This window comes from Tenacibaculum profundicola (assembly GCF_057220795.1).
This window is the reverse complement of sequence record NZ_CM170137.1, coordinates 2,145,172-2,195,000: the sequence shown is the minus strand read 5'-3', so window position 1 is coordinate 2,195,000 and position 49,829 is coordinate 2,145,172. Positions and strand designations below refer to the sequence as shown.

The following is a 49,829-nucleotide window of genomic DNA, read 5'->3' as shown; positions in this document are numbered from 1 at the left end:
CATGGTAAGAATTTTATCAGAACAAAAATACGACTATAATTTGTTTTTAAATATTTATCTATTCAATAAGTTGATAGCTGACATTAATAAAGTTAACAGGAATTAAGTTTCATCTATATAGTATAATTCTACTATTAGAGGCTGGATAGTTTTGAAATATCGAAACTTAAAAAAGCTCATTAATAACTATTTTAAAATATTCAATAATTAACTAGGGATATCATTTTTTAATCTATAGGGGGCAAATTATTTTTAATGTGTTTTTATTGGTTTAATTTTTTTTGAAGAAAAAACTCATCTACTTCTCTTATATTTGAGGAGATTTAGGAGGGGTAAAAGTAATTTATTTAAAAATAATTTATGAGAATATTGAAAGTAGTTTTAGGGTTATTAGTTGTATCCCTTATTGGAACTTGGTTGTTTGTTAAGACTTTGTACCCTGTTTATAATGGTAATTTAGAATTGTCTAATATTTCCGAGAAGGTTTCTGTGCATTATGATAATGTCGGTGTTCCGCATATCAATGCTAAAAATGAAAAAGATGCTTTTATAGCCTTGGGCTATGTACATGCGCAAGATAGATTATGGCAAATGGAGCTCGTAAGAAGGATTGCAGCGGGAAGGCTATCAGAACTTTTTGGCAAGGACTTGGTGAGTGTAGATAAGTTTTTTTCGGGTTTAGGTATTGAGGAAGCAGCAACAAAAACAATTGATGAATTAGATAAAAATTCATCAGCTTACAAGTTAGCGCAAGCATATTTGGATGGGATAAATCAGTTCATTGAAAATGGACCAACGCCTATAGAATTTTATTTGGTTGGCATAGACAAAGAGAAATATTCACTTAAAGACATTTACAATGTATATGGTTATATGGCTTTTAGTTTTGCTGTAGCTCATAAAACGGATCCAATGCTAACTGAAATTAATGAAAAGTTAGGCGATACCTATTTAAATGAACTTGTAGAAGGTGAGTTTCATAATGTAACATTGATTAAGAATGCAAAGAATTCAGAGTTGAACGCCGGATTTGCCAAGGCAATGAACACCATAATGGATAAATTACCAGTTTCTCCGTTTATAGGAAGTAATTCGTGGGTTATAGGGGCTGAAAAAACCAAAAATGGGAAAGTCATTTTTGCAAATGATCCTCATATATCTTTTTCCCAACCCTCTGTATGGTATCAATCACATATTAAAACCCCAACGTATGAGGTCTATGGATTTAATTTAGCGCTGACCCCATTTCCACTATTAGGTCATAATAGAAATTATGCCTATGGGTTAACCATGTTTGAAAATGATGATGTAGATTTTTATTATGAACAGAATAATCCTAAAAATTCTCGAGAATACAAAACGGCAACAGGATATTTAAAATATAAACTGATTGATAAACGAATAAAAATTAAAGGAGACAAGGACACCATGTATCAAATAAAAACTAGTAAACATGGTCCTATAATGAATGATCTTATTGATTTTATAGATAATGAACGACCTATTGCTATGCAATGGATTTACACAAAATTAAAGAATCAATTGTTAGAAGTTTCTTATGACATGTCACATGCCAATTCATTGACTGATTTTAAGAAAGGAGCTAGTAAATTACATGCGCCTGGTTTAAATATTATGTATGGTGATGCAGCTAATAACATAGCTTGGTTTGCTTCTGGTAAATTGTATAAATACCGTGATGGTTTAAACACCAAACTAATTTTAGATGGCGCTTCTGGTCGTGATGAAATAGTTGAGTACTTAGACTTTGAAGAAAATCCACAAGCTATTAATCCAGCATGGAATTATGTGTATTCTGCGAATAATCAACCAGATTCAATTGCAGGAATGCTGTACCCTGGGTATTATCTTCCAGAGGATAGAGCCAGAAGAATAGAAGGTATATTGGCCACTAAAAATGATTTCACTAAAGAGGATGTAGCAAAAATGATCTATGATGTAACTTCGGTTACGGCTCCAGAAATCAGTAGTTTCTTAATTGAAAGTATTAATGAATCTGAGTTGGCGCCTAGTGGAAAGAAAGCATTATACATGTTAAAAAATTGGAATGGTTTTTTTGGAAAGGAAGAAGTGGGGCCCGTTATTTATAATCGTTTGTGGTATGAATTCGTGAAAAATACATTTAAAGATGAAATGGGAGATGCTTTTGAACAATTTATTAATACACCCTTTGAAGAAAAGGTGCTCGCATATCAGGTTAAAAAAAATGAATCTGTTTGGTGGGATGATATAAAAACAAAAGAAAAAGTAGAAACAAAAAGAGAGATTGTAACCAGATCATTTAATAATGTAGTTTCTTTTTTACAAAATCAATTAGGAGAGAATGTTGATGATTGGAAATGGAAAAGAGTTGCTTCAGTAGAGTATGAACACGCCATAGGGAAAGCAGGAGGAATATTACGTAAACTGTTTAACGTGGGGCCTTTTAAAACGATTGGTGGTGATCAAGTAATTAACAATCAAATTTATAAAATAGATAGTACAGGTTATTATAAAATTCAAGCAGGTCCCTCTACTCGTAGAGTTATTGATTTTTCTGATGTTGAGAATAGTATAGCAGTTCTTCCAACAGGACAATCAGGAAATGTGCTTAGTTCTCATTATAAAGATCAAACTCAGAAATATTTAGAAGGAGGGTTTAGTAAAATGAAATTGAATCAAGAAGAGATTATGCAAAGTGAAAATATTTTAATTTTCATACCAGAAAAATAGAGATATACAAATAAAAAAAAGGGATGTTTTTCATTGCTATAAAATATCCCTTTTATCAGTTATACGATTTACAGATAAATATTTCGTATGTAGATATTGAATTATTATAAGTTAGTTTAAGGCATAAAACTTTAGCATAGCCAAGCTATGGTTAAGTTTTATAACGCAAAAATAGCTACAAAAGAAATAATAGATATGCGAAATATTTATTTGTAAATCTAGACTGTTTTAATTTTTTTAAATGATTGAAACGAAATTCAGTGATAATTTCAACTTTTAATTTGTAAAAGATATAAATTTAGTATTCAAGCTAAATTTCTTTATAAACGTCCTCAAAAGAAACTCTGAAACGTTCACCATATAAACCTTCAGGTTTTCGAATTCCACAAGAAACAATCATATTAATCTCAGCACTTAAAGGGAGGCCTAAAACTCGTTTTACTCTCCAAGTATCCGACCCTTCCATTGGACATGTATCATAGCCTTCAGCAGCCATAGATAACATAAACGTTTGGGCAGCTAATCCACATGTTTTATGGGCAACGACACGCATGTCGCTATTTCTAACTTCCCGATACATCGGTTTGAATATCCCTATAAATAAGACTAATAGGTACTTTAACCAACCAAAAAAACCTAAAAAATCAAAATACGTGAAAGGAATTAATTTACCATAGTAATTCCTAGCAACTTTCTCCCTCGAAGATTGTTTCGACTTTGGGTTGTTTTTGCCAAATATAGTATCCATATAAGCTAAGTTAGCTTTGACCCTTTTTTTCCATAAGTCTTTTCTAACAACAAAGACAACTAACTGTTGTGCCGTTTTTGCAGCATTTTGATTAAAACATAAAGCAGCTATTGTATCGATAGTTTCTTTAGAAGTAACGTGGTAAAACTCCCACAGTTGCATATTACTGCTATTAGGAGCTAGGCTTGCTTGTTTAATACAATTTTTAACTATCGAGGAATCTATCGTTTTTTCAGAGTCATATACGCGCACAGATCTGCGATAGTCAATAGCTTCAGATACAGTTTTTTCTTGCATAAGCTTTTAGGTTTTTTTAATTAAGTTTAGTGTTTTGATATTACCCTAATTTCATTAAGGTTTTTAATTGTTTTAACTTGCCCTTATAGGGTGCGTAACGAGCTGGTACATCAAGCCAGGTACCTCTAGTAACAACGCCTTTATGATGTGAGAAAGTGTTAAAAGTTTGTTTGCCATGATAACCTCCGATACCACTTTCACCAACTCCTCCAAAGGGTAATCTATGATTGGCGAAATGAACAGTCGTGTCGTTTATAGTACCACCACCAAAAGAGTAGCGTTGGATTATTTTTTGGGCAAAGCTTTTTCTATTTGTAAAAACATATAAAGCTAAAGGTTTGTCGTATTGTGAGGTGATTTTTTCAATGTCCTCTTCATTTTCATAAGAAATTAGTGGGAAAATAGGACCAAAAATTTCACCTTTCATGACTTCACTATCAGCATCAGGTTCGTTAATTAGTGTAGGGGCAATATATCGATCATCTCTATTAGATTGCCCACCAATCAAGCAATTTTCGTTCTCAAGCATTTTAACTAATCGATCAAAATTTCTGGTATTTACAATTCTAGGATAATCAGATGAATTTTTGGGGTTATCACCATACGCATTTTCCACTTCATTTTTAAAACAACTAACAAAGGTGTCTTTCACAGATTTATGAATTAACAAATAATCGGGAGCAATACAGGTTTGGCCTCCGTTGATGAATTTTCCCCAAACAAGTCGTTTTGCTGCGAGTTTAATATTGGCTGTTTCATCAATAATACAAGGACTTTTCCCTCCGAGTTCAAGTGTTACAGGAGTTAAATGTTCGGCAGCTGCTTTAGCAACAATTTTACCGACAGAAACACTTCCCGTGAAGAAAATGTAATCCCAACGTTGCGCTAGTAACTTTTGTGCTACCAAGGCGTCTCCTTCAATAACAGCAACATGCTTTTTGTCAAAAACGGATTCAATAATTTCTGTAATTAGTTGGCTCGTATTAGGGGTCAGTTCAGAGGGTTTTAAAACGACGGTATTTCCTGCCGCTATGGCTCCAATTAATGGCGAAAAAGCTAGTTGATATGGGTAATTCCAAGGAGCGATTATTAGCACGGTACCATAAGGTTCTTTATAGATTTTAGCTGAAGAGGGAAAGTTTAAAATAGCGGGTAGTACACGCTTTGCCTTGCTCCAAGAAAAAATGTTTTTAATAGCTAAATTTAATTCGGATAAAACAATGGATATTTCTGTCATAACCGTTTCATATTCCGATTTTTTAAAATCGTTGTGAATAGCTTTAATAATCTCCTTTTCTCTTCTTATGAGTTCTTCCCGTAGACGTTTTAGAACATTTTTTCTATTCGTAAGATCTTTAGTCTGCTGCGTATTAAAATATTCTTTTTGAGTCTGAATAAGTAACGGTATATTCATTTTGTTTACAGTTTTTGTAGTTTTTTATTCATGAGCTTAAACCATAATGGAGGGAACAAAGCTAGTAACATCATTCCAGGGTAACCCGTGGGCATCTGTGGGCTTTCAGGTAAAGATTTCAAAAGTTGGTAGTGTTTACTTCCATTATAGTGATGATCTGAGTGTCTAGACAGGTTAAATAGCATTAATTTACCCAAAATATGATCAGAGTTCCATGAATGTGTTCGTTTAACACGTTCATATCGACCTCGCTCATTTTTTTTTCGTAACAGACCATAATGTTCAATATAATTTACAGTTTCTAATAACAAGATGCCAATTATTGACGCAGTTATAAAAGCAAAAAGAATGTTGATCCCATAAAAGAAGAAAATACTAGATATTAATATAAGATTACTGATTGAATAGATTAACATTCTGTTTTGATGGTGAAACCAATTTCGTCCTGAGTTTTCTAGTCTTTTGTTTTCAGCCTTCCATGCTTGATAGTAGCTTTGGAAATGAGAACGAATCCAAAAAATATAAATAACTTCATTTCTTCTTGCTGTAGCGGCATCTTTAGGAGTAGCTACATTTAGGTGATGGCCAGCGTTATGATAAGGTAAAAAATGAGTGTTTAAAGAAGTTAATAATAACAGTTCACCTAAAAACTCATCAAATCGGTTGTTGCGATGACCTAGTTCATGACCAACATTGATGCCTATAATACCACACATGAGCCCCATGGCAAAAGTTCGACCAATGATGTCATAAAAATTAAGATGCGTCTCGTGGATGCTATTAAAATAATGCCATAAAAAAAATAATTGAATAGGGATGGTCAGATAAAGTATACCTGTGTATAATCTATTTTCCTTTTCTGTTTTTTCTTGTTCTTTATTGAAATTTTTTTTATCAGGGATAAAGAAAAGCTCCAATAAAGGAATAACTACAAAAAAAGTGATTAAAGGTAAAAATGTTAGCCATCCAGTATTGGTAAAAGAAATATATACTGTTAAGGGTAAAATTAAAATAGATAAAAATTTAAGGGCCTTCATTAATTCAAAGTTTCCCTAAAGATACGAATTAGAGGCAAGCATCCCAAATAGGATCAGAAGGTGTCGAAGCTATGATTTTTATAAGTTCTTTACTTACTGGGTGAATAAATTCAATTTTGCGAGCATGTAAATGAATACTTGCATTTTTATTACTTCTAGGAAAACCATATTTTAAATCGCCTTTGATTGGACTTCCAATGGAAGCTAACTGGACTCTTATTTGATGATGACGCCCCGTTTCTAAATCAATTTCTAATAAAGAATAACTCTTTAAACGCTTTAAGGTTTTGTAATGAAGAATAGCTTTTTTACTTCCAGAAATTTCTTTGGAATAAGCAAAAGACTTATTGCTTTTCGGGTTTTTTTTAAGAAAGTTGATTAATGTGTCCTTTTCATTTTGAGGCTGATTTTTTACAATGGCCCAATAGGTTTTTTTGATTGTTTTATCGTGTAACATTTTATTTAAACGCTCTAGTGCCTTTGAAGTTCGGGCGTAGATAACGATTCCTGAGGTAGGGCGGTCTAGGCGATGAACAGTTCCAAGAAAAACATTTCCAGGTTTCTGGTATTTGTCCTTAATGTACTCTTTAATAATGTCATTTAAGGGTTTATCTCCTGTTTTGTCACCTTGCGTAATGTCTCCAGAACGCTTATTGATAACAATTAAATGATTGTCTTCGTGTAAAACTTGAAGGGTGTTCTTAGTTGAATGCATTTAGGATTATTTGAAATCTGCAGCTACATCTTGGTTTATCTGTTCTATAAAATTTAATAGTTCTTCACGACCAAAACTAGTAGTAGAAGAAGTTATAAATGACGTAGGAACTTCTTCCCATGAATTTAATAGTTTCTTTTTATAAGCTGTAATTTGTTTATTGAGTTTAGAACTACTTAGTTTATCTGATTTAGTGAAAACAATACCAAACGGAAGTTGATTCTCGCCTAAAAACTGCATAAACTCTAAATCAATTTTTTGAGGGTCATGACGGCTATCAATTAAGATGAATGTACACACCAACTGCTCTCGTTCTTTAAAGTAGTTTTCAATAAAGTATTGAAAAATTGTTCTTTTCTTTTTTGAAACTTTAGCATAGCCATACCCAGGTAAATCAACTAAGAACCACTCATTATTAATTTTAAAGTGATTAATGAGTTGTGTTTTTCCAGGTTTCCCGGAGATTTTTGCTAAGCTTTTTCGTTCCATCAACATGTTGATCAGCGAAGATTTCCCAACATTCGAGCGTCCTATAAATGCGTACTCAGGTATTCTGTCTTTAGGACATTTAATAACATTAGAGTTACTCATTACAAATTCTGCAGATTTGACCTTCATATAAATTACAAGTTGCGGCTAGTCAGCCATTCTTCTAAAATAGCATTGAATTGTTCAGGGGTTTCCATCATCGCGGCATGACCACATTTATCAATCCAGTACAAATCAGAATCAGGTAATAGCGTATGGAAATCTTTAGCAACATTAGGAGGAGTTACAGAATCCTGTTTTCCCCAAATTAAACAGGTTGGTTGTTTCATGTTTGGCAAATCATTTGCCATATTGTGTCTTACGGCACTTTTAGCAATTGCAAGTGTTCTTACTAAAGAGTTTCTGTCATTAATAACATCGTAAACTTGATCAACCAATTCATCAGTTGCTATTGCTGGATCATAAAAAACATTTCTGGTTTTGTTACGAACAAACTCTTTATCACCTCTTCTAGGGTAATTATTACCCATTGAATTCTCATACAAACCTGAACTACCAGTTAAAACTAAAGCAGTAACATCTTTAGGATAGTGTTTAATGTAGTACAATGCGATATGCCCACCAAGTGAATTACCTAATAAGATAACGTTTTTTAGGTTTTTGAATTCAATAAATTCATGTAAAAACTTAGCTAGATTTTTAACATTTGTCGATAATAAAGGAAGGGAATATAGAGGAAGTTCAGGAATGAAAATCTTATACCCTTTTTTTGAGAAATAATTAAAAGTTGTGTCAAAATTACTCAATGCTCCCATTAGACCGTGTAAAACAATGATTGTTTTCCCTTCTCCTGCTTCTGCGTATGTAAATTTGCCTTCTTTCTTTAAAAATTCAGTCATAAAAAAGTTTAGTTTGACTTAACGACAAATGTAGTTTTTTTTTGGCACATTTTCACGTTTATTATTTTTCAAGTGCTCGTAAATCTAAAGAGGTTTATAGTCAATGTGTTAGGTCTAGTGGTAAAACTTATTAACAAAGTGGGGTAAAGTGGTATAAAGTGGTAATTTTTTTATATTTTTGATCCAAACTATCGATTTATTAAGTGACAGGCCTGATTGGAACATATGAATGTAAAATGGATGCGAAAGGCAGGTTAATGATGCCTTCTTCCTTCAAGAGACAGTTGTCTGCATTGTTGCAAGATGGTTTTGTGGTGAAACGTTCTGTTTTTCAGTCTTGTTTAGAGGTGTATCCAATGCAAGAATGGAATTTAGTGATGGCGAAAATAAATAAATTGAATCGTTTTGTTAAGAAAAACAATGATTTTATTAGAAGGTTTACTGCAGGGGTAAGAATGGTTGATGTTGATGCTTCTGGAAGGATTTTGATCCCGAAGGATCTATGTCAGTTTGCAGAATTGAAGAAAGAAATTGTCTTGTCTTCTGTTGTGAATATAATTGAGGTTTGGGATAAGGTAGAGTACGAAAAAGTAATAGATAATACTGTTGTTGATTTTGCTGATTTGGCGGAAGAGGTGATGGGAAATACAGAAGCAGATGAGTTATCATAGTCCAGTGTTGCTTAAAGAAAGTGTAGATGCCTTGGCGATAAAAGAGAATGGGGTGTATGTTGATGTTACGTTTGGTGGCGGTGGGCATTCGCGTGAAATATTGAGTCGTCTAGGTACTAAAGGCCGCTTGTTTGCTTTTGATCAAGATGTAGATGCACACCAAAATAAAATTGATGATGATCGCTTTGTTTTGATAGGGGAGAATTTCAGATTTGTCTCTAGGTTTTTACGATTTTATGGAGTTAAGAAGGTTGATGGGGTGTTGGCAGATTTAGGAGTTTCGTCTCATCAGTTTGATGCTGCAGAAAGAGGGTTTTCAACTCGTTTTGATGCTGATTTGGATATGAGAATGGATCAAAAATCAGCACTTTCGGCAAAAAAGATAATAAATTCATATAGTGAAGAACAGTTGGCGGATATATTGTTTTTGTATGGAGAACTGAGAAACGCTAGGGTTTTATCTAAAACAATTGTTGAAGCAAGGGCTGAAGACGATATAAGAACAAGTTTTCAATTGAAGGAGATTTTGAAGAGGTATCTTCCAAAGGCAAAAGAACACAAAATACTAGCACAGATATTTCAAGCTATCCGTATAGAAGTGAATCAGGAGTTAGAAGTGTTGAAGGAGTTTTTAGAGCAAATTCCTGAGTTGTTAACAGAAGACGGGAGATTAAGTGTTATTTCCTATCATTCTCTAGAAGATAGGTTGGTGAAGAGGTTTATTCGAACAGGGTTGTTTAGTGGTGAACCTGAAAAAGATTTTTTTGGAAACACTAATGAACCTCTTAAAAAAGTAGGGAAACTGATTGTTCCAACGAAAGAAGAGGTTAAAAAGAATAATAGGGCAAGAAGTGCTAAGCTAAGGGCGGCAACATTAAAATAATAAGATGTCTAAGGTAAGGAAAAATATATACGATGTTTTAAGAGGGGGTTTTCTTACAGATGAAAGCGCTTTTAAAAATTGGAAGATACTTATATTTCTGGTAGCTTTATTACTAGTTATGATTTCCAGTGGGCATAGCGCGGATGCAAAAGCGGTACGGATTGCTGAACTGAATAAAGAGAAAAGGCGGTTAAGAGCCGAGAATGTTGATACGAGTACAATATTGATGCGGATGAAATTAGAAAGTAGTATACGGAAAAAAGTAAAAAACAAAGGGCTTAAACCAGCAGAGATACCCCCAAAAAAAATAAAAGTAACCTTAAATAAAGATTGAAGAAATGGTAGTAAAAAAAGGCATATTAAATAAACTCTATGTAGTGGTGGTTTTAATGATGCTTTTTTTTGTAGTTATTATCTTCCGTATTTTTAAACTTCAGTACATTGAAGGAGATAAATATCGAAAACTTTCACAAGAAAAAACAGTAAGAAACGATACTATTTTTGCAAATCGGGGTAATGTGTATGCTTCCGATGGTAATTTACTAGCGACATCCATTTCTAAGTATACCATAAGGATGGATGTGATGTCTGTTAAACCGAGAGTTTTTGAAAAACATATAAGAGCGTTGTCTGATTCTTTGTCGGAGCTACTAGGACGACCAGCTGATTTCTATCAAAGAAAACTTAGGGAAGCTAAAAAACGAAAGAATCGTTATTTGCTAATAGCTAGAAATATCGGGTATAACGATTATGCAAAAATGAAAACCTTTCCCATTTTTAAATTAGGGGTTTATAAAGGAGGTTTTATAGCAGAGCAACAAACCGTAAGGGTACATCCTATCGGAAAAATAGCAGAAAGAACCATTGGGTATGATGATTATAGAGGAGGCGCTGGGATAGAAGGTGCTTTTGCGGAGTATATGCAAGGAGAAAATGGTTGGCGTTTAAAACAAAAGATAGCAAAGGGGCAATGGAAGCCTATTAATGATGTGAATGAAAAAGAACCTGTTGATGGGTACGATGTTATAACTACAATTGATGTGAATATACAAGATATAACACATCATGCATTGTTAAGGCAGTTAGAGAAATTTAAAGCAGAACATGGTTGCGCTGTTGTTATGGAGGTGGAGACGGGTAAAATAAAAGCAATATCCAATTTAGGAAGAACCTCAAATGGAAAATACTACGAGAAAAGGAATTACGCGGTATGGGAGAGCCATGAGCCAGGATCAACATTTAAGCTTGCTAGTTTAATGGTTGCTCTGGAAGATAGAGTGGTAGATACCTCTACGGTTGTTGACTGTGAAAAAGGAAAGATATTCATTAACGATAGAAAAGTCGAGGATAGTAAAGAAGGAGGTCATGGAAAAATTTCGTTGGCTAGAGTTTTTGAGGTGTCATCAAATGTAGGGATCGTAAAAACGATCAGAAAACATTACGATAGAAATCCAAAAAAGTTTATCAATAAACTTAAATCATTTGGTTTAGATCAGCAGACAGGGGTTAAAATTAAGGGAGAAGGAAAACCTTTTATACCCGATGCGTCCAGTAAAAGATGGAGTCCTATTTCGTTAGAATGGATGGCGTGGGGCTATGGTGTTTCTCTTACCCCATTACAGACGTTAGCTTTTTATAACGCGGTAGCAAATAACGGAAAAATGGTAAAACCTTACTTTGTTAAAGAACTGAGAGTTGCAAGCAAGGTAGATAAGAGTTTTGGAACGAGTGTTTTAAAAGAGAGCATTGCGTCGCAGAGAACTATAGATAAGGTTAGAAAAGTAATGGAAAATGTGGTGGTAAAAGGAACTGCAAAGAACATATATTCTGAAAACTTTTCTATGGCAGGAAAAACAGGAACAGCTAAGAAATGGATACCAAGGCATAAAGACAAGAAAGGCAAAACTATTGCGGGGTATTATTCAAATTCGAAATACGTTGCTTCATTTGCAGGGTTCTTTCCTGCTAAGAAGCCTAAGTATTCTTGTATTGTCGTGATTCATGAACCTAGAAAAGAAATTGGCTATTACGGAGCAAAGGTAGCTGCACCAGTGTTTAAAAAAATCGCACAAAAAATATACACAACGACCCCTGTAAACAATCAATTGGTTAGTGATACGATGTCATATCCTAAAATAGACAAGTATTATCAGGAGTATTATGTTAAAATGAGAAAGTATAAAACTATTATGCCTAGAGTGATAGGAATGAGTGGTATGGATGCAATTTCATTGCTTGAGAATATGGGGTTAAAAGTTGAGTTTTCGGGTATGGGTAAAGTACTTGAACAATCGATAGAAAACGGTATAAAAGTATCAAAAGGAGCAACAGTTTATTTAAGATTATCATAATTGAAGAATTTAAAAGACATATTATATAAGGTTTCCGTTAATTCAGTTTCTGGAACTACTGACATTTGGATTAATGAAATACATTTTGATAGTCGCACTGTAGTAGAGGGAAGTCTTTTTGTAGCGCAAAAAGGAGGACTGGCTGATGGGCATCAATATATTTCTAAGGCTATTCAGTTAGGAGCGAAAGTTGTCATTTGTGAGAATATACCTGAAAATAAAGACGAAAGAATAACATATGTTCAGGTAGAAAATTCTAATGAGGCATTAGCAATTTTGTCAACTAATTTTTATGATAACCCATCTAGTAAGTTACAGTTAATTGGTGTTACAGGAACCAATGGGAAAACGACTATAACAACGCTATTATATCAGCTTTTTAAAAAGGCGGGTTATAGAGTAGGATTGTTGTCAACAGTAAAAGTTTTAGTACACGATAAAGAATACAAGGCAACACATACAACACCAGATTCGGTAAGTATAAATAAGTATTTAGCCGAAATGGTTAGTGATGGTATATCACATTGTTTTATGGAAATAAGTTCCCATGGAATTCATCAGAAGAGAACTGAAGGGTTACAGTTCGTTGGAGGCGTATTTACTAACCTTTCACATGACCATTTAGACTATCATGAAACCTTTGCAGAATACAGAGATGTTAAGAAATTATTTTTTGATAGTTTGCCGAAATCAGCATTTGCCCTGGTAAATATTGATGATAAAAATGGGCAAATAATGACCCAAAACACCAAGGCTAAACAATATAGTTACGCGTTAAAAACACTTGGTGATTTTAAAGCAAAAATTTTAGAAAAAAGTTTTTCAGGAACTCTGTTAACAGTGAATGGGGTCGAAGTCTGGACAAAGTTAATAGGAACTTTTAATGCGTATAATTTGTTAGCGATATACGGGGTAGCTAATTTGCTAGGAATAGAGCAGATTGAAGTGCTTAGATTGTTGAGTGAACTAGAAAGTGTTAGTGGTAGGTTTCAATATATGGTATCACAAGAGAATGTTACAGCAATTATTGACTATGCACATACTCCAGATGCATTAAAAAATGTTTTGCAAACAATAAACGATATAAGAACCAGGCAAGAGAATGTTATCACTGTTGTTGGATGTGGTGGCGATAGAGATAAAACAAAGCGACCTAAAATGGCGCATATTGCGTCGCAGTTAAGTACACAAGTAATCTTTACATCTGACAACCCAAGAACAGAAGACCCTCAAGTGATTATTGAAGATATGGAAGCAGGAGTTGCTCCTGAAAACTATAAAAAAAGTTTATCAATTTTGGATAGAAGGCAGGCAATTAAAACAGCATGTAAATTATCAGAAACGGGAGACATTATTTTGATTGCTGGAAAAGGGCATGAAAGCTATCAGGAGATAAAAGGAGAAAGATATCATTTTAATGATTTAGAAGAAGTTGTAAACTGTTTTAACCAATTAAAAAAGTCGTAACCGATGTTGTATTATGTATTTCAATATTTAGAAAGTGAGTTTAACTTGACAGGAGCAAGTGTCTTTCAGTTTATAACATTTCGAGCTGCGGCTGCTTTTATTTTATCATTATTAATATCAATGATTTTTGGAAAAAGAATCATTAATTTTTTGAAAAAGCAACAGGTGGGAGAGACCGTTCGAGATTTAGGTTTAGAAGGGCAAGTTCAAAAATCAGGAACGCCTACTATGGGTGGGGTTATAATTATTTTAGGAACATTGATTCCTGTACTCTTACTAGCAAAGTTAGAAAATATATATATCGTCATTCTATTAATAACCACCTTATGGATGGGGGTTATTGGGTTTACAGATGATTATATAAAAGTTTTCAAAAAGGATAAAAAAGGATTAAAAGGAAGGTTTAAAATTTTAGGACAAGTTGGCTTAGGAATCATTGTAGGAACAATGCTGTATTTTCATCCAGATGTAACGATTAAAGAGCAATTGCCTGCAGAGCAACAAATGGTTCAAGAAAATGGTAAAAGAAAGGTGTTTGGTGATAAGCATAAATCGACAAAAACAACGGTTCCTTTTTTAAAAAATAACGAGTTAGACTATGCTAAGGCGCTTGGTTTTTTAGGAGATGGTTACGAAAAATATGGATGGATTGTATTCGTTTTTGTAACGGTGTTTTTGGTAACAGCAGTGTCAAATGGTGCTAATTTAACCGACGGAATAGATGGTTTAGCGGCTGGTTCATCTGCGATAATGGTGGTGGCGCTAGCAATTTTTGCATGGGTGTCTGGAAATATCATTTTTGCGGATTATTTAGATGTGATGTACATACCAAAATCCGGTGAAATGGCAGTGTTTATTTTTGCTTTTGCGGGTGCTCTAATAGGGTTCTTATGGTATAATACTTATCCAGCTCAGGTGTTTATGGGAGATACAGGAAGCTTGACGATTGGAGGAGTTATTGCAGTAATAGCAATAGCTATTAGAAAAGAACTATTACTGCCAATTTTGGCTGGAATTTTTGTGGTTGAAAATTTGTCGGTAGTACTTCAAGTATCATATTTTAAATACACTAAAAAAAGATATGGAGAAGGGCGAAGAATTTTTAAAATGGCACCCCTACATCATCATTATCAAAAATCAGGCTATCATGAAAGTAAAATTGTGAACCGATTTTGGATTGTAGGAATTTTATTAGCGGTGCTAACTGTTGTGACATTAAAACTGCGATAAATGAAACGATTGGTAGTGTTGGGAGCAGGAGAGAGTGGTGTAGGAGCAGCACTTTTAGGAAAACAAAAAGGATTTGAAACTTTTGTCTCAGATAAAGGAGTAATTGCGGAGAAATACAAAGAAGTTCTTTTACATAATAATATTGAATTTGAAGAAAATCAGCATAGTGAAGCTGAAATTTTTAATGCGGATCTTGTAGTGAAAAGCCCTGGTATTCCAGATCGGGTGGCGTTGGTGAGAAAACTTAAAGAAAAAGGGATTTCTGTTATTTCTGAAATAGAGTTCGCTAGTTGTTTCACGAATGCAATAATTGTTGGGATAACAGGTTCAAACGGTAAAACCACTACTACTTTAATCACGCATCACTTACTAGAGAGTGCTGGGTTCAATGTGGGAGTAGCTGGGAATATTGGTGATAGTTTTGCGCAACAGGTCGCTGAACAAAATTATAATGAATATGTATTGGAATTAAGCAGTTTTCAGCTAGATGGAATCGAGAAGTTTAATCCTCATATAGCGATAATTACAAATATAACACCAGATCATCTAGATAGATATGATTTTGATTTTAATAAATACGTAGCATCAAAATTTCGAATAACAAAAAATCAAACAAAAGATGATTTTTTAATTTATGATGCAGATGATAGTGTGATAGATAATTGGTTAAAAAATAACATAACGAAAGCAAGGCTGGCTCCTTTTTCAATAGAAAAAGAAGTGGAGTTTGGAGCTTTCGTCAAAGAAAATAAAATAATGATAAAATTAAATAAAGAAGAGGAGTTAATGAGTGTTGCGGAATTAAAATTACAAGGAAAACATAATATAAAAAACGCAATGGCCGCTGCAATGGCAGCAAAACTATTGAAAGCAAGAAAAGAAGTGATAGCAGAAAGTTTAGCGAATTTCGAGGGTGCAGAGCATCGCCTAGAAAGTATCCAAAAGATTAATGGTGTTCAATATATTAATGATAGTAAGGCAACCAACGTAAATGCTGTGTTTTATGCATTAGAATGCATGGATAATCCAACAGTGTGGATTGTGGGAGGAGTTGATAAAGGAAATGATTATACAGACTTGTTGCCGTTGGTTAGAGAAAAAGTAAAAGCCATTGTTTGTTTAGGCTTAGATAATCAAAAGATCATAAATACATTTGAAAATGTAGTAGATGTACTGGTAGAAACCGCAGGTGCTGAAGAAGCAGTCAAGGTAGCACATAAAATTGCAGAGAAAGGGGATGTCGTTTTATTGTCTCCCGCTTGTGCTAGCTTTGATTTGTTTGCTAATTATGAAGACAGAGGATTAAAGTTTAAAGAAGCGGTTAGAGGCTTATAACAAATAAAAAACAGAGATATTTAGTTGTATGAAATCCATTTTTAAACATATAAAAGGAGATAAGGCAATATGGGCTATAGTGACCATATTAGCAATTCTTTCGTTTATGCCGGTATATAGTGCTAGTACGAATTTAGTTTATGTTGTGGGAAATGGATCTACTTTAGGGCATTTAGTTAAACATGTACTTCTTTTAATAACAGGTTTCATCATTATTTACGGTATCCATAAAGTACCATATCGTTATTTTAGTGGAGGCTCAGTTTTAATGCTTCCAATAGTGGTGCTGCTGTTGGTTTTTACGATGGCTCAAGGCAAAGTAATAGAAGGTGCAAATGCCAGCCGTTGGATTCATATTCCTTTTGTGGGTATTGGATTCCAGACTTCTACTTTGGCAGGTTTGGTATTGATGGTTTATGTAGCTAGGTATTTAGCGAAGCATAAAGAAAGGCAAATATTATTTAGAGACAGCTTATTGCAATTATGGTTGCCAGTAGGTTTAGTGCTAATTTTGGTGTTGCCAGCGAACTTTTCAACAACAGCTATGTTTTTTACTATGGTTTTAATGTTGACCTATATAGGTGGGTATCCGCTTAAGTATTTAGGGTATATTTTGTTAATGGCATTGTTTTCTTTGCTCTTCTTTATTTTAGTAGCAAAAGCATTTCCTGATGCAATGCCTAACCGTATAAATACTTGGCACAGTAGACTAGAAAGTTTTTCTAAAACAGAAGGAGCTGAAAGTTATCAAGTTGAAAAAGCAAAAATCGCCATAGCTACAGGAGGTCCTATAGGTAAAGGCCCTGGTAAAAGTGTGCAAAAAAACTTTTTACCACAATCTTCTTCAGATTTTATATATGCAATAATTATTGAAGAATATGGCTTAGTAGGTGCTTTTTTAGTAGTTTTCATTTATTTCCTATTGTTGTTTAGGATATTAATAACTGCAAAAAAGGCGAACACAATTTTTGCGACTTTAATGGTCGTTGGAGTCGGTATACCTATTGTTTTTCAAGCATTGGTTAATATGGCTGTTGCGGTGAATATTTTACCTGTAACAGGGCAAACACTTCCGCTAATAAGTAGCGGAGGAACATCTATTTGGATGACTTGCTTTGCATTAGGCATGATATTGAGTGTAAGCGCTTCGAAGAATGAAACAGAAGAAACAATATTAGATGATAACCCTTTAGATATTTTACATGAAACAATATAAAGCAAAATGAGAATGTTTGATTAAAATCAATTAAGATATGAAACAATCAATTAATGTCGTTATAAGTGGAGGAGGAACAGGAGGGCATATATACCCTGCTATTGCAATAGCAAATGAACTTAGACTCCGATACCCTGAGGCAAACATTTTATTTGTGGGAGCAAAGGATAAAATGGAAATGCAAAAAGTGCCGCAAGCAGGCTATGATATTAAAGGATTATGGATATCTGGAATTCAACGAAAAGTAACCTTGAAGAATCTTGTGTTTCCATTTAAATTTTTAAGTAGTTTATGGAAGGCAAATGGTATTGTAAGGAGCTTTAAACCAGATGTGGCTATTGGAACTGGTGGCTTTGCAAGTGGACCGATATTAATGGTTGCAAATAAACGAGGGGTGCCAACGTTAATTCAAGAGCAAAATTCATATCCAGGAATTACCAATAAGTTGTTAGGGAAAAAAGCAAAAAAAATATGTGTAGCATATGATAATCTCGAGCGTTTCTTTTCATCTGAAAGGCTTATAAAAACAGGAAACCCTGTTCGTCAAGATTTATTATTTATACACACCAAGGTTGAGGAAGGAAAGTCATTTTTCGGTTTGAATTTGGCGAAAAAGACCTTATTGGTTTTAGGAGGAAGTTTAGGGGCAAGAAGAATAAATCAATTAATAGCATCTCAATTAGATTTTTTCAAAAAACAGAACCTGCAAGTAATATGGCAATGTGGTAAATTATATTTTGAAGAATATCAAAAATATAATGAGAAGGAAAATGTGCAGGTACATGAGTTTTTAGACCGAATGGATTTGGCATATGCGGCAGCAGATTTTGTTGTGTCAAGAGCAGGTGCGAGTTCGGTTTCAGAATTATGTATTGTAGGTAAGCCTACTATATTTATTCCGTCACCAAATGTAGCCGAAGACCATCAAACCAAAAATGCAAAAGCTATTGCTGATAGACATGGCGCGATTTTGGTTAAAGAAAATGAGCTAGAGACGTTTCCTATTGTGTTAGAAACATTGTTAAAAGATGAAGGGAAACAAGAAAGTTTAAGTGATAATATAAAAACGATGGCATTACCAAATGCAACCAATGATATCGTAAATGAAATTGAAAAAATAATGTCGTTGAAATAGTTTGTGAGATTAATGGAGTTAACAAAAATACATAATGTATATTTTATTGGAATAGGAGGTATTGGAATGAGTGCTATTGCCCGTTATTTTGCTAGAAATGGTAAGAAGGTAGCAGGATATGATAAAATATCGACACCAATAACAAGCGCATTAACTGATATGGGCGTTGAGATACATTTAGAGGATGCAGTAAAAAATATACCGATATCATTTTTAGATAAAAAGGCAACAATAGTAATATATACTCCGGCAATTTCAAAAGAGCATAGAGAACTTACATATTTTGAAAATAATAATTATACTGTTTTTAAAAGAGCAGAAATTTTAGGAGAGATAACTAAAAACACGTTTTGTTTAGGGGTTGCAGGAACCCATGGAAAGACAACAACCTCTTCCATTCTTGGGCATATAATGCAACCTATTGGAGCTACTGCCTTTTTAGGGGGAATTGCAGAGAATTACAATTCAAACTTAATATTGGGAGGGGATAAAATTTCTGTTGTAGAGGCAGATGAATTTGATAGATCGTTTTTAAAACTATCTCCCAATATTGCTTGCGTTACCTCCATGGATGCAGATCATTTAGATATATACGGAGAGGCTGATGTGCTTGAGCAGTCTTTTATAGACTTCATCGGTAAGGTTACAGGGACTCTTATTGTGGCTAAAGGTTTGCCTCTTCAAGGGCTTACCTATGCAGTTGGCGAAGATGCAGATTATATGGCTTATGATGTGAAAATAGATGAAGGAAAATATGTGTTAAATGTGAAAACTCCAACAGATACTGTTGAAAACATTGAATTTCAATTGCCTGGAAAGCATAATTTGATGAATATGCTAGCAGCGCTGGCTATGGCTGATGTTTATGGAGTTTCAATGGTAATGATAAAAGAGCAAATCAAGACTTTTAAGGGGGTGGAAAGAAGGTTTTCGTATAAGATAAATTCAAAGAATGTTGTACTTATAGATGATTATGCACATCATCCAACAGAAATAGATGCAGTTGAGCATTCACTCCGTGAAATGTACCCGAGTCAAAAGGTGTTAGCAATATTTCAACCACACTTATACAGTAGAACACGTGATTTTTCCATTGAGTTCGCAAAGGCATTATCAAAGTTTGATGAAGTATTATTATTAGATATTTACCCAGCAAGAGAATTACCTATAAAAGGAGTGACCTCCTCTTGGTTGTTGGGCTTGATAAGTCATGAGAATAAAAAATTAATCGCCAAACCAGAATTACTAGATGAGGTTTTGAAATCTGACGCAAAAATTATAGTAATGATGGGGGCTGGTGATATCGGTTTATTGGTTGATAAAGTAAAAATAGAATTAGAAAATAAACATAATGTTTTAACGTGAATAGAATCGTAGCTTACATATCATTTATCTTACTAATGGTCATATTATTTCTTTTATATGGCTTTGCATTGAATAGAAATGGACTTAAAAAAGTAGAAACTACTATAGTTGAGTTTGAAGCAGGAGATAATAACTTCCTTACACACAGAACGGTTGATAAAATGTTAATACAAAATCGAAAAAATGTTAAAAACCAACCGAAAAGAGTAGTAGATTTACACTTTCTAGAAACCAATGTTACAGCAAACCCTTATGTAGAAAAAGCAACTGTTTTTTTAACTATTAATGGGGTGTTGAAAACACTCATAAAGCAACGAAAGCCAATAGCTAGAGTTGTTGATAAAGGTACGTCTTATTATGTTGATAAGTATGGAGTTAAAGTTCCGTTATCAACAAATTTTTCGGCCAGAGTACCATTAGTTTCTGGAGTGGGGAATGCTGAAGAAATCAAAGAATTAACACAGTTAATAAAAGCAATATCGAGCGATGAGTTTTTTAAAAAGGAGATCATTGCAATTGAAAAAAATGCTCAAAATGAATATTTTTTTACTGTTCGTACAGGGAACTATAAAATAATATTTGGAACCTTGGATGATGTTGAGGTTAAGTTTAGGAAACTTAAAGCATATTATAATAAAGCACTCATAGATGGGTCTATAAAAAAATATAAAACAATTAATGTAAAGTATCACAATCAGGTTGTGTGCACAAAACAAAATCAAGATGGAGAACAATAAAATAGCAGTTGGCTTAGACATTGGTACAACCAAAATTGTTGCCATGATTGGTCGTAAGAATGAATACGAAAAACTAGAAGTTTTAGGTATTGGTAAAGCGAAAAGTTTAGGTGTAAAACGTGGTGTGGTAAATAATATTACGCAAACTATACAATCCATTCAGCAAGCAGTTGATGAAGCACAAAGTGTATCAGGGCAGCAAATAAATGATGTAGTTGTCGGTATTGCAGGGCAACATATAAGAAGTTTGCATCACAGTGACTATATCACAAGAGAAAAACCTGATGAGGTAATTGACGAAGCTGATATTGAGAATTTAGTAGGGCAGGTACATAAATTAGTAATGCTGCCTGGAGAGGAAATAATTCATGTATTACCACAAGAATATAAGGTAGATAGCCAGCCAGAAATAAAGGAACCTATAGGAATGTATGGAGGAAGACTAGAAGCTAATTTTCATGTTGTTGTTGGGCAAGTATCGTCTATTAGAAATATAGGCAGGTGTGTTAAAAGCGCAGGATTAAACCTTTCTGATATTACACTTGAACCTTTAGCTTCAGCCGCCGCAGTATTAAGTCAAGAAGAAAAAGAAGCAGGAGTAGCATTAATTGATATAGGTGGAGGAACCACTGATTTAGCGATTTTTAAAGATGGCATTATTAGACATACAGCAGTAATACCATTCGGAGGAAATGTGATTACAGAAGATATAAAAGAAGGCTGTTCAATTATTGAAAAACAGGCGGAATTATTAAAAATAAAATTTGGATCTGCTTGGCCTGGAGAAAATAAAGAAACTGAAATTGTTTCTATCCCTGGCTTAAGAGGAAGAGAACCAAAGGAAATCACATTGAAAAATCTCTCAAAAATAATACATGCTCGTGTACAAGAGATTATAGAACATGTGTATTTAGAAATTAAAAATTACGGGCATGAAACACAAAAAGGAAAGTTAATTGCAGGTATCGTTCTAACGGGAGGTGGTTCTCAATTGAAACATTTACGTCAGTTAGTTGAATATATCACAGGGATGGATGTTCGTGTTGGGTATCCTAATGAGCATTTGGCTGGAGACTCTGACGATTTGATTTCTAGTCCAGCATATGCTACTGCAGTAGGTTTATTAATGGAAGGTCTAGAAAAACAAGTTAGAGAAGAAATAATTGAAGAAACACCTAAGGAAGAACCAGTTTTTGAAAGAAAATTAGAAGAAGGAGAGCAAACAGATGAAATTGTTAGAGAAAAAGAAAAACCGAAATTAAAATCTAAAACATTTTTTGAAAAATTCACAGAGCGTTTCAAAGAGTTTTTAGATAATGCAGAATAATTATATAAATTAAAAATAATTCCTTTAATCCCCTATAGGAATTAAGTAAACAAAAATTAAATAAAAGAAAAGTTATTATGGGTACAGAATTTGATAACATTTCATTCGATATGCCAAAATCACAATCTAATGCCATTAAGGTAATTGGTGTTGGAGGGGGGGGTAGCAATGCTGTTAATCACATGTATAGTAAACAGATTCACGGAGTAGATTTTGTGATCTGTAACACGGATTCTCAAGCGCTTGAAAATAGCCCAATACCAAATAAAATCCAATTGGGGGCGCATTTAACTTCTGGGTTAGGTGCTGGAGCAAATCCTGAGATCGGCGCACAAGCAGCAGCAGAAAGTATTCAAGAAATTCAACAGATGTTGAGCACCCATACCAAAATGGTATTTATTACCGCGGGTATGGGAGGTGGAACAGGAACAGGAGCCGCCCCAATTATTGCAAAAATTGCCAAAGAAATGGACATATTAACGGTTGGAATCGTTACAATGCCATTTCAGTTTGAAGGAAGAATGCGTACAAAACAGGCGCAAAAAGGAATAGACGAGCTTCGGAAAAATGTCGATTCGTTAATTGTAATTAATAATAATAAGTTACGTGAGGTTTATGGTAATTTAGGGTTTAAAGCTGGGTTCTCTAAAGCAGATGAAGTATTAGCTACAGCGGCAAAAGGGATCGCGGAAGTTATTACACATCACTATAAACAGAATATAGATTTACATGATGCAAAAACAGTATTAGCTCAAAGTGGTACGGCTATCATGGGATCAGCAAAGGAGTCAGGAGCAAATAGAGCTAAAAATGCTATTGTAAAAGCGTTAGATTCTCCTTTACTAAATGATAATAAAATTACAGGGGCTAAAAATGTATTATTGTTAATTATTTCTGGTGCTAATGAAGTTACATTAGATGAAATCGGGGAGATTAATGATTACATACAAGAAGAGGCTGGATATGATGCCAATATTATCATGGGTATTGGTGAAGATGATACTTTAGAAGACGGACTATCATTAACGGTGGTAGCTACTGGTTTTGCTGCAGATCAGCAAGGAAATATTACGAATACGGAAGTTAAAAAAATAGTTCATACCTTAGAGGATGAGCAAAAGGCTACCTATACGTTTGATGAAAAGAAAGTAGTGAAGGCACCTAGTATTGATGAGCCTTTAACTTCAAAACCGGAACAAAAAATAGTTCACGTTTTAGAAGAAGAAAAAGTAGTTGAAGCATCTACGTTGAGTTTGATACCAACAACAGAAGCAATTAGAAATATAGAGGTTGTATATGATGAAATTAATATAGATTCTGTTTCAGAAGAGGATTTTATTATTACAAATATTACCGAAGTAAAAGAGGAGATTAAAGAAGATAAACAGCAATATATTCAACAAGACTTGTTGTTTGATTTACCTTTAAATTCTTATGAGGAGATAAAACCAAAGACAACATTAGTTGAAACAACAAAGAAGATTCAAAACATAGAAGTAAAAGCAGAGGAAGTAAAACCTACTATAAAGGAAGTAGAAAAACGCTATGTGCTAGATGATTTTAATGCAGAGCCTACTATAGGTAAAAGCTCAACTCCTGTAGTCGCAAAGGAAGAAGATGAAGCGTTAAAATTTAAAGTGAGTAGTAAAGAACATCAAAAAAGTGCCATAGATACTCATGAAGACGAATCTTCTCCGCTAAGTTTAACGATATCTGAGTTGCGAAAGAGAGCGCAGGAAAGACGTGAAAAAATGAAAGGATTCAATTATAAATTTGCCGATCAGGTAAGTAAAAATATTGATGAAATTGAACGCCAACCGGCATATAAAAGGTTAGGTGTTGATCTTGAGGTTACTAAAGATATTAGTAAGTCTGATACAGCCTTAAACACTGATAATAATGATTTATTACGTTCAAATAATTCATTTTTACATGATAATGTAGATTAGTATATAAAAATTAAATAATTTTAGTGGCGATAAGATAATAATCCAATTTTCACTATAAAACTTGTAAGATGAGTGTACAAAAAGATGTTGTAAATAAAATGAAAGAGGCTATGAAGTCTAAAGATGCTGTGGCTTTAACGGCCTTAAGAGCATTAAAGTCAGCATTTATGTTAGCAAAAACTGAAAGTGGTTCGGGAGAATTAACTTCCGAAGAAGAACTGAAGATTATTCAGAAACAAGTGAAGCAAAGAAGAGATAGTGCAAAAGTCTTTAAAGAGCAAAATAGAGAAGATTTAGTAGAACCAGAATTGGCAGAGATAGCAGTTCTAGAGCAGTTTTTACCAGAAGCTTTAGGTGAGGAAGAAATTGAAAAAATTATACTGGCAACAATAAAAGAAGTGGGTGCTGAAGGAATGAAAGATATGGGAAAGGTAATGGGTATTGCATCAAAAAAGTTGGTAGGACAAGCTGATGGTAAGGTGATTTCTGCTATTGTCAAAGCAAAATTAACATAATAGTTTAATAGACCTTGTAGTTCAATTGGATAGAATATCAGATTTCGGCTCTGACGATGAGGGTTCGAGTCCTTCCTGGGTCACTAAAACCCCTTATAAACCTTGTGTTTATGAGGGGCTTTTTTTGGGTGTCACCACAGGTGTCACTTTTTGGATGCTTCACTTTAATAGTTTTTCTGATGTTAATGTATCGACCATAAATGTGTTTGGAAAACACCGATCTATTGGGAAAAATATAAGCATTACTAAAAGGGAATGATTGAATGATTTTATCTAAGATATGTTATGAAAAAAGCCAGAAGAAAAAATCTCTTCTGGCTTATTTACATGTACTAAGGGGCTCAATTAATTCCCTAGAGTTACAAAATCAATAATTCAATATCGTTTAATTTTGTGAAAAATTTTACTGTTTGTTATCAGTTTTACATCCGTAGACGCATTAGATTTGAAACAGATAAAATTATTTTACTAGAGGCTATTATTCTATGTTAGAAAATAGATTAAGTTATTTAAATATCTAGTAACCTGGGTTTTGTTCAATTTTTGAATTAGAGTCCATTTCAGATTGTGGAATTGGTAAAACTAGACGGTCTTCATCCCAACCAATAGAACCGATATTCGTTTTGGTTCTTTTTTTGTCATGAATTGAAAAACCTTCAAAAGCTAATTCAAATTTACGTTCACGTAATATAAGATCTTCACTTATAGATGTTAATATTGGCGCGCCAGAACGACTTCTTATTAAATTAATGTCATCCAAAGGACTTTGTCCAATATTTGTTGCAAGTCTAAAATTAGCTTCAGCCCTAATTAAATACATTTCGGCCAATCGTATAACTGAAATATTGGCATATTGATTAGAGTATTTCGCAGTAAGCCCTCCTGCATCATCAATCAAGTCATATTCATCCGTTATAAAAGAAGCTCTTTCGTCTGTTGCTGGTGAATCAAAACTGTTATAGTAAGTGTCATTAATCCATATGTCGGAACCTCTTCCGCCATTTTCTTCTGAAGCATAAAAAGTCACTAAATTACTATAGCCAGTTTGATCTGTTATTTGAAAAGCAAAAACGTCTTCATTTGAATCATTGTCATTGTTAAAAGCTTTTGCATAGCTATTTGTCAAGCCATGCGAACTGTTAAGAATAACGTCGTTTGAAGCGTCACGTGCTTTCTCGTAATTGGCTTGTTGAAGATAAACTCTTGCTTGTAAGGCTTTTGCTGAATATTTGTCGGCAAAAACTGTATTATATTCAGGGAGCATGTTATATGCATCGTCCAAATCACTTAGAATTTGAGAATATATCTCAGACACTGAATTTCTTTCTACAGACAAGTCTATGGTGAAATCTTTGATTCCTTCGAGTTTTAGTGGAACCCCCATGTCACTACCCGAGGTAGCGGGATCGTATTGTTTAGCAAAATTTCTAATGAGATCAAAATAAGCCAAAGCACGTAGAAATTTCGCCTCTCCTTCTATACGTGATTTTTCCGCAGCATCGTTAATAATGTTAATATTATCTACTACTAGGTTCACTTGATTGATGATGCCGTAGTTTATATTCCAGTTGCGCTCTGCTAAATAATTATCTTTAAGAATTGTTTTATTATCAAATTGCCTTGGGCCAACAAAGGTACCATACCATGAAACCTCACCATCGTTACCTAATAAATCAGCCATCATGTGAGTATCTCCATTTCCTCCAAGGGGAGCATAGCTTCCTAGAAGTAAACTTCTTAAGCTACCAGGAGATGATATTGCAATGTCTAGCGAAATGTCCTGTTCAGGATCTATTGTTAATTTGTCATCACACCCTATAGAAATTGTAAAAAAGAATGCTATGATATAAATATATATTGTTGTTGTTTTCATAATTTTAAGTTTTAAAATCCGATATTAACACCTATTGAATATGTTCTTGGCGCTGGAGCTGAGTAAAATACTGACCCAGGGTCTCCACTATTGCCGTCATATCTAGATTCTGGATCGTACCCTGTATAATTTGTAAATGTAAAAAGATTTAAACCAGAAAAATATAATCGAACACTATCAAAGTTGGCCTTAGAAATCATCTTTTTAGGAATTCGATATCCTAAAATCAGATTTCGTAGTCTTATAAAGTCCCCACTTTCTATCCATCTTGTTGAGGCAGCAGCTCCGTTACCGTCTCCAAGACGAGCTTGAGGAACATTGGTAATATCTCCAGGGTTTTGCCATCTTTGTAGCTGATCTTTGGTTTGGTTATCGAACCAGTCACCGTTTGCTGATTGAAAACGACCACCATCGTTATAAATACTTGCTCCCCATTCACCACCAAAAGTAAACGAAAAGTCAAAGTTATGATATGTAAATGTGTTTGTCAATCCGCCAATCCATTCAGGGTTTGGGTTGCCCGCAATAATTCTTTGTGCCTCTGAGGAATCATTGGTTGTAGAGCGATCAATTGTGCCGTTATTATTGGTGTTTTTATAATACAGAGCATCTCCATTTGCTGGATCAACACCAGCATATTCAATTAAATACAGTGAGTTTACTGCTTCTCCTTTTCGTAAAATATTGTTTCCGGAAATTTGATCCGCATCTCCAAAGGGTAAATTTTCTATTGAATTTACGTTTTGCCCAATATTAAAGTTTGATGACCAAGAGAAATGTTTATTTTTAAAAATTTTAGCGTCTAATTCAATTTCAATTCCGTCTGCCTTAAGCCTACCGATGTTTTGAATGATTGTTGTCATTCCGGAAGATCCCGGAATTGCGCGTTCAAACAGTAAATCTTTTGTGTCTTTTCTATAATATGCAAAACTACCACTAATTCTGTTTTCTAAGAGTGCATACTCAACTCCAAAATCCATTTGTTCTGAAGATTCCCATCTTAATGACCTATCCCCTACTTGAGTTTGTTCAATACCAGGTAGCTTATTATATGAAACTGCTGAAAATAAGTTTAATGAACTAAAATCTCCAATTTCAGCGTTCCCTAATGTTCCGAAGCTGGCTCTAAGTTTTAAAAACGATAAAATCTTTGAATCTTCCAAAAAATCCTCTTTACTTAGAATCCATCCACCAGATATAGAAGAGAAATTTCCATATCTATTATCTTCACCAAAACGAGATGAGCCATCTCGTCTAAAAGAAGCTTTAAGTAAATATTTATCCAGATAAGAGTAGGTTAATCTGGTGAAATATGATAAGAAAGTGCTTGTTCTAAAATTTCCAGAACCTTCTGTAATAGAGGCCGCACTGTCTATTGTTTGGAAACCTTCTTCTGGAAATTCTGTTCCACTTACATCATTATATCTTCTTTTGACTTCATTATACTCCATACCCAATACTGCATTGATTCTGTGAGCGTTAATTTTTCTGTCAAATGAAAAGTAATTAGAAATATTAAAGGATTCTGTACTTACGTTAGAAGCAAAAGCATATCCATTTGTTGACATAAATGGTGTTTTTCTACCTCTAAAATTATCTTCAGATTGTGTGTATAAGTCATAGCCAAAATTAGTGTTTAATGAGAGGCTATTCGTAATCTCATATTTCCCTGTTAAATTACCTATCAGTCTTCTTATAATAGTATTGTAGTAGGCATTTTCATCCTCTAATAAAAAGTTTGCATAAACAGTGTTTGTATATGGATCTCCATTTTCGTCATAGGCTGGTGAAATTGGTGCTTGTGCAATAGCTTGCAATGGTGTTGTAAAGGCGTTATCGTTAGCAACCCGATCAATATTCGCTCTGCTATAGCTTAAGTTTGTTCCAAGTGTTAACTTATTGTCGAATGTATGACTAAGATTAACACGTGCACCCATTTTTTCTAAATTATTTCCTAGCACGATACCTGTAGTTTTATTGTAAGTAGTTGAGAAGAAATACTTGGTTTTCATATCACCTCCACTCACTGAAAAGTTGAGATCTTGAATGTAACCTCTTCGGAGTGCAATATCTTGCCAATCAGTGTCTATTTCTCCATTTTGCCAATCTGTATTATTAGAATACCTGTCAAGTCTACCCGGAACAAAACCTTCCCACGCCCAGCTTGAATTTTCTCCAGATTCTAAAAATAGTTCCACGTACTCTTTTGCATTTAGCCACTCTCTTTTATTAGATGCTTCACTAACTCCAGTTGAAACATTTAAATTAAAAGATGCTTTTCCGTTTTTTCCTTTCTTCGTGGTTATAACGACCACTCCGTTAGCACCACGTGCACCGTAAATAGAGGCAGAAGAGGCATCCTTTAGTATGTCAATTGACTCTATTTCATTTTGATTTAAGGTAAGTAAGGGGTTTGTCGGCGAGCCATTGTTTGATTCATTATTATTTACCATTGGAATTCCATCTATTACATAGAGCGGATTAATTCCTGCGCCAATACTTGCTTGCCCTCTAATTCGGAAAGAAAGACCTCCTTCAATTTTCCCGTTTGCTTGTCTTATTTGTACTCCAGCCGCCTTACTTGCGATGCTATTCAAAACATTTGGAGTTGGAATATCGGCTAAATCTTTAGAATTTAGGCTAGCAACATTGTCTGTCAAATTCCTTTTACTTTGCGTACCAAAACCAACAACAATAATTTCATCAAGTAAATTATCAGTATCAAGTTTAACATTTATAACACTCTGTCCTGTAACTTCTCTTTCAACCTTTTTCATTCCAATATAGTTATATACTAAAATGTCATTTGGTTGAACTTGAATAGTGTATTTTCCGTCGAAGTCAGTTTCGGTACCTATAGCTGTACCTTTCCGTATAACTGTTACTCCAGGAACAGGCCCTGTGTCGTCTGTCACAACACCAGTAATAGTCTGCTCTTGTGAGAAAGCGTTTAGCATATTTAACATTAGAAATATGGCTAAAAGCCTCTTTAAAATTACCCCCATAATAAATTGTTTTTTAGTTATTTGGCTCAAAAATGATAAAAATATATCTGATAACCTAGGGAACATGTTTAAAATATCACAAATTATTATAATATGTTTAAAATAACATATACTGTATTTCTGTTTAATTTTAAACTTTAGTGATCCTTTGAAGTATTGTTTTATACCCCCACTAATTAAGTACAGGCCGCTGTTGTTGAACTTATGGCTATGAGTATAGTATTATTTTTTACTTCATTATTTGAAGTATCAGGTTTTATAAAGGCAGTAAATATCAACAACCAAATAATTTTTTGGTACTTCTATTTATTAACAACAGAGGTGAGTTTCTTGTTGTTACAGAGAAGCGGTATCATAAAATGGATATTCATAAAAAATTAAAGGAAAAAAATATAATGTTTTGATGTAATGGTTGTTTCGAAACGGAATAACGGCCTATGAAAGAATTGTCGATTTTACTTACTTGGTGGCTTGATTAACACCATTTTGATATCAATTTACTGACTATAATTGTTTATGGTAAACCGATCTATAGGTGATTGATAAGACTGCAAAATGGTTTGGAAAATTTACCTAAGAATCCGTATAATACGGTTTACAGATAAATATTTCGTATATAGGTATTGAATTATTTTAAGTTAGTTTAAGGCATAAAACTTTAGCATAGCAAAGCTATGCTAAAGTTTTATAACGCAAAAATAGCTATGAAAGAAACAATAAATATGCGAAATATTTATTTGTAAATCGTATAGCTCTATTTAATAAATCGATTTCCGGCGTAGATGACTCAAAAAACTAGGTAGAGATAAGGATGTGTTTTTTTATAGAAGGTTAGAATAAAAATAGAATCCAAAAAGCGCTTAGCTGATAAGTGTTTTTTCTATACAATCTATTTAAAATATCCTTTTAGAAATGCGAGGGGATAAAAAACAAGTCTTTATAGTTCCAATATTTTAATTTGGTTTCTATGTAATTGAATTTTTGTTTTTCTCTCTAGTGATTTTAAAAGCCGTGAAATTACAACTCTAGAGGTATGCAGGTCATTGGCAATTTGTTGATGAGTGACGCTTATAATGTCGTTGTGGTTTACTAAAGCTTTGTCTTTTAGGTATTTTAACAAGCGTTGATCCATGTTTAAAAAAGCGATTGTATCAACGGCTTCAATAAATTCTTCTAGTCTATTATGATAACTTTGTAATATAAATTCTTGCCAAGATTTATATTTACTAAGCCAATCTCCCATCTTTTCTTTTGGAATCATAAGCAGTTCAACATCATTTTCAGTGACTGCACGTATTTTACTTTTGGTTTTTCCCATGCAACAAGAAAGTGTTACGGCGCAGGTGTCTCCTTGTTCTAAATAATATAAAACTAATTCATCACCGTTTTCATCTTCTCTTAAAATTTTAATGGCCCCTACCAAAAGCAAAGGAATTGAAACAATATAACTGTTAGTGTCAATAATTGTGGTATTTGCTTTGAATTTCTTGTAGATCGCTATACTATTGATTTCATTTAACAAGGCATCTTCAAATAAATAACCGTAATTTTTTTGTAATTCTTCTATCAAGTGTAATAGGTGTTTTTGTAAAAATACTAAATTTCACGAATAAATATGCTGTTATGTTAAGAGACTTCTTTCTTAAGTTTGATTTGTGAAAAAAAAGGAGAAAAATAGATAGTTTTTGTTTATGCTATACTATCGGATATTAATTTAACGACTATGATTGTTATGGCAAATATTGGTTATAGGTAAACACAAGCATGACTGCAAGGAAATGATTGAGTGCTTTTGCCTAAGTTTCGGTATACATATCTAATAATCTAACAGCGGTAAACAATAGATGATCGTTACAGCTGTTAGAATATGTATGATGAAGTTAAACTAGTTAACTATATTCTTAAGGTTTACAATTGTTTCCGTTGGGTTGTCACTTTTAAAGACAAAACTACCAGCAACCAAAACATCCGCACCAGCTTCAATTAGGGTATTCGCATTTTTATCGGTTACTCCACCATCAATTTCTATTAAAGTTGAAGCATTGTTAAATGCAATAAGGTTTTTCAATTGACTAACCTTTTTATACGTATTTTCAATAAAAGATTGCCCACCAAACCCTGGGTTTACACTCATAACGCACACCAAGTCTAGGTCGATAATTATATCTTCTAAAACAGCTATAGGTGTGTGAGGGTTTAAAGCAACTCCAGCTTTCATTCCCGCAGCTTTAATGGCTTGAACAGTTCGATGTAAATGAGTACAGGCTTCATAGTGTACTGTTAAGATATCCGCTCCTAAATCAGCAAAAGTCTGTATGTATGTATCTGGATTTACAATCATTAGATGTACATCAATAGTCTTTTTTGCATGCTGCGTTATTGATTTTAATACAGGCATTCCAAAAGAAATATTTGGAACAAAAACTCCATCCATAATATCAATATGAAACCAATCTGCTTTACTTTGATTAATCATTTCAATATCGCGTTGAAGATTCCCGAAATCAGCAGCTAAAACTGAAGGAGCAATAAGCTTTTCCATTAAATAATAAATTGTTATGTTGTTAATTTGGTGCAAATATAGTCAAATCTTTAGGAGCGGGTCTTTCAAAAACAGAAAACCCTCGAGATCTCGAGGGTTTTCTGTTTTTGAATCAAAAAGCAAACAACTATGCTTTTTGATTTGTTTTTGTGTTTATTTCGAAATACTTATCCTAAATAAGTCATTAATATTTTACTACGTGACGTGTGTTTTAATCGTCTAATCGCCTTCTCTTTGATTTGACGAACGCGTTCACGTGTTAAATCAAATGTTTCTCCTATTTCTTCTAAAGTCATCGGTTGATGTTCACCAAGACCAAAATACAACTTAACTACATCGGCTTCACGAGGAGTTAATGTTTCGAGTGCACGATTAATTTCAATACGCAATGATTCGTGTAATAATGTTTTATCTGGGTTTGGAGATTCACCTGAGTTTAATACATCGTATAAGTTAGAGTCTTCTCCTTCAATTAACGGGGCGTCCATAGAGACGTGACGACCTGAGTTTTTCATAGATTCTTTTACGTCGTTAACCGTCATGTCGAGTTTTTTAGCAATCTCTTCGGCACTTGGTGGGCGCTCGTTTTCTTGCTCTAAAAAAGCGTACATTTTGTTGATCTTATTAATAGACCCAATCTTATTTAAAGGTAAACGAACGATACGAGATTGTTCTGCTAATGCTTGTAAAATTGATTGACGAATCCACCAAACGGCATACGATATGAATTTAAATCCACGAGTTTCATCAAAACGTTTAGCAGCTTTAATTAAACCTAAGTTCCCTTCGTTGATTAAATCAGGAAGCGTTAACCCTTGATTTTGGTATTGTTTAGCAACAGATACTACAAAACGCAAGTTTGCTTTAGTTAGTTTTTCTAAAGCTCTTTGGTCACCTGCTTTGATTCGTTGTGCTAATTCTACTTCTTCATCAGCAGTAATTAAATCTACCTTTCCTATTTCTTGCAGATATTTATCTAATGAGGCAGTTTCTCTATTGGTAACCTGCTTTGTAATTTTAAGTTGTCTCATGTAATAAAAACTATTTTTTATGTTTATCAATTACCCCTCCACTTAATTATACGTAGCATTCTGTAATAATGTTACAAAAAAGATTTATTTTTTTCAATAGGGGCATTTGCCAATTAAAGTTTCGCTAAATTTGGTTTAGGTGTATTGCCTTAGTGACTTATATGAAAATAATGTGTCTTATTTAGTAGGAACCTAAGATAAACAATAACCGAACTTAGCCTTTTGAAGAGTATTGATGTTACAAAACGGAGTGACGAAGAACTGGTCAGAGAAATAGTAGAAAAAAATGATACTCATTTATTTGCTGTTTTATATGACCGTTACGCAGGCGTTGTGTATAATAAATGTTATGGTTTTTCCAAGAGTAAGGAAGAAGCACAGGATTTAACACACGATGTTTTTATTCGTTTGTTTGTAAAATTGCGTACCTTTAAGGAAAGATCTAAATTTTCCACTTGGCTATACTCTTTTACATATAATTTTTGTGTCAACTATGTACAACGAAACAGTGCAAAAAAGAAAGAAAAGGTTACTATCGTAACGGATCAAATTAAAGAAGATGATAGTAATTTAGATGAAATAGATGATGCTGCATTATTCGAGTTAAAGTCAGACAAGTTAGCGAAAGTACTTGAAATGATCCTACCTTCGGAAAAAATGGTCTTATTAATGAAGTATCAAGATGATATGAGCATTAAAGAAATTTCGGAGATGTTAGATATTGGAGAGAGCGCTGTTAAAATGCGTTTGAAACGGGCTAAAGCAAAAGTCGTAAAAACGTATAATGAGTTGTAATTATTATGGATAACCCATTTAAAAAAATACTACATAATGAGGAGTTGCCTGAGATACTGAAAGAAAAAGTACTCAATGATGTGGCAATGATAAAGCTTTCTATTGATATGGCTGATCTATTTGTGGTAAAATATCCTAATACAATAGCTGATTTACTTGGTGGAGGAGGAGCTCCTCCAGAAGAAGACAAAAATAAAGAGGGAGATAAAAAGAAAAAAGATTAATTGAAGCAGTAATATAATTTATAGCTAAACTTTTATACCATTATGATTTTTGTGAAAATAGAGATACTAGAGCCGTTTAAGAAAATATTTGATGACCTTATACAATCATTGCCTACGGTAGCTGGGTTTATTGGTTTTGTAATAGCTTCTTGGTTAGGAATAAAGTTGTTTTTGTATTTAGTTAGAAAAGCACTGGCAAAAACAAAGATCGATGAATGGTCAAAAAAATTGAGTAACACCGAAATATTTGGTAATACCACAATTAATATCGTTTTAACAAAGGTGATTTTAGCCGTCTTGAAATGGTTTTTGATTTTTATCTTTGTTATGGTTGGAGCAGAAATGTTTGGACTCGATGGCGTATCTAGTGGAATTAAGAGTTTCTTTGCATACCTGCCAAAACTACTAACAGCTCTGGGTATTTTCGTAGCAGGAGCTTATTTAGGAACGGTGGTGAAAAAAGCGATTCAATCCATGTTTAAATCCCTTGAAATATCTGGAGGTAATTTAGTAGGGAATATTGCCTTTTACTTGATAGTGTTGTTTCTTTCAATAACTGCCCTTGATCAGGCTGGAGTGGATACTTCTATTATTAAAAGTAATTTAACCTTAGTAATAGCTTCTATTTTATTAGCTTTTACCATTGCTTTTGGATTGGGAGCCAGAGATGCTGTTGAAAGATTGCTCTTTGGGTATTACTCTCGGAAAAACATCGGTATTGGTGAAAGGGTTGAGGTTGATGGTGTAGAAGGCGTTGTAGTAGCAATAGATAATATTTGTTTAACCATTAGTACATCCGAAGGAAAAGTAATTGTGCCTATTAAGGATGTGGTTAACAGTAAAATAGTTTTTAAAAAATAGTAGACTGTAAAAAAAATATTTTTATCTTTGTCGTATAAACTATTGTTTTAGAGAATGATTAATGATAGATTTCGGGGGACTTCTATCTAGATAGTGAAGTTAATCTTTACATTATAAAGGCTGTTTTTTAACAGCCTTTATTTTTTGTCACTGTACTTGCTTGTAGATTAGGTGTTTGATCAGTCCCCAAAAACAGATTTTTGGTGTTTATGAAAAGAAATATCGATTCTTAGATAAAGTTATACACCCTTTTCCTTACAGTGATCCTTATATTTTATGGTATCAATAATAATAGAGAAAATCTAAGTTAGAGTAGTTTAACCTATAGATCGGTTTTACCCGAAAAAAATATTGTCGGCAAATTAACATTGGAATGGTATAGACAATTAAAAAGGAATATATCTTTACAATATAAATGTCAAATTTCTAAGCGTTATACCAGTAATTGTTTTATTACAGTAAATTCATTTTCCTTTTGTAGAAAAATTATTCGAAAGATAGGTGTAAGAAAAAGCCTCTTGTTCCTAAAAAGTCTATAGGGTCTGTCCACTGGCTAGGGTTTGAATTATCAGGTGTTAATTCATTATTGATAGCAAAAACACCACGAATGGAAGGAGAAAATTTAAAATACGTTAAATACACATCAATTCCGATCCCTATTTCGTACATGAAATTACTTGTGGTGGTTCTAAATTTTCCGCCAAAATTATCATCATTATGATTTTCATTACTAGAGAAATTATAATCATATGACACACCGCCGAGTACATATGGTCTGATATTATTTATTCTATTTGTGCTGACTTTTAAAATAAAAGGCAAATGAAGAAATGTAGCTCCTACCTCTCTTGTTCTTATAACTTCATTAGAATCGTTAATATGGTTAAAAACTAGTGTTTTTGTGTTAGACATTAGTCCAGGCTCAAAGCGTAAATTTAAATTGTTATGCAGTTTTAAATCTGCGATTAAACCAACATTAAAGCCAATAGATGGGGTTACCTGAACATCTGGATTGTCAATGAAACTTGGTGTATAAGAAACTTTATACCCGTTGTTGTTTAGCCCTAAATAAAAACCATAATGAAACAAGGGTTTGTCAAAGCTAGGAAGGTTTAATACCTTTTCTGATTGCCCGAAAGAAACTATAGAGCTACTTAATAGTACAACGTACAGTAAAATTTTTTTAACCATATTTATTTATAAGCTGTGTAAATTGATGCAACTCCAAAGGTCACAGGTAAATTCTTTGCATTCTTAAACCCATTTTTTTGTAAAATATTGTTGAAAGCTTTGCCAAAAGGGAAAGAATTTGCACTTTCTGATAAGTAAGAATAAGCTACTTTGTCTTTGGAGAACAGTTTTCCGATTATGGGAAGAATAACATTTGTATAGAATACATAGCCTTGTTTAAAAGGAAATTTAGTTGGGTTTGATGTTTCTAAAACAACAAATTTACCTTTAGGCTTTAACACACGAAATATTTCAGCTAAACCTTTATCTAAGTTTTCAAAATTACGTACACCAAAGGAAACAGTAATAGCATCGAAGCTATTGTCATCAAATGGTATGTTTTCACTATCTCCAACAATCATCTCAATTTTATCAGAAAGATTAGCCTTTGCTATCTTTTGTTTTCCCACGGAAAGCATGCCTTCGGAAATATCTAAACCAACGATTCGTTCTGGGTTTAGTTTAGCCATCATTAGAGCTAGATCACCAGTTCCTGTGGCAATGTCAAGTATATGTTTTGGATTGTTTTCGCTTACTAGTTCAATAACTTTTTTTCTCCAACTAACGTCTATACCTAAAGAAATAACGCGGTTTAGTCCGTCGTAATCTTTGGAGATATTATCAAACATTTGAGCTACTTGCTCTTTTTTTCCTAATTCGGAATTTTTATACGGCTTTACTTGTTCTGACATAAAAATGGAAGTTTTACTTTGAATATATTATGGTTACCCGTTAATGGCCACTACTTCATTAACCTGATTAGGTAACATCTCTTTTAGCATGGTTTCAATTCCATTTTTTAAAGTTATTGTAGAAGAGGGGCATCCACTGCAAGCTCCTTGTAATATAACACTTACTTTTTTTGAATTTTCGTCATAAGCCTGAAAGGCAATGTTTCCGCCATCTGAGGCAACAGCTGGTTTGATATATTCATCTAAAATTGCAACAATTTTAGCTTCAGTATCTGATAAGTTTTCTTTGGGGATTTCCGTGTTTTGCTCAGTTTGTTGTTTTGGAAGCTCTTCTATGATCATTTTACCTTCTTGAAGATATGAACGAATAAATGTTCTGATCTCTTGGTATACTTCATTCCAGTCTATCATATCGTATTTGGTGATAGAGATATAATTTTCAGAAATAAAGATTTCTTTTACAAAAGGGAAGTTAAATAGAGCTAGAGCTAAAGGAGAAGATTTGCTGGCTTCTTCTATATTTTTGAACTCTACATCTGTTTGCGTTAATGCTTTGTTAGTTCCGAACTTCATGACAGCCGGATTGGGTGTAACTTCAGCGTAAACTTCGATAGGGTCTTTTTTAGTGATTTCCTCCGTTACAACTGAATTCCCTTCTTGAAGGTATTTTTCAATCTGCTCTTTAATTTCATCGGCAACATCGTCCCAGTTTACAATATCATACCTTTGTATGGCAATAAAATTAGCTGTAATAAAAACTTTTTTAACAAAAGGAAGATAGAAAAGTTGTTGTGCTAAAGATGAGTTTATAGCCTCATCAATATTATTAAATTCATAGCTTCCACCGTTAATTAAAATTGTATTACTTACAAATTTAATAATAGTTTCATTGCTGGTTTCTTGTATGTTTATTTTTATTGAATCCATGTCATTTAAATGAAATGCAAAATTACGTTAAAAAACTGAGAAATATAACAACAAATAGCCTTGTGGTTTTGCAAGGCTATTTGTTGTTATGTTGTTGTTAATTAGGTTATAAGTTAATGGTGAGTGTTGCGGAAACTCTGGTTGTACTATTATTTAAACTAATATCTCCTAGATTATAGAGTGTTTGAAATTCTTGGTTCTCGAATTTTCTGTATGATAAGTCCATTTTAATATTACCAAAATTATAACCCAAACCTGTAGAAAACCCTTGGATATTATCTTCGTTGGAGCTTCCTCCTAATGATGCTAGTAAATTTGGGTTTTTCTCATAATGATAACCTCCTCTTAAACTCATTCGATCAAAGCGCCATTCAGTGCCTATGTTTACGCTATGCGTTCCTCTGTATTGAGAAGAAAAATTTTGATTTGTTTCTATGAAAGCGGTATTGTTTTCTCTGTATTTAATATTGGGGTAATCTTTATACGTATAATCAACGCTTATTAGGCCTTGTTTTCCAAATATATAAGCCCCACTTGCCGTTATTTTACTGTGTGTTTTGAAGCCGTAGACATACAATTCATTAATTAGGTCTGTTCCGCCAATTATACCCAGTTCAGGAACATCGGATAAAGTTAATTCATCAATGTAATCTTCAGAAATTTCTTCGTACCATGTTGGAGTTTCATAGGCCAAACCAAAACGAATATTCTGATTTAACTTATATATGAAGCCTAAGCTTAAAGAGAGGCCATTACCTTGAATATAAGAGTCAATGACGTTTCTAGCGTCTAAGATGTTTCCATCGATATCATCATTTTTTTCATTTAATAGCGTTATTCTGTTATAATTTAAATTATGAAAATTTAAGGAACCTCCTACGAATAATTTATTCTGATGAACTGCAGAAAAACCTATATTAAACACACTTGATTGCCCAATACTTTCAGTAGAGAGTTTTTGCTCTATAGAACCATCAAATTTAGTTTTTGGGTCGGTGTCATTAAAATGTTCATCATTGTATAAAAAACCGCTATTGCCCTTAACAGCATAAAAAGAATTATAATCACTTTTTATTTTGTAATTGAAGGTAAAAGCAAAACGATTCCATTCAGAGTTATAGGCCGTGTCAAAGGTTAAAATAGCACCTGCTTGAGATAGATTAAAGTACTCGTTTTGAGAACCCGATGAGTTTCCGTAATACAGTGCCGAGTAGTCGGTGTTTCTGTTGTTTAGAGTTATAGAAGCGCTACTTATTTTAGACACAGCACTTCCCGCAGGGTTTATGCTAAATGCAGAAATATCACCTCCTAGTGCACCAAAGGCTCCACTCAAAGCTTCGTATCTAGCTGTTCCGTAATTGTCGTCTTTTGAGAATAAAATACCTAAGTCATTATAATCTAACGATTGAGAAAAGGCACTAAAAGATATAGCTAGCATAAATGCTAATGTTAAAATTCTTTTCATGATTTTGTGGTATTGTAGTTTTTGTAATACTTATCTGTTACTTTGATTTCTTGAGCTTCTAGAAGAGGTGCTTCTACTTGATGAATTTCTACTAGATGAGCTTCTACTAGATGAACTTCTGCTTGGGGAATAACTTCTCGAAGAGTTATTAGTTCTAGACGGAGCATAGCTACTTCTACTTGAGCTTTTTGACTTAGTAGATGGGGTATAGCTTCTTTTCGAGGAACTACTTCGGCTTCGAACCTTACTACTTTGGGTATTTCTAGATGATTTATGTCCTCCTGTATTGTAGTTTCTTGTACTTTTCGTTTTTCTTACAGATCTCGTTGGTTTGTGTCCTCCTGTATTGTAGTTTCTTGTGCTTTTCGTTTTTCTTACAGATCTCGTTGGTTTGTGCCCTCCTGTATTGTAGTTTCTTGTGCTTTTCGTTTTTCTTATAGACCTCGTTGGTTTGTGTCCTCCTGTATTGTAATTTCTGGTGGTTCGGGTACTTCTCGTGTATTTTCTGGGGGTTCTTCTGTAAACATTAGAGCGTCTTGAGCTAACAGATCTATTAGCATAATACCTTCTTGAAGTGTTTGCTCTATATGGGTTTGCTCTTCTATGTGTTCTATAATAAGGTCCGTAGTAGGCTTGTCCATAATATGGCGGGCAGTTGTAAAAGTTATTGTAGCCCCATCCCCAAAAGTGGTTTCTATATCTGTAAGGATTACGCCACCAAGGATTATACCCGTAATTCCACCAACTACCACCGTAGTTATAATAATTGTTCCATCCCCAGTTCCAGTCCCAATAGTCAACGCCCCAACTTGGATACGTATTAATATTGATAACAACATCGCTCTCATGGCCCCAAGGCTGGTTTGGGTTGTAAGTGATATTTGTTTCAGGTTCCTCTTCATCAAAAACTTCTTCTTCATCCTCAAATTCGATGGTATCAGATCTGTAATTCTCAATATCAGTGAAAACATCTGTGCCATTTAAAACACCTAAACGTTCAACTTCTTTTGTGAAGTAATTCTCTTGATCATCATTTTGTTCTTCTTGATTAGGAGTAATAACTTTACGTTCTTGAGTTGCTATAGGTTCATCATCATAAATTCCATCTTCACTACCAGCAACGGTTTGCATTGTTCCGCAGGAAACAAATAAAGTAACTGCTGATAACAATAAAATAAAAAAATGAAATTTAGATTTAGTGTAATTGAGCTTCATGATGAATGTATTTATGTTAGGATGATTAAAATTCTATGCTATTGTTTTGCAAAAAACTATTTTTTGTTGGGCTTATTGCCTTTTTAATGTAGTTTTGCACATACAATTTACGCATAAAAAATAACAATTTTTGTGCCAAACTTTTTATTATGGGCAAACATTTAACAAAAAGAGCAGAAGATTACTCCAAATGGTATAATGAATTGGTTGTTAAAGCTGATTTAGCGGAGACTTCAGCAGTAAGAGGCTGTATGGTGATAAAACCTTACGGATTTGCAATTTGGGAAAAAATGCAAGCAGAGTTAGATAGAATGTTTAAAGAAACAGGACATCAGAACGCGTATTTCCCCCTTTTTGTACCTAAAAGCTTGTTTGAAGCAGAAGAGAAAAATGCAGAAGGTTTCGCAAAAGAATGTGCCGTAGTAACTCACTATCGCTTACAGAGTGATCCTGATAACAAAGGAAAGTTACGAGTAGATCCTGATGCCAAACTAGAAGAAGAGCTTGTGGTTCGTCCAACTTCAGAAGCAATTATATGGAGTACATATAAAAAGTGGATCCAATCTCACCGAGACTTACCTTTGTTGATTAACCAATGGGCTAATGTGGTGCGTTGGGAGATGCGTACTCGTTTGTTTTTACGAACGGCAGAGTTCTTATGGCAAGAAGGGCATACGGCGCATGCAACCAAAGAAGAAGCAGTTGTTGAAGCGAAACAAATGCAAGAGGTTTATGCAACTTTTGCCGAAGATTTTATGGCGATGCCTGTTGTAAGGGGAGCGAAATCAGAAAGTGAGCGTTTCGCAGGGGCAGATGCTACCTATACGATAGAGGCTTTAATGCAAGACGGTAAAGCATTACAAGCAGGAACGTCGCATTTTTTAGGACAGAATTTTGCAAAAGCATTTGATGTAAAATACACTTCTAAAGAGGGGAAACAAGAATATGTATGGGCAACATCATGGGGAGTATCTACTCGCTTGATTGGAGGGTTAATAATGACACACTCTGATGACGCTGGTTTAGTATTACCGCCAAAATTAGCTCCTATTCAGGTGGTAATTGTTCCAATTTACAAAGGAGAAGACCAGTTAAAGGTCATTTCTGAGAAAGTTGATGAATTTGTTAAAGCGTTTAAAGCAAATGGTATTTCTGTAAAGTTTGACGATAGAGATACGATGCGACCTGGTGCAAAGTTTGCAGAGTATGAGTTAAAAGGCGTTCCAGTAAGAATAGCGTTAGGGAATAGAGATATGGAGAATGGAACGGTTGAGGTTGCGCGAAGAGATACCTTCGAAAAATATACTGTAGAGCAAAGTAATATGGTAGCGCATGTTATAGAGCTATTAGATAAAATTCAAGAATCTTTATATACAAAAGCTTTAGATTATAGAGATACCAATATTACAGAAGTAAATTCATTTGATGAGTTTAAAGAAATTATAGAAAATAAAGGTGGTTTTGTTGCTGCGCATTGGGATGGAACGGCAGAAACAGAAGATAAAATTAAAGAACTGACAAAGGCCACTATACGATGTATACCAAATGATGTAGAAGATGAAGCCGGAGTTTGTGTTTATTCTGGTAAACCATCTGCAAGACGAGTTTTATTTGCGAAAGCGTATTAAAAAAAACGAAAAAGTTTTGGTGTAAATAAAAAGAGTTTTTATATTTGCACCCGCAATCACAAAAAAAGGTTGTTTTGGTCCGTTCGTCTAGGGGTTAGGACGCCAGGTTTTCATCCTGGTAACACGGGTTCGATTCCCGTACGGACTACAACGTTTTTAATGCGTCTGGTAAATTTACTAGATATTTTTTATCAAAGTTTAGATAAGAAAAAGTTAAAAACAATTGCGAGTATAAAAAAGAATTGTATATTTGCATCCGCAATCGAAAAGGTTGTTTTGGTCCGTTCGTCTAGGGGTTAGGACGCCAGGTTTTCATCCTGGTAACACGGGTTCGATTCCCGTACGGACTACAAAGTTTTTTATAAACATTTAACGAATTTAGGTAAAATGGCAAATCATAAGTCAGCATTAAAGAGAATAAGAAGTAACGAGTCAAAGCGTTTAAGAAATAAGTATCAGCATAAAACTACACGTAATGCTGTTAGAAAATTAAGAGCTAGTACAGATAAGAAAGAAGCTGAAGGAATGTATTCAACAGTTGTTTCTATGTTAGATAAGTTAGCAAAAAACAACATTATTCATAAAAATAAAGCAGCTAATTTAAAGTCAAAGTTGGCAAAACATGTTGCTGCTTTATAAAAGTTTTAAGGTTAGTTAATAGTTAAAAGGTACTTCGGAAGAAGTACCTTTTTGTTTTAAATACTAATATTAAACGGTTCAAGAACAATTGTTGTGGCTTAGGCAAAAATTTGTGTTAGCCTGAACAGGAAAAATTCGGATCATTCTCAAATGTTGTTGTTACGCAAAAAAATTGCGTTAATCTGAATAGGAAGAATTCTACATTTCTCACTCCTCTAAACTGTGCTCTAAAGGCTTTTATTTTTGCATTAAAAGATTCTGCTGATGCGTTTGTGCTTCGATTGTCAAAATCATTGAGTATTGATTGATAATTTAAACTTATAGAGTTTGCTACTATATTGAAGGCTTTAAATGGGATCATTCTGGATCAAGAACAATTCTTGTGGTCTACGCAAAAATTGGTGTTAATCTAAAGAGAAGATTGATTGATCATAACTTTATCTAAGCAGAAGTAAGTCCCTGTTCTTACCAATCATAGGCCTTATGAGCGTCTAAGCGAATAAAGATAAAAAGTAAAAGGGTAAAGCCCCAGAGAGAAGATCCTCCATAGCTAAAAAATGGTAATGGTATTCCAATGGTAGGAAGCAACCCTATTACCATACCAATATTTACAAGGACATGAAAGAATAGGATAGAGGCTATCCCGTAGCCGTAAATCCTTCCAAATTTGTTGGTGTGTGTTTCAGCTAAATAGATGATTCTATAAAGCATGAGCATAAATAAAAGAATCACACAAGAACTTCCTAAGAAGCCCCATTCTTCACTTACTGTACTAAATATATAATCAGTGTCTTGCTCAGGAACAAAGTTTCCCTGAGTTCTATCTCCTTCAAGAAAACCTTTACCTGTTAATCCTCCTGAACTTATGGTGAGTTCTGATTGGTATATATTATAACCAATACCTCTATTGTCTGTTATTTTTCCTAAAAGAATATCGAACCTGTCTTTTTGGTGTTGTTCAAGGATATTATTGTAGGTATACCCAATTCCAATTATAAAGATACTTGTAAAGACATACAAACTCAGAACCTTCAAAAGATTAAACCTTAAGAAGCGTTTGTTTTTATAAACTGCATAAAGTGTATATAATGTAATTAGTAATAAACTAGAAAGTAACACCCATTTTACCCCAAGGTGAATGGTTAATAAAAACAAAATTATCGACAGTGCTCCTAGTATAAAGTAAACTAAAGTTAGGCCTTCTCTATTGAGAACAAAAAAGAAAGCAAAATAAATCAGTACAGACCCCATATCTGGTTGTAAAGCAATTAGAACTGCCGGCGTGAATATGACAATAAAGGCTTTTAATTGATTTTTAACCAGTTTTAAGTTATACTGTCTGTCACTCATTAGTTTCGCTAATGCTAGCGCTGTAAACGCTTTTGCAAATTCAGATGGTTGTAAACTCATACCACCAAAACTATACCAGGAGGTTGCTCCGTTTATTTTCTTACCAAAAATTAACACTCCTGCCAAAATAACCATTGAAATAAGGTATAATAAGCTAGAGAATTTTTCGTAAAACTTAGCATTGAAAAATAACACAAAGATTATAATAGGAAAGCTAAGTACGATCCATATAATTTGTTTCCCGTATCTAGTAGAGAAGTCAAAAGTTTCACGAGTAATTTCTGTTGATGAGGCAGCATAAATATTCAACCATCCAAAAATTACTAATACTACATAGAGTAAAATTAATATCCAGTCAATACCAGCAAATATGTTATTCTGTTCTTGGCGCAATGGTGTCTTTTTTAGGGATTAATTTATCATAAACACTTCCAAGGCTAAGATTGATCATTCTATTTTCAATATGTTTGCGTGAAACATTGCCTGTTAGATGTTTTTCTATTAATAAACTTGTAATAGGAGCGGCAATTGCAGATCCATACCCACCATTTTCTATGTATACGGCTAAAGCAATCTTTGGATTTTCTTTTGGGGCAAAAGCGACTAAAATAGAATGATCTGGTAACTGCACTTTTTCGCCGTCTACTCTTATAAAATTTTCGGCGGTACCTGTTTTACCACAAATATCTATACCTTTTATTCGGCTTGCTTTTGCCGTACCTTTTGTAAATACTTCGTGCATGGCTTCAATTACAACCGGAAAATGTTTAGAGCTTATGGTTGTGTGTTTTTTATTGGTGTATGTGGTGTCAGATATACGTTTGTTGTTTATCTTTCTAACGATATGTGGTCTGTAGAAATATCCCTTATTTGCGATGGCAGCAGTCATGTTTGCCAATTGAATTGGAGTAACTTCCACTTCTCCTTGGCCGATAGCATTAGAAATTGTTGTGGTGGCACCCCATTTATGTTTATACCATTTGTTGTAATAGGTAGAATCAGGAATTCGTCCTTTTTGACCAGTTGGTAAGTCATAGCCTAGATAATTGCCTAGCCCAAAGCTTTTTGCGTGCCTACTCCAGTTGTTTAAGCCTATTTTTGAGTTTTCAGCATTGTCAATTATTTTTCTATAGGTCGTTGCAAAGTAACTATTACACGATCTAGAAATAGCTGTTTTTAATCGAATTGGAAAGCCTACAATGCCGCAGTGACATCTCATAAATTCATTTTTTCGTTTTCCGTACCTATAACCATGGGAACAACGCACTGAAAACTGTTCATCGATAACCCCTTCTTCTAAACCGATTAATCCATTAATTATTTTAAATGGAGATCCTGGAGCATACATAGCTTGTAGACCTCGGTCAAACGTTGGCATATTAATGGAGTCGTGAAATAATCGTATAGAATTTGGAGAGCGTTTTCTTCCTACTAAGAGATTAGGGTCATAGGAAGGAGCCGTTATAAGGGCAAGAATTTCTCCATTTTTGGGGTCTAAAGCGACGATTCCACCTCTTTTTCCTTTCATTAAAAGTTCACCATATTGTTGCAAATCAATATCTATGGTCAAGGTTAAGTCTTTTCCCGCGACAGCTAAGGTGTCGTACTCTCCATTTTTATAAGAACCAGTTACTCTGTTGAGGTTGTTTCGTTTAAAATGTTTTTTTCCTTTAACACCCCTTAGCACATTTTCATATTGTTTTTCAATGCCAAGTTTTCCAATTAACTCTCCTTGTTCGTAGTAGTCACTGTTTTTAGCAATTTGCTCGTTAACTTCACTAATAAAACCTAAAACGTTTGCGGCTGACTTTAAAGGATAGTTTCGTATAATACGTTTTTGTATGTAGAAGCCCTTAAATTTTTGTAGTTTTTCTTGAAGGTAGGCAAAATCTTCTTTGGCTAGTTGTTTCAGGAATACTGAGGGTAACCAGCTAGCATATTTTTTGGCTTTATGAAATCGAATTAAGAAATTTTCTTTAGAAATTTTTAAAAGAGAACAAAATTGAAGTGTATCGAACGGTTGTACATCCTTCGGTATTACCATTACATCATAAGAAAGCTGATTAGCTACTAAAAGGTTGTTATTTCGATCATACACATAGCCTCTTTCAGGGTAGTCGTATTCAATTTTAACTGTCGAGCTTAATATCGGGTTTCGTTTGTTGACGTGAAGTACTTGTAATTGAAAGAGTCTACTAATGTAAACAAGTCCAACCACGGTAATTAGAAATAGTAATAAAATACTACGTTTCATGACAGTCTTTTTCTAAAAATAAATTTACCTAAAAAATAGAGTACCAATGTAAAGATACTTGATAATAATGTATTGATGATTACGTTTGAAAAATTGTAAAAACTAAAGTTAATAAAGCTATATAATATAAAGTGGTGAATAATTGTTAAAATTGCTACATAGTTGAAAACTTTGTCGAAAGTCTCTAATTTTAGATCGAATAACAGGTATTCTGATTCTGTTTTCTTAAAAATCATTCTAACTAGAAATAAACGAAGGTAGGTGATAAATAGTGTAGCAAAAGCATGTATGCCTCCTGAGTTGGAAAAAATATCAATAGACAACCCTAATAAGAAGCTAATGGTTAAAGTTGACATTCGCTTCTGATTTAACGGAAGTATAAAAATATAAGCAATATATAAATAAGGATTTAAATACCCGAACAAAAGAATTTTGTTAAGCACCAAAACTTGTAGTAAAATAAAAAATATAAATAAAAATATGGGGTATAGTGCTTTATTCATTTTGATTTTCTAGAGCTTTTATTTCGGTTTTATGAAAGTTTGTAATAATATATACACCCCCTAAATCACTCATGTCATTAAATAATTGAATATCAATTGTGTTCAGCGCCGATATTTTTTTTGGAATATTTTTTATGGTACCGATAAGAATTCCTTCAGGAAAGATTGCTGATTTCCCCCCAGTGATAATGGTATCTCCAATTTTATAACTTGCTTGTCTTGGGATGTCTGTTAGTTGAACGGTGTTGTAATCTTTTCCATTCCATTCAAGCGTTCCAAAATAATGGCTGTTTTTAAAACGTGCGTTAGTTTTGCTGTTTTTATTAAGGATAGATTGAACTCTGGCGTATTTTTCACCAACATGCTCTGTTATACCAATAATTCCTTTGCTATTTACGACGGCCATTTCAGAAGAAACATTATTTGTTTTTCCTCTATTTATGGTGAGAAAGTTGTAAGGAGCGGCATAGTTATTGTCAATAATCTTTCCGTTTATGTAAAGATATTTTTGATTTAATTTTGTAGAATCAATAACCGTGTTCACCTTCACGGTATCCACTAATGAGTATAATTTTTCAAGCTTATTTTTTAGTAGTGTGTTTTCTTCTAAAAGAACTTGGTTTTTATCTTTTAAACTAACATATTCTTTTATGTCATTTACTTTGGTTAGAATATTGCCAGAAAAATAGTTCGTAGAGCTGATGAATTTACTTTTATGGAAAGAGTGATTGTTTATAATTAATGCAACAGCCGTTACTTCTAGGAATAAAAAATATAAGAAATATTTATACTTTCGTAGGAAATAGATAAGCTGTTGCATAAATAATCATGAACTTTTATTTGATTAATACTGATTTGTATTTTACCAGATTCTTTAAGGCTATGCCAGTACCTCGAACTACTGCTCTTAAAGGGTCTTCAGCTACATAAACTGGTAAATCTGTTTTTCTTGACAAGCGCTTATCCAGCCCTCTCAACATAGAACCACCTCCAGCTAAATAAATACCTGTATTATAAATGTCAGCTGCAAGCTCAGGTGGGGTTTTAGATAAAGTTTCCATTACGGCATCTTCAATGCGTAAAATGGATTTATCTAATGCCTTTGCAATTTCTCGATGAGAAACTTGAACCTGTTTCGGTTTACCACTTAACAAATCTCGACCTTGAACCATCATGTCTTCAGGAGGAGTGTCTAGATCTTCAGTAGCAGAACCAATTTGGATTTTTATTTTTTCAGCGGTGGTTTCGCCAACATATAAGTTATGTTGAGTACGCATATAATACATAATATCGCTTGTAAATAAATCACCGGCAACTTTCACAGACTGGTCGCAAACAATACCTGCTAAGGCGATTACAGCTATTTCAGTTGTGCCTCCGCCAATATCAATAATCATGTTTCCTTTTGGCTCCATAATGTCAATACCGACACCTATAGCAGCGGCCATTGGTTCATAGATTAAGTATATCTCTTTAGCATTCATGTGGCGAGCAGAGTCAATTACCGCTCGTTTTTCCACTTCTGTAATGCCAGATGGAATACAAATAACCATTCTGAGTGACGGTGGAAAAAGCTTCTTTTTAATAGCAGGAATTTTTTTAACAAATTCCTTTATCATCTCTTCAGAAGCTTGAAAATCAGCAATAACACCGTCTTTCAACGGCCGAATTGTTTTTATGTTTTCATGAGTTTTTCCTTGCATTCTGTTGGCTTCCTGACCTGTGGCAATAATCTTGCCTGTAAGCCGGTTTCTAGCTACAATAGAAGGGCTATCGATAACTACTTTGCCATTGTGAATTATAAGTGTGTTTGCAGTTCCTAAATCTACTGCAATATCTTCAGTCATAAAGTCGAAAAAACCCATAAAATTTGATGTTTTATCTAAATAATTGATGTATTTCTACAAATCTATAAAAAATCTGTATTGGTTTTACATCAGTTACGATTAATGTTTAAAATGTCTTGTTCCAGTAAAAACCATTGCAATATTATTGTTATTACAGTAATCTATACTTAATTGATCTTTTATAGACCCACCAGGTTGAATAACACTTTTCACTCCTGCTTTATCGGCTATTTCTACACAATCAGGAAATGGGAAAAAAGCATCGCTAGCCATTACTGCGCCTTGCAAGTCAAACTTAAAACTATTCGCTTTATCAATAGCTTGTTTTAAAGCATCCACTCTACTTGTTTGTCCAGTTCCACTGGCATATAATTGTTTGTTTTTTGTTAAAACGATAGTGTTTGATTTGGTGTGTTTACATATTTTAGAAGCAAATAATAGGTCTTCTAACTCCTTTTCAGAAGGTTTATTATCAGTAGCAAAAGTTAGATCATCCAATTTATCTGTTTTGGTGTCTTTGTCTTGTACTAACAAACCATTTAAAGCTGTTCTTACAGTCTGGTTTGGCAATGCTGCTTCTTTTTGTACTAATAGGACTCTTTTTTTCTTGCCTTTTAAAACTTCAACAGCATCATCATCATAAGCTGGAGCGATAACTACTTCACAAAACAATTTATGAATTTCTTCAGCGGTAGTTTTATCGATAGTTGAGTTCGCAATTAATACACCTCCAAATGCAGATACAGGATCACCTGCCAGGGCGTCAAGATATGCTTGATGCATTGTTTTTCTCTGAGCGAATCCACATGCGTTATTATGCTTTAAAATGGCAAAGGTAGGATCTTCATTTTTAAACTCATTCATTAAGTTTACAGCGGCATCAACATCTAATAAGTTGTTGTAGCTTAAATCTTTCCCGTGTAACTTGTCAAACATAGCATCTAAATCGCCAAAGAAATACCCTTTTTGATGCGGGTTTTCTCCGTAGCGTAATGTTTTAGATACGGTTTCACTTGCTTTATAAACCACCTCTTCTTCATTGAAATAATTAAAAATAGCAGTATCGTAATGAGAAGAAATATTAAATGCTTTCGCTGCGAATTTTTTTCTTTCAGAGATAGAAGTTTCACCGTTGTTGTTGGTAATCATTCCTAAGAACTCTGTATATTGTTCCATAGATGAAATGATAACCGTGTCTTTAAAGTTTTTAGCAGCAGCTCTTATTAGTGAAATTC

44 protein-coding genes and 3 tRNA genes (2 of these 47 only partly in view) are annotated in these 49,829 nt (G+C 33.8%); 23 read left to right on the top strand and 24 right to left on the bottom strand.

The window, feature by feature from the left end; genetic code table 11:
• A protein-coding gene (locus tag AC2TDS_RS09410) for a DegT/DnrJ/EryC1/StrS family aminotransferase (RefSeq protein WP_484738833.1) crosses the window boundary here: on the bottom strand, window positions 1-3 show its beginning. Its footprint begins 1,125 nt before the window's first position; 3 of the gene's 1,128 nt are visible here — the first part of the coding sequence; its start codon is at window positions 1-3; its stop codon lies beyond the left edge, outside the window.
• 357 nt (window positions 4-360) lie between these two features.
• On the opposite strand from AC2TDS_RS09410, the gene AC2TDS_RS09405 reads away from it, so the two are divergent.
• Window positions 361-2,733, top strand: a complete 2,373-nt coding sequence (locus AC2TDS_RS09405) for a penicillin acylase family protein (RefSeq protein ID WP_484738832.1) — start codon at window positions 361-363, stop codon at window positions 2,731-2,733.
• A gap of 310 nt (window positions 2,734-3,043) precedes the next feature.
• Here the strand turns inward: AC2TDS_RS09405 and AC2TDS_RS09400 are convergent, their stop codons facing one another.
• From AC2TDS_RS09400 to AC2TDS_RS09375, 6 genes are read right to left on the bottom strand one after another with little or no spacing between them, the layout of a single operon-like run.
• On the bottom strand, window positions 3,044-3,778 hold the full coding sequence (locus AC2TDS_RS09400) for a nitroreductase family protein (RefSeq protein ID WP_484738831.1): 735 nt from the start codon (window positions 3,776-3,778) through the stop codon (window positions 3,044-3,046).
• Window positions 3,779-3,818: 40 nt separating this feature from the next.
• Window positions 3,819-5,192, bottom strand: a complete 1,374-nt coding sequence (locus AC2TDS_RS09395) for an aldehyde dehydrogenase (protein ID WP_484738830.1) — start codon at window positions 5,190-5,192, stop codon at window positions 3,819-3,821.
• Window positions 5,193-5,197: 5 nt separating this feature from the next.
• Window positions 5,198-6,229, bottom strand: a complete 1,032-nt coding sequence (locus AC2TDS_RS09390; RefSeq protein ID WP_484738829.1) for an alkane 1-monooxygenase — start codon at window positions 6,227-6,229, stop codon at window positions 5,198-5,200.
• 28 nt (window positions 6,230-6,257) lie between these two features.
• On the bottom strand, window positions 6,258-6,944 hold the full coding sequence (locus AC2TDS_RS09385; protein WP_484738828.1) for an RluA family pseudouridine synthase: 687 nt from the start codon (window positions 6,942-6,944) through the stop codon (window positions 6,258-6,260).
• Between the two features lie 6 nt (window positions 6,945-6,950).
• On the bottom strand, window positions 6,951-7,562 hold the full coding sequence (yihA, locus tag AC2TDS_RS09380; RefSeq protein ID WP_484738827.1) for a ribosome biogenesis GTP-binding protein YihA/YsxC: 612 nt from the start codon (window positions 7,560-7,562) through the stop codon (window positions 6,951-6,953).
• A 5-nt stretch (window positions 7,563-7,567) separates the two neighbouring features.
• Window positions 7,568-8,332, bottom strand: a complete 765-nt coding sequence (locus tag AC2TDS_RS09375) for an alpha/beta fold hydrolase (protein WP_484738826.1) — start codon at window positions 8,330-8,332, stop codon at window positions 7,568-7,570.
• A 203-nt stretch (window positions 8,333-8,535) separates the two neighbouring features.
• On the opposite strand from AC2TDS_RS09375, the gene mraZ reads away from it, so the two are divergent.
• The 15 genes from mraZ (at window position 8,536) to AC2TDS_RS09300 (ending at window position 24,596) form a co-directional block, all read left to right on the top strand.
• Window positions 8,536-9,003, top strand: a complete 468-nt coding sequence (gene mraZ, locus AC2TDS_RS09370) for a division/cell wall cluster transcriptional repressor MraZ (RefSeq protein ID WP_484738825.1) — start codon at window positions 8,536-8,538, stop codon at window positions 9,001-9,003.
• Window positions 8,990-9,886, top strand: coding sequence for a 16S rRNA (cytosine(1402)-N(4))-methyltransferase RsmH (gene rsmH / locus AC2TDS_RS09365; RefSeq protein WP_484738824.1), 897 nt, complete (start codon window positions 8,990-8,992; stop codon window positions 9,884-9,886). The genes mraZ and rsmH overlap by 14 nt, the downstream gene beginning before the upstream one ends.
• Window positions 9,887-9,890: 4 nt before the next feature.
• Complete coding sequence (locus AC2TDS_RS09360; protein WP_484738823.1) at window positions 9,891-10,220, top strand: FtsL-like putative cell division protein; 330 nt, start codon at window positions 9,891-9,893, stop codon at window positions 10,218-10,220.
• Between the two features lie 4 nt (window positions 10,221-10,224).
• Window positions 10,225-12,237 (top strand): PASTA domain-containing penicillin-binding protein, encoded by a 2,013-nt coding sequence (locus AC2TDS_RS09355; RefSeq protein ID WP_484738822.1) that lies wholly within the window; start codon window positions 10,225-10,227, stop codon window positions 12,235-12,237.
• Complete coding sequence (locus AC2TDS_RS09350; RefSeq protein WP_484738821.1) at window positions 12,238-13,704, top strand: UDP-N-acetylmuramoyl-L-alanyl-D-glutamate--2,6-diaminopimelate ligase; 1,467 nt, start codon at window positions 12,238-12,240, stop codon at window positions 13,702-13,704.
• 3 nt (window positions 13,705-13,707) lie between these two features.
• Window positions 13,708-14,934: a phospho-N-acetylmuramoyl-pentapeptide-transferase gene (gene mraY, locus AC2TDS_RS09345; protein ID WP_484738820.1), complete on the top strand. Its 1,227-nt coding sequence runs from the start codon at window positions 13,708-13,710 to the stop codon at window positions 14,932-14,934.
• The gene (gene murD / locus AC2TDS_RS09340; RefSeq protein ID WP_484738819.1) at window positions 14,935-16,269 is read left to right on the top strand and encodes a UDP-N-acetylmuramoyl-L-alanine--D-glutamate ligase; all 1,335 of its coding nucleotides are present in this window, start codon (window positions 14,935-14,937) and stop codon (window positions 16,267-16,269) included.
• Between the two features lie 28 nt (window positions 16,270-16,297).
• Window positions 16,298-17,485: an FtsW/RodA/SpoVE family cell cycle protein gene (locus tag AC2TDS_RS09335; RefSeq protein WP_484738818.1), complete on the top strand. Its 1,188-nt coding sequence runs from the start codon at window positions 16,298-16,300 to the stop codon at window positions 17,483-17,485.
• Between the two features lie 37 nt (window positions 17,486-17,522).
• A complete protein-coding gene (gene murG / locus AC2TDS_RS09330; RefSeq protein WP_484738817.1) occupies window positions 17,523-18,620 on the top strand; it encodes an undecaprenyldiphospho-muramoylpentapeptide beta-N-acetylglucosaminyltransferase in 1,098 nt (365 codons plus the stop codon).
• Window positions 18,621-18,632: 12 nt separating this feature from the next.
• Complete coding sequence (murC, locus tag AC2TDS_RS09325; RefSeq protein WP_484738816.1) at window positions 18,633-19,985, top strand: UDP-N-acetylmuramate--L-alanine ligase; 1,353 nt, start codon at window positions 18,633-18,635, stop codon at window positions 19,983-19,985.
• Complete coding sequence (locus AC2TDS_RS09320; RefSeq protein ID WP_484738815.1) at window positions 19,982-20,722, top strand: cell division protein FtsQ/DivIB; 741 nt, start codon at window positions 19,982-19,984, stop codon at window positions 20,720-20,722. The genes murC and AC2TDS_RS09320 overlap by 4 nt, the downstream gene beginning before the upstream one ends.
• Window positions 20,709-22,049, top strand: coding sequence for a cell division protein FtsA (gene ftsA / locus AC2TDS_RS09315; RefSeq protein ID WP_484738814.1), 1,341 nt, complete (start codon window positions 20,709-20,711; stop codon window positions 22,047-22,049). Before AC2TDS_RS09320 ends, ftsA begins: the two co-directional genes overlap by 14 nt.
• Before the next feature lie 77 nt (window positions 22,050-22,126).
• Window positions 22,127-23,998 (top strand): cell division protein FtsZ, encoded by a 1,872-nt coding sequence (gene ftsZ / locus AC2TDS_RS09310; RefSeq protein ID WP_484738813.1) that lies wholly within the window; start codon window positions 22,127-22,129, stop codon window positions 23,996-23,998.
• Between the two features lie 68 nt (window positions 23,999-24,066).
• Window positions 24,067-24,513 carry a GatB/YqeY domain-containing protein gene (locus AC2TDS_RS09305; protein WP_484738812.1) on the top strand — a complete coding sequence of 149 codons (447 nt, stop codon included), beginning with the start codon at window positions 24,067-24,069 and terminating at the stop codon, window positions 24,511-24,513.
• Window positions 24,514-24,523: 10 nt separating this feature from the next.
• A tRNA-Arg gene (locus AC2TDS_RS09300) sits at window positions 24,524-24,596 on the top strand.
• Between the two features lie 434 nt (window positions 24,597-25,030).
• Here the strand turns inward: AC2TDS_RS09300 and AC2TDS_RS09295 are convergent.
• The 5 genes from AC2TDS_RS09295 to AC2TDS_RS09275 form a co-directional block, all read right to left on the bottom strand.
• Window positions 25,031-26,386 (bottom strand): RagB/SusD family nutrient uptake outer membrane protein, encoded by a 1,356-nt coding sequence (locus tag AC2TDS_RS09295; protein WP_484738811.1) that lies wholly within the window; start codon window positions 26,384-26,386, stop codon window positions 25,031-25,033.
• An 11-nt stretch (window positions 26,387-26,397) separates the two neighbouring features.
• A complete protein-coding gene (locus AC2TDS_RS09290) occupies window positions 26,398-29,391 on the bottom strand; it encodes a SusC/RagA family TonB-linked outer membrane protein (RefSeq protein WP_484738810.1) in 2,994 nt (997 codons plus the stop codon).
• 937 nt (window positions 29,392-30,328) lie between these two features.
• Entirely contained in the window at window positions 30,329-30,961 is a 633-nt protein-coding gene (locus AC2TDS_RS09285; protein WP_484738809.1) for a Crp/Fnr family transcriptional regulator, read from the bottom strand.
• Window positions 30,962-31,276: 315 nt separating this feature from the next.
• Complete coding sequence (gene rpe, locus AC2TDS_RS09280) at window positions 31,277-31,933, bottom strand: ribulose-phosphate 3-epimerase (protein WP_484738808.1); 657 nt, start codon at window positions 31,931-31,933, stop codon at window positions 31,277-31,279.
• Between the two features lie 167 nt (window positions 31,934-32,100).
• Window positions 32,101-32,964, bottom strand: a complete 864-nt coding sequence (locus tag AC2TDS_RS09275; RefSeq protein ID WP_028891227.1) for a sigma-70 family RNA polymerase sigma factor — start codon at window positions 32,962-32,964, stop codon at window positions 32,101-32,103.
• Window positions 32,965-33,186: 222 nt separating this feature from the next.
• Here AC2TDS_RS09275 and AC2TDS_RS09270 point away from each other — a divergent pair, with 222 nt between their 5' ends.
• Genes AC2TDS_RS09270 through AC2TDS_RS09260 form a run of 3 tightly spaced genes read left to right on the top strand, consistent with a single transcriptional unit; the run spans window position 33,187 to window position 34,844 of the window.
• Window positions 33,187-33,759 (top strand): RNA polymerase sigma factor, encoded by a 573-nt coding sequence (locus AC2TDS_RS09270; RefSeq protein ID WP_484738807.1) that lies wholly within the window; start codon window positions 33,187-33,189, stop codon window positions 33,757-33,759.
• Window positions 33,760-33,764: 5 nt separating this feature from the next.
• Window positions 33,765-33,983: a hypothetical protein gene (locus AC2TDS_RS09265; RefSeq protein WP_484738806.1), complete on the top strand. Its 219-nt coding sequence runs from the start codon at window positions 33,765-33,767 to the stop codon at window positions 33,981-33,983.
• Window positions 33,984-34,025: 42 nt separating this feature from the next.
• Window positions 34,026-34,844 (top strand): mechanosensitive ion channel family protein, encoded by an 819-nt coding sequence (locus AC2TDS_RS09260; protein ID WP_484738805.1) that lies wholly within the window; start codon window positions 34,026-34,028, stop codon window positions 34,842-34,844.
• Between the two features lie 486 nt (window positions 34,845-35,330).
• On the opposite strand, the gene porT is transcribed toward AC2TDS_RS09260, so the two are convergent.
• The 5 genes from porT to AC2TDS_RS09235 all read right to left on the bottom strand — a co-directional run bounded on the left by porT (window position 35,331) and on the right by AC2TDS_RS09235 (window position 40,373).
• Entirely contained in the window at window positions 35,331-36,035 is a 705-nt protein-coding gene (gene porT, locus AC2TDS_RS09255) for a type IX secretion/gliding motility protein PorT/SprT (protein WP_484738804.1), read from the bottom strand.
• Between the two features lie 2 nt (window positions 36,036-36,037).
• Window positions 36,038-36,766: a bifunctional demethylmenaquinone methyltransferase/2-methoxy-6-polyprenyl-1,4-benzoquinol methylase UbiE gene (gene ubiE, locus AC2TDS_RS09250; protein ID WP_484738803.1), complete on the bottom strand. Its 729-nt coding sequence runs from the start codon at window positions 36,764-36,766 to the stop codon at window positions 36,038-36,040.
• Window positions 36,767-36,799: 33 nt separating this feature from the next.
• The gene (locus tag AC2TDS_RS09245) at window positions 36,800-37,693 is read right to left on the bottom strand and encodes a NifU family protein (RefSeq protein ID WP_484738802.1); all 894 of its coding nucleotides are present in this window, start codon (window positions 37,691-37,693) and stop codon (window positions 36,800-36,802) included.
• Window positions 37,694-37,799: 106 nt separating this feature from the next.
• Window positions 37,800-39,158, bottom strand: a complete 1,359-nt coding sequence (locus AC2TDS_RS09240) for an OmpP1/FadL family transporter (protein ID WP_484738801.1) — start codon at window positions 39,156-39,158, stop codon at window positions 37,800-37,802.
• 30 nt (window positions 39,159-39,188) lie between these two features.
• Window positions 39,189-40,373, bottom strand: a complete 1,185-nt coding sequence (locus AC2TDS_RS09235; protein WP_484738800.1) for a hypothetical protein — start codon at window positions 40,371-40,373, stop codon at window positions 39,189-39,191.
• A gap of 149 nt (window positions 40,374-40,522) precedes the next feature.
• On the opposite strand from AC2TDS_RS09235, the gene proS reads away from it, so the two are divergent.
• From proS to rpsT, 4 genes are all read left to right on the top strand, one after another.
• On the top strand, window positions 40,523-42,001 hold the full coding sequence (gene proS, locus AC2TDS_RS09230) for a proline--tRNA ligase (protein ID WP_484738799.1): 1,479 nt from the start codon (window positions 40,523-40,525) through the stop codon (window positions 41,999-42,001).
• Window positions 42,002-42,077: 76 nt separating this feature from the next.
• Window positions 42,078-42,149 (top strand) — tRNA-Glu (locus tag AC2TDS_RS09225).
• Between the two features lie 130 nt (window positions 42,150-42,279).
• A tRNA-Glu gene (locus AC2TDS_RS09220) sits at window positions 42,280-42,351 on the top strand.
• A 37-nt stretch (window positions 42,352-42,388) separates the two neighbouring features.
• Window positions 42,389-42,640 carry a 30S ribosomal protein S20 gene (gene rpsT / locus AC2TDS_RS09215; RefSeq protein WP_484738798.1) on the top strand — a complete coding sequence of 84 codons (252 nt, stop codon included), beginning with the start codon at window positions 42,389-42,391 and terminating at the stop codon, window positions 42,638-42,640.
• 115 nt (window positions 42,641-42,755) lie between these two features.
• Here the strand turns inward: rpsT and AC2TDS_RS09210 are convergent, their stop codons facing one another.
• The 7 genes from AC2TDS_RS09210 to purH form a co-directional block, all read right to left on the bottom strand.
• Window positions 42,756-43,001, bottom strand: coding sequence for a transposase (locus AC2TDS_RS09210; protein ID WP_484738797.1), 246 nt, complete (start codon window positions 42,999-43,001; stop codon window positions 42,756-42,758).
• 104 nt (window positions 43,002-43,105) lie between these two features.
• Window positions 43,106-44,383 carry a rod shape-determining protein RodA gene (rodA, locus tag AC2TDS_RS09205; RefSeq protein WP_484738796.1) on the bottom strand — a complete coding sequence of 426 codons (1,278 nt, stop codon included), beginning with the start codon at window positions 44,381-44,383 and terminating at the stop codon, window positions 43,106-43,108.
• Window positions 44,364-46,244, bottom strand: coding sequence for a penicillin-binding protein 2 (mrdA, locus tag AC2TDS_RS09200; RefSeq protein WP_484738795.1), 1,881 nt, complete (start codon window positions 46,242-46,244; stop codon window positions 44,364-44,366). Before mrdA ends, rodA begins: the two co-directional genes overlap by 20 nt.
• Window positions 46,241-46,747, bottom strand: a complete 507-nt coding sequence (mreD, locus tag AC2TDS_RS09195; protein ID WP_484738794.1) for a rod shape-determining protein MreD — start codon at window positions 46,745-46,747, stop codon at window positions 46,241-46,243. Before mreD ends, mrdA begins: the two co-directional genes overlap by 4 nt.
• Entirely contained in the window at window positions 46,740-47,567 is an 828-nt protein-coding gene (gene mreC, locus AC2TDS_RS09190) for a rod shape-determining protein MreC (protein WP_484738793.1), read from the bottom strand. The genes mreD and mreC overlap by 8 nt, the downstream gene beginning before the upstream one ends.
• Before the next feature lie 16 nt (window positions 47,568-47,583).
• Window positions 47,584-48,612, bottom strand: a complete 1,029-nt coding sequence (locus tag AC2TDS_RS09185; RefSeq protein ID WP_484738792.1) for a rod shape-determining protein — start codon at window positions 48,610-48,612, stop codon at window positions 47,584-47,586.
• 81 nt (window positions 48,613-48,693) lie between these two features.
• Window positions 48,694-49,829, bottom strand: partial view of a bifunctional phosphoribosylaminoimidazolecarboxamide formyltransferase/IMP cyclohydrolase gene (gene purH / locus AC2TDS_RS09180; protein WP_484738791.1) — the 3' portion only. Its footprint extends 391 nt past the window's final position; only the last 1,136 of its 1,527 coding nucleotides appear in the window; its start codon lies off the right edge, out of view; its stop codon occupies window positions 48,694-48,696.

Bases quoted from the DNA above. Each gene is read 5' to 3' on its own strand.
- murC (WP_484738816.1), top strand. From the start codon at position 18,633: ATGGAGTTAACAAAAATACATAATGTATATTTTATTGGAATAGGAGGT.
- AC2TDS_RS09375 (WP_484738826.1), bottom strand. From the start codon at position 8,332: ATGACTGAATTTTTAAAGAAAGAAGGCAAATTTACATACGCAGAAGCA.
- mreD (WP_484738794.1), bottom strand. From the start codon at position 46,747: ATGAATAAAGCACTATACCCCATATTTTTATTTATATTTTTTATTTTA.
- mraY (WP_484738820.1), top strand. From the start codon at position 13,708: ATGTTGTATTATGTATTTCAATATTTAGAAAGTGAGTTTAACTTGACA.
- AC2TDS_RS09355 (WP_484738822.1), top strand. From the start codon at position 10,225: ATGGTAGTAAAAAAAGGCATATTAAATAAACTCTATGTAGTGGTGGTT.
- AC2TDS_RS09360 (WP_484738823.1), top strand. From the start codon at position 9,891: ATGTCTAAGGTAAGGAAAAATATATACGATGTTTTAAGAGGGGGTTTT.
- murG (WP_484738817.1), top strand. From the start codon at position 17,523: ATGAAACAATCAATTAATGTCGTTATAAGTGGAGGAGGAACAGGAGGG.
- ftsZ (WP_484738813.1), top strand. From the start codon at position 22,127: ATGGGTACAGAATTTGATAACATTTCATTCGATATGCCAAAATCACAA.
- mreC (WP_484738793.1), bottom strand. From the start codon at position 47,567: ATGCAACAGCTTATCTATTTCCTACGAAAGTATAAATATTTCTTATAT.
- murD (WP_484738819.1), top strand. From the start codon at position 14,935: ATGAAACGATTGGTAGTGTTGGGAGCAGGAGAGAGTGGTGTAGGAGCA.
- AC2TDS_RS09390 (WP_484738829.1), bottom strand. From the start codon at position 6,229: ATGAAGGCCCTTAAATTTTTATCTATTTTAATTTTACCCTTAACAGTA.
- AC2TDS_RS09395 (WP_484738830.1), bottom strand. From the start codon at position 5,192: ATGAATATACCGTTACTTATTCAGACTCAAAAAGAATATTTTAATACG.
- AC2TDS_RS09400 (WP_484738831.1), bottom strand. From the start codon at position 3,778: ATGCAAGAAAAAACTGTATCTGAAGCTATTGACTATCGCAGATCTGTG.
- ftsA (WP_484738814.1), top strand. From the start codon at position 20,709: ATGGAGAACAATAAAATAGCAGTTGGCTTAGACATTGGTACAACCAAA.
- AC2TDS_RS09275 (WP_028891227.1), bottom strand. From the start codon at position 32,964: ATGAGACAACTTAAAATTACAAAGCAGGTTACCAATAGAGAAACTGCC.
- ubiE (WP_484738803.1), bottom strand. From the start codon at position 36,766: ATGTCAGAACAAGTAAAGCCGTATAAAAATTCCGAATTAGGAAAAAAA.
- AC2TDS_RS09240 (WP_484738801.1), bottom strand. From the start codon at position 39,158: ATGAAAAGAATTTTAACATTAGCATTTATGCTAGCTATATCTTTTAGT.
- AC2TDS_RS09185 (WP_484738792.1), bottom strand. From the start codon at position 48,612: ATGGGTTTTTTCGACTTTATGACTGAAGATATTGCAGTAGATTTAGGA.
- AC2TDS_RS09335 (WP_484738818.1), top strand. From the start codon at position 16,298: ATGAAATCCATTTTTAAACATATAAAAGGAGATAAGGCAATATGGGCT.
- porT (WP_484738804.1), bottom strand. From the start codon at position 36,035: ATGGTTAAAAAAATTTTACTGTACGTTGTACTATTAAGTAGCTCTATA.
- AC2TDS_RS09265 (WP_484738806.1), top strand. From the start codon at position 33,765: ATGGATAACCCATTTAAAAAAATACTACATAATGAGGAGTTGCCTGAG.
- proS (WP_484738799.1), top strand. From the start codon at position 40,523: ATGGGCAAACATTTAACAAAAAGAGCAGAAGATTACTCCAAATGGTAT.
- AC2TDS_RS09210 (WP_484738797.1), bottom strand. From the start codon at position 43,001: ATGATCCCATTTAAAGCCTTCAATATAGTAGCAAACTCTATAAGTTTA.
- AC2TDS_RS09235 (WP_484738800.1), bottom strand. From the start codon at position 40,373: ATGAAGCTCAATTACACTAAATCTAAATTTCATTTTTTTATTTTATTG.
- rpe (WP_484738808.1), bottom strand. From the start codon at position 31,933: ATGGAAAAGCTTATTGCTCCTTCAGTTTTAGCTGCTGATTTCGGGAAT.
- AC2TDS_RS09245 (WP_484738802.1), bottom strand. From the start codon at position 37,693: ATGGATTCAATAAAAATAAACATACAAGAAACCAGCAATGAAACTATT.
- AC2TDS_RS09290 (WP_484738810.1), bottom strand. From the start codon at position 29,391: ATGGGGGTAATTTTAAAGAGGCTTTTAGCCATATTTCTAATGTTAAAT.
- mrdA (WP_484738795.1), bottom strand. From the start codon at position 46,244: ATGAAACGTAGTATTTTATTACTATTTCTAATTACCGTGGTTGGACTT.
- AC2TDS_RS09385 (WP_484738828.1), bottom strand. From the start codon at position 6,944: ATGCATTCAACTAAGAACACCCTTCAAGTTTTACACGAAGACAATCAT.
- AC2TDS_RS09260 (WP_484738805.1), top strand. From the start codon at position 34,026: ATGATTTTTGTGAAAATAGAGATACTAGAGCCGTTTAAGAAAATATTT.
- AC2TDS_RS09405 (WP_484738832.1), top strand. From the start codon at position 361: ATGAGAATATTGAAAGTAGTTTTAGGGTTATTAGTTGTATCCCTTATT.
- AC2TDS_RS09305 (WP_484738812.1), top strand. From the start codon at position 24,067: ATGAGTGTACAAAAAGATGTTGTAAATAAAATGAAAGAGGCTATGAAG.
- AC2TDS_RS09295 (WP_484738811.1), bottom strand. From the start codon at position 26,386: ATGAAAACAACAACAATATATATTTATATCATAGCATTCTTTTTTACA.
- rsmH (WP_484738824.1), top strand. From the start codon at position 8,990: ATGAGTTATCATAGTCCAGTGTTGCTTAAAGAAAGTGTAGATGCCTTG.
- rpsT (WP_484738798.1), top strand. From the start codon at position 42,389: ATGGCAAATCATAAGTCAGCATTAAAGAGAATAAGAAGTAACGAGTCA.
- yihA (WP_484738827.1), bottom strand. From the start codon at position 7,562: ATGAAGGTCAAATCTGCAGAATTTGTAATGAGTAACTCTAATGTTATT.